Annotated in this window: 56 protein-coding genes (2 of these 56 only partly in view); 22 read left to right on the forward strand and 34 right to left on the reverse strand. The window is 69.6% G+C overall.

From position 1 onward, the window contains the following. A protein-coding gene (locus QTI33_RS27255) for an acyl-CoA synthetase (protein ID WP_286509510.1) crosses the window boundary here: on the forward strand, window positions 1-803 show its 3' end. Its footprint begins 1,105 nt before the window's first position; 803 of the gene's 1,908 nt are visible here — the last part of the coding sequence; its start codon lies beyond the left edge, outside the window; its stop codon occupies window positions 801-803. Between the two features lie 12 nt (window positions 804-815). Here QTI33_RS27255 and QTI33_RS27260 read toward each other — a convergent pair whose 3' ends face one another. Continuing rightward, window positions 816-1,832 carry a DUF2272 domain-containing protein gene (locus QTI33_RS27260; protein WP_286509513.1) on the reverse strand — a complete coding sequence of 339 codons (1,017 nt, stop codon included), beginning with the start codon at window positions 1,830-1,832 and terminating at the stop codon, window positions 816-818. Between the two features lie 68 nt (window positions 1,833-1,900). On the opposite strand from QTI33_RS27260, the gene QTI33_RS27265 reads away from it, so the two are divergent. Further along, window positions 1,901-2,383 carry a GNAT family N-acetyltransferase gene (locus QTI33_RS27265; RefSeq protein WP_286509514.1) on the forward strand — a complete coding sequence of 161 codons (483 nt, stop codon included), beginning with the start codon at window positions 1,901-1,903 and terminating at the stop codon, window positions 2,381-2,383. A gap of 86 nt (window positions 2,384-2,469) precedes the next feature. After that, window positions 2,470-2,598 carry a hypothetical protein gene (locus QTI33_RS27270; protein WP_286509516.1) on the forward strand — a complete coding sequence of 43 codons (129 nt, stop codon included), beginning with the start codon at window positions 2,470-2,472 and terminating at the stop codon, window positions 2,596-2,598. A 7-nt stretch (window positions 2,599-2,605) separates the two neighbouring features. Here the strand turns inward: QTI33_RS27270 and QTI33_RS27275 are convergent, their stop codons facing one another. From QTI33_RS27275 to QTI33_RS27290, 4 genes are read right to left on the reverse strand one after another with little or no spacing between them, the layout of a single operon-like run. After that, the gene (locus QTI33_RS27275; RefSeq protein WP_286509517.1) at window positions 2,606-3,169 is read right to left on the reverse strand and encodes a methyltransferase family protein; all 564 of its coding nucleotides are present in this window, start codon (window positions 3,167-3,169) and stop codon (window positions 2,606-2,608) included. Between the two features lie 15 nt (window positions 3,170-3,184). Continuing rightward, window positions 3,185-3,367, reverse strand: a complete 183-nt coding sequence (locus QTI33_RS27280) for a hypothetical protein (RefSeq protein WP_286509613.1) — start codon at window positions 3,365-3,367, stop codon at window positions 3,185-3,187. Window positions 3,368-3,399: 32 nt separating this feature from the next. Then, the gene (locus QTI33_RS27285; RefSeq protein WP_286509518.1) at window positions 3,400-3,636 is read right to left on the reverse strand and encodes a YMGG-like glycine zipper-containing protein; all 237 of its coding nucleotides are present in this window, start codon (window positions 3,634-3,636) and stop codon (window positions 3,400-3,402) included. Between the two features lie 11 nt (window positions 3,637-3,647). Next, on the reverse strand, window positions 3,648-4,034 hold the full coding sequence (locus QTI33_RS27290) for a hypothetical protein (protein ID WP_286509520.1): 387 nt from the start codon (window positions 4,032-4,034) through the stop codon (window positions 3,648-3,650). Between the two features lie 149 nt (window positions 4,035-4,183). On the opposite strand from QTI33_RS27290, the gene QTI33_RS27295 reads away from it, so the two are divergent. Further along, window positions 4,184-4,411, forward strand: a complete 228-nt coding sequence (locus QTI33_RS27295) for a hypothetical protein (protein WP_286509521.1) — start codon at window positions 4,184-4,186, stop codon at window positions 4,409-4,411. Here QTI33_RS27295 and QTI33_RS27300 read toward each other — a convergent pair. Then, on the reverse strand, window positions 4,408-7,467 hold the full coding sequence (locus QTI33_RS27300) for an FAD-binding and (Fe-S)-binding domain-containing protein (RefSeq protein ID WP_286509522.1): 3,060 nt from the start codon (window positions 7,465-7,467) through the stop codon (window positions 4,408-4,410). The genes QTI33_RS27295 and QTI33_RS27300 overlap by 4 nt on opposite strands. A 10-nt stretch (window positions 7,468-7,477) precedes the next feature. Beyond that, window positions 7,478-8,173, reverse strand: a complete 696-nt coding sequence (locus QTI33_RS27305) for a GntR family transcriptional regulator (protein WP_286509523.1) — start codon at window positions 8,171-8,173, stop codon at window positions 7,478-7,480. A 124-nt stretch (window positions 8,174-8,297) separates the two neighbouring features. Here QTI33_RS27305 and QTI33_RS27310 point away from each other — a divergent pair, with 124 nt between their 5' ends. Then, window positions 8,298-9,539, forward strand: a complete 1,242-nt coding sequence (locus QTI33_RS27310) for a pyridoxal-phosphate-dependent aminotransferase family protein (protein ID WP_286509524.1) — start codon at window positions 8,298-8,300, stop codon at window positions 9,537-9,539. Window positions 9,540-9,573: 34 nt separating this feature from the next. Further along, a complete protein-coding gene (locus tag QTI33_RS27315) occupies window positions 9,574-10,551 on the forward strand; it encodes a Bug family tripartite tricarboxylate transporter substrate binding protein (RefSeq protein ID WP_286509525.1) in 978 nt (325 codons plus the stop codon). A gap of 18 nt (window positions 10,552-10,569) precedes the next feature. On the opposite strand, the gene QTI33_RS27320 is transcribed toward QTI33_RS27315, so the two are convergent. After that, complete coding sequence (locus tag QTI33_RS27320) at window positions 10,570-11,172, reverse strand: lipid-binding SYLF domain-containing protein (protein ID WP_286509526.1); 603 nt, start codon at window positions 11,170-11,172, stop codon at window positions 10,570-10,572. Between the two features lie 230 nt (window positions 11,173-11,402). Here QTI33_RS27320 and modA point away from each other — a divergent pair, with 230 nt between their 5' ends. Genes modA through QTI33_RS27335 form a run of 3 tightly spaced genes read left to right on the forward strand, consistent with a single transcriptional unit; the run spans window position 11,403 to window position 13,545 of the window. Continuing rightward, on the forward strand, window positions 11,403-12,164 hold the full coding sequence (gene modA, locus QTI33_RS27325) for a molybdate ABC transporter substrate-binding protein (RefSeq protein WP_286509527.1): 762 nt from the start codon (window positions 11,403-11,405) through the stop codon (window positions 12,162-12,164). A gap of 18 nt (window positions 12,165-12,182) precedes the next feature. Next, window positions 12,183-12,845: a molybdate ABC transporter permease subunit gene (gene modB, locus QTI33_RS27330; protein WP_286509528.1), complete on the forward strand. Its 663-nt coding sequence runs from the start codon at window positions 12,183-12,185 to the stop codon at window positions 12,843-12,845. Between the two features lies 1 nt (window position 12,846). Beyond that, entirely contained in the window at window positions 12,847-13,545 is a 699-nt protein-coding gene (locus QTI33_RS27335; protein WP_286509529.1) for a sulfate/molybdate ABC transporter ATP-binding protein, read from the forward strand. Window positions 13,546-13,557: 12 nt separating this feature from the next. Here the strand turns inward: QTI33_RS27335 and QTI33_RS27340 are convergent, their stop codons facing one another. Together QTI33_RS27340 and QTI33_RS27345 are read right to left on the reverse strand one after the other, a co-directional pair. Further along, window positions 13,558-14,634 carry an alpha/beta fold hydrolase gene (locus QTI33_RS27340; protein WP_444814896.1) on the reverse strand — a complete coding sequence of 359 codons (1,077 nt, stop codon included), beginning with the start codon at window positions 14,632-14,634 and terminating at the stop codon, window positions 13,558-13,560. Window positions 14,635-14,807: 173 nt separating this feature from the next. Continuing rightward, window positions 14,808-15,806, reverse strand: a complete 999-nt coding sequence (locus tag QTI33_RS27345) for an AraC family transcriptional regulator (RefSeq protein WP_286509530.1) — start codon at window positions 15,804-15,806, stop codon at window positions 14,808-14,810. A gap of 142 nt (window positions 15,807-15,948) precedes the next feature. Here QTI33_RS27345 and QTI33_RS27350 point away from each other — a divergent pair, with 142 nt between their 5' ends. Genes QTI33_RS27350 through QTI33_RS27360 form a run of 3 tightly spaced genes read left to right on the forward strand, consistent with a single transcriptional unit; the run spans window position 15,949 to window position 18,870 of the window. Then, window positions 15,949-16,797, forward strand: a complete 849-nt coding sequence (locus QTI33_RS27350; protein WP_286509531.1) for a TauD/TfdA dioxygenase family protein — start codon at window positions 15,949-15,951, stop codon at window positions 16,795-16,797. A 24-nt stretch (window positions 16,798-16,821) separates the two neighbouring features. After that, on the forward strand, window positions 16,822-17,880 hold the full coding sequence (locus tag QTI33_RS27355; protein WP_286509532.1) for a beta-keto acid cleavage family enzyme: 1,059 nt from the start codon (window positions 16,822-16,824) through the stop codon (window positions 17,878-17,880). Between the two features lie 27 nt (window positions 17,881-17,907). Then, window positions 17,908-18,870, forward strand: coding sequence for a Bug family tripartite tricarboxylate transporter substrate binding protein (locus tag QTI33_RS27360; protein WP_286509533.1), 963 nt, complete (start codon window positions 17,908-17,910; stop codon window positions 18,868-18,870). Between the two features lie 65 nt (window positions 18,871-18,935). Here QTI33_RS27360 and QTI33_RS27365 read toward each other — a convergent pair whose 3' ends face one another. The 4 genes from QTI33_RS27365 to QTI33_RS27380 form a co-directional block, all read right to left on the reverse strand. Further along, complete coding sequence (locus QTI33_RS27365; protein WP_286509536.1) at window positions 18,936-19,541, reverse strand: DUF938 domain-containing protein; 606 nt, start codon at window positions 19,539-19,541, stop codon at window positions 18,936-18,938. A 61-nt stretch (window positions 19,542-19,602) separates the two neighbouring features. Next, window positions 19,603-20,400: a DUF3313 domain-containing protein gene (locus QTI33_RS27370; protein WP_286509538.1), complete on the reverse strand. Its 798-nt coding sequence runs from the start codon at window positions 20,398-20,400 to the stop codon at window positions 19,603-19,605. A gap of 29 nt (window positions 20,401-20,429) precedes the next feature. Then, a complete protein-coding gene (locus tag QTI33_RS27375) occupies window positions 20,430-21,020 on the reverse strand; it encodes a hypothetical protein (protein WP_286509539.1) in 591 nt (196 codons plus the stop codon). A 12-nt stretch (window positions 21,021-21,032) separates the two neighbouring features. Beyond that, window positions 21,033-21,878, reverse strand: coding sequence for a DUF2092 domain-containing protein (locus tag QTI33_RS27380; RefSeq protein WP_286509540.1), 846 nt, complete (start codon window positions 21,876-21,878; stop codon window positions 21,033-21,035). A gap of 281 nt (window positions 21,879-22,159) precedes the next feature. On the opposite strand from QTI33_RS27380, the gene QTI33_RS27385 reads away from it, so the two are divergent. The 3 genes from QTI33_RS27385 (at window position 22,160) to QTI33_RS27395 (ending at window position 24,928) form a co-directional block, all read left to right on the forward strand. Continuing rightward, the gene (locus tag QTI33_RS27385) at window positions 22,160-22,495 is read left to right on the forward strand and encodes a hypothetical protein (RefSeq protein ID WP_286509541.1); all 336 of its coding nucleotides are present in this window, start codon (window positions 22,160-22,162) and stop codon (window positions 22,493-22,495) included. A gap of 151 nt (window positions 22,496-22,646) precedes the next feature. After that, window positions 22,647-24,137, forward strand: a complete 1,491-nt coding sequence (locus tag QTI33_RS27390) for a DUF1254 domain-containing protein (protein WP_286509542.1) — start codon at window positions 22,647-22,649, stop codon at window positions 24,135-24,137. Between the two features lie 29 nt (window positions 24,138-24,166). Further along, window positions 24,167-24,928 carry a YfaZ family protein gene (locus QTI33_RS27395; protein WP_286509543.1) on the forward strand — a complete coding sequence of 254 codons (762 nt, stop codon included), beginning with the start codon at window positions 24,167-24,169 and terminating at the stop codon, window positions 24,926-24,928. 18 nt (window positions 24,929-24,946) lie between these two features. Here QTI33_RS27395 and QTI33_RS27400 read toward each other — a convergent pair whose 3' ends face one another. Further along, entirely contained in the window at window positions 24,947-26,743 is a 1,797-nt protein-coding gene (locus tag QTI33_RS27400; protein WP_286509544.1) for a two-component system sensor histidine kinase NtrB, read from the reverse strand. Between the two features lie 126 nt (window positions 26,744-26,869). Between QTI33_RS27400 and QTI33_RS27405 the strand changes: the two genes are divergently transcribed. After that, entirely contained in the window at window positions 26,870-27,526 is a 657-nt protein-coding gene (locus tag QTI33_RS27405) for a response regulator transcription factor (RefSeq protein WP_286509545.1), read from the forward strand. A gap of 3 nt (window positions 27,527-27,529) precedes the next feature. Here the strand turns inward: QTI33_RS27405 and QTI33_RS27410 are convergent, their stop codons facing one another. Then, entirely contained in the window at window positions 27,530-27,940 is a 411-nt protein-coding gene (locus QTI33_RS27410; RefSeq protein WP_286509546.1) for a response regulator transcription factor, read from the reverse strand. Between the two features lie 73 nt (window positions 27,941-28,013). Between QTI33_RS27410 and QTI33_RS27415 the strand changes: the two genes are divergently transcribed. Next, a complete protein-coding gene (locus tag QTI33_RS27415; protein ID WP_286509547.1) occupies window positions 28,014-28,307 on the forward strand; it encodes a hypothetical protein in 294 nt (97 codons plus the stop codon). A gap of 5 nt (window positions 28,308-28,312) precedes the next feature. Here QTI33_RS27415 and QTI33_RS27420 read toward each other — a convergent pair whose 3' ends face one another. From QTI33_RS27420 to QTI33_RS27455, 8 genes are all read right to left on the reverse strand, one after another. Continuing rightward, window positions 28,313-28,465 carry a hypothetical protein gene (locus QTI33_RS27420; RefSeq protein WP_286509548.1) on the reverse strand — a complete coding sequence of 51 codons (153 nt, stop codon included), beginning with the start codon at window positions 28,463-28,465 and terminating at the stop codon, window positions 28,313-28,315. Between the two features lie 138 nt (window positions 28,466-28,603). Beyond that, the gene (yghU, locus tag QTI33_RS27425; protein WP_286509550.1) at window positions 28,604-29,476 is read right to left on the reverse strand and encodes a glutathione-dependent disulfide-bond oxidoreductase; all 873 of its coding nucleotides are present in this window, start codon (window positions 29,474-29,476) and stop codon (window positions 28,604-28,606) included. A gap of 93 nt (window positions 29,477-29,569) precedes the next feature. Beyond that, window positions 29,570-29,926, reverse strand: a complete 357-nt coding sequence (locus tag QTI33_RS27430) for a hypothetical protein (protein ID WP_286509551.1) — start codon at window positions 29,924-29,926, stop codon at window positions 29,570-29,572. 24 nt (window positions 29,927-29,950) lie between these two features. Then, the gene (locus QTI33_RS27435; protein WP_286509553.1) at window positions 29,951-31,000 is read right to left on the reverse strand and encodes an extracellular catalytic domain type 1 short-chain-length polyhydroxyalkanoate depolymerase; all 1,050 of its coding nucleotides are present in this window, start codon (window positions 30,998-31,000) and stop codon (window positions 29,951-29,953) included. Then, complete coding sequence (locus tag QTI33_RS27440; protein WP_286509554.1) at window positions 31,000-31,209, reverse strand: hypothetical protein; 210 nt, start codon at window positions 31,207-31,209, stop codon at window positions 31,000-31,002. The genes QTI33_RS27435 and QTI33_RS27440 overlap by 1 nt, the downstream gene beginning before the upstream one ends. A gap of 98 nt (window positions 31,210-31,307) precedes the next feature. Further along, window positions 31,308-33,524: a response regulator gene (locus QTI33_RS27445; RefSeq protein WP_286509557.1), complete on the reverse strand. Its 2,217-nt coding sequence runs from the start codon at window positions 33,522-33,524 to the stop codon at window positions 31,308-31,310. Further along, complete coding sequence (locus tag QTI33_RS27450; RefSeq protein ID WP_444814898.1) at window positions 33,515-39,814, reverse strand: HAMP domain-containing protein; 6,300 nt, start codon at window positions 39,812-39,814, stop codon at window positions 33,515-33,517. Before QTI33_RS27450 ends, QTI33_RS27445 begins: the two co-directional genes overlap by 10 nt. A gap of 210 nt (window positions 39,815-40,024) precedes the next feature. Then, window positions 40,025-40,210, reverse strand: coding sequence for a hypothetical protein (locus tag QTI33_RS27455; protein ID WP_286509558.1), 186 nt, complete (start codon window positions 40,208-40,210; stop codon window positions 40,025-40,027). Between the two features lie 361 nt (window positions 40,211-40,571). On the opposite strand from QTI33_RS27455, the gene QTI33_RS27460 reads away from it, so the two are divergent. Continuing rightward, window positions 40,572-43,043, forward strand: coding sequence for a hybrid sensor histidine kinase/response regulator (locus QTI33_RS27460; protein ID WP_286509559.1), 2,472 nt, complete (start codon window positions 40,572-40,574; stop codon window positions 43,041-43,043). Here QTI33_RS27460 and QTI33_RS27465 read toward each other — a convergent pair. The 8 genes from QTI33_RS27465 to QTI33_RS27500 all read right to left on the reverse strand — a co-directional run bounded on the left by QTI33_RS27465 (window position 43,024) and on the right by QTI33_RS27500 (window position 49,273). Further along, window positions 43,024-44,994: a hybrid sensor histidine kinase/response regulator gene (locus QTI33_RS27465; protein WP_286509560.1), complete on the reverse strand. Its 1,971-nt coding sequence runs from the start codon at window positions 44,992-44,994 to the stop codon at window positions 43,024-43,026. The genes QTI33_RS27460 and QTI33_RS27465 overlap by 20 nt on opposite strands. 3 nt (window positions 44,995-44,997) lie before the next feature. Continuing rightward, window positions 44,998-45,888: a sensor histidine kinase gene (locus tag QTI33_RS27470; RefSeq protein WP_286509561.1), complete on the reverse strand. Its 891-nt coding sequence runs from the start codon at window positions 45,886-45,888 to the stop codon at window positions 44,998-45,000. Window position 45,889: 1 nt separating this feature from the next. Continuing rightward, window positions 45,890-46,906, reverse strand: coding sequence for an ATP-binding SpoIIE family protein phosphatase (locus tag QTI33_RS27475; protein ID WP_286509562.1), 1,017 nt, complete (start codon window positions 46,904-46,906; stop codon window positions 45,890-45,892). Further along, entirely contained in the window at window positions 46,897-47,301 is a 405-nt protein-coding gene (locus tag QTI33_RS27480) for an anti-sigma regulatory factor (protein ID WP_286509563.1), read from the reverse strand. Before QTI33_RS27480 ends, QTI33_RS27475 begins: the two co-directional genes overlap by 10 nt. Beyond that, window positions 47,291-47,665, reverse strand: a complete 375-nt coding sequence (locus QTI33_RS27485) for an STAS domain-containing protein (RefSeq protein WP_286509564.1) — start codon at window positions 47,663-47,665, stop codon at window positions 47,291-47,293. Before QTI33_RS27485 ends, QTI33_RS27480 begins: the two co-directional genes overlap by 11 nt. A gap of 7 nt (window positions 47,666-47,672) precedes the next feature. Then, window positions 47,673-48,518 carry an STAS domain-containing protein gene (locus QTI33_RS27490; RefSeq protein WP_286509565.1) on the reverse strand — a complete coding sequence of 282 codons (846 nt, stop codon included), beginning with the start codon at window positions 48,516-48,518 and terminating at the stop codon, window positions 47,673-47,675. A gap of 311 nt (window positions 48,519-48,829) precedes the next feature. Beyond that, entirely contained in the window at window positions 48,830-49,060 is a 231-nt protein-coding gene (locus QTI33_RS27495) for a hypothetical protein (protein ID WP_286509614.1), read from the reverse strand. Window positions 49,061-49,075: 15 nt separating this feature from the next. Continuing rightward, entirely contained in the window at window positions 49,076-49,273 is a 198-nt protein-coding gene (locus QTI33_RS27500) for a hypothetical protein (protein WP_286509615.1), read from the reverse strand. A gap of 225 nt (window positions 49,274-49,498) precedes the next feature. Here QTI33_RS27500 and QTI33_RS27505 point away from each other — a divergent pair, with 225 nt between their 5' ends. Genes QTI33_RS27505 through QTI33_RS27520 form a run of 4 tightly spaced genes read left to right on the forward strand, consistent with a single transcriptional unit; the run spans window position 49,499 to window position 52,603 of the window. Continuing rightward, window positions 49,499-50,203 (forward strand): glycosyltransferase family 2 protein, encoded by a 705-nt coding sequence (locus QTI33_RS27505; protein WP_286509612.1) that lies wholly within the window; start codon window positions 49,499-49,501, stop codon window positions 50,201-50,203. Between the two features lie 8 nt (window positions 50,204-50,211). Further along, window positions 50,212-51,228 carry an acyl-CoA dehydrogenase family protein gene (locus QTI33_RS27510; RefSeq protein WP_286509566.1) on the forward strand — a complete coding sequence of 339 codons (1,017 nt, stop codon included), beginning with the start codon at window positions 50,212-50,214 and terminating at the stop codon, window positions 51,226-51,228. Next, a complete protein-coding gene (locus tag QTI33_RS27515; protein ID WP_286509567.1) occupies window positions 51,216-51,983 on the forward strand; it encodes a PIG-L deacetylase family protein in 768 nt (255 codons plus the stop codon). Before QTI33_RS27510 ends, QTI33_RS27515 begins: the two co-directional genes overlap by 13 nt. Then, window positions 51,980-52,603, forward strand: coding sequence for a class I SAM-dependent methyltransferase (locus QTI33_RS27520; RefSeq protein WP_286509568.1), 624 nt, complete (start codon window positions 51,980-51,982; stop codon window positions 52,601-52,603). Before QTI33_RS27515 ends, QTI33_RS27520 begins: the two co-directional genes overlap by 4 nt. Here QTI33_RS27520 and QTI33_RS27525 read toward each other — a convergent pair. Both QTI33_RS27525 and QTI33_RS27530 read right to left on the reverse strand, forming a co-directional pair. After that, window positions 52,509-53,714: a zinc-binding metallopeptidase family protein gene (locus QTI33_RS27525; protein ID WP_286509569.1), complete on the reverse strand. Its 1,206-nt coding sequence runs from the start codon at window positions 53,712-53,714 to the stop codon at window positions 52,509-52,511. The two genes, QTI33_RS27520 and QTI33_RS27525, sit on opposite strands and share 95 nt — an antisense overlap. Continuing rightward, on the reverse strand, window positions 53,711-54,501 hold the 3' portion of the coding sequence (locus QTI33_RS27530; RefSeq protein ID WP_286509572.1) for a DUF72 domain-containing protein. 16 nt of this gene lie beyond the right edge of the window; 791 of the gene's 807 nt are visible here — the last part of the coding sequence; its start codon lies off the right edge, out of view; the stop codon is at window positions 53,711-53,713. The genes QTI33_RS27525 and QTI33_RS27530 overlap by 4 nt, the downstream gene beginning before the upstream one ends.

Here is a 54,501-nt window from a genome sequence, read left to right on the forward strand (position 1 = left end):
CCTCGAGCGTCCACACCCTGGCCTACCGCGACCGGCCGATCCGCCTGGGCTCGGTCGGCCACCCGGTGCCGTACAGCCGGGTGCGGATCGTCGAGGTCGATGCCGAGGGGCGTGCGACGCGCGACTGCGCGGTGGGCGAGAGCGGGGTCGTGGCGATGAGTGGCCCCGGCGTGTTCGGCGGCTACCTGAGCGACAGCCACAACCGCGAAGCCTTCGTCGCGCCCGGCTGGGTGAACTCCGGCGACCTCGGCCGCCTCGACGCCGAAGGCTACCTCTGGATCACCGGCCGCGCCAAGGACCTGATCATCCGCGGCGGCCACAACATCGACCCGATGGCGATCGAGGAGGTCTTCTTCCGGCATCCCGCGGTGGCGCAGGCCAGCGTGGTCGGCCAGCCGGACGTCTATGCGGGCGAGCTGCCGATCGCCTTCGTGCAGTTGAAGCCCGGCGCGGCGGTCGAAGCGGCCGACCTGCTCGCCTTCGTGGCCGCCGACACGCCGGAACGCGCGGCGCTGCCAGTCGAGGTGCTGTTCGTCGAGGCCCTGCCGCTGACCGCGGTGGGCAAGGTCTTCAAGCCCGCGCTGCGGTGGCAGGCGGCGCAGCGCGTGGCGCTGCGCCTGTTGTCGGACCTGCAGCACGGCGGTCGCGAACTCACGGTCGAGGTCGGCGCCCATGCGCTGCACGGCAGCCTGGTCAAGGTCGCGGTCGCCGGCGTGGCCGCGGGCGATCGCGATTCGCTCGAGCGGCAGATCGACGAGCGCCTGGACCCGCTGGTCCTGAAGCACGAGACGGTCTGGCGCTGAGCCCGGCGCGGCTCAGCGCCACTGCAGCAGCAACGACCAGGGCTGACGGCTCATGTGGCGGTCGACGCAATCGGCCGTGCCCGCACCGCAGCCGTCGCCGAGGTAGCTGGGATCGAGCCGCCGGGTTCCCGGCGCAAAGGCCAGCCGTCGCAAGGTGACGGACTGCAGCACGTTGCCACCGATGGCATCGAAGCCCAGGGCATCGACCGCCACCACCACATCGCAGTGCATCGGCAAGGCGCCGCCGCCGCTGCGGCGAGCCGCCAGCGCCTCGCCGATCTTCTCGAAGCTGTCGAGCCCGGCACCGGTGCCGCGCGCCTGGCAGGCCAGGTCGCCGACGCGCGGCGGTGTGCGCGTGATGTCGCAGGCACGCATCGCGTAGGCGGTCGGACGGCCGGCCGCCTCGGCGCTGCCGGCCTGCCAGGCTGCGCCCGCGTAGTCGGCATGGGCCTCGGAGAACTGGAACTCGTCCGCGCCCAGTCCGGCCTGGCGCGCGAGCCAGCTCACGAAGGCCGCCGACCAGGGAGTGTCGATCACCGCGACCCGATCGATCGCGGCGAGCGCGGCGCGCAGCTCGTGCGATTCGAGGCCCTGGTCGGGGCCGACGCCCAGGCCTTGCAGGCGGGCGGCCGTGGCCTGGTTCAGCGCCTGCCGCAGGAGCTGCCGATCGGCCGGGCGCAGCGCGCCGAAGCGCACGAGGTAGGGCAGACGGCCTTGCAGCGGATCGACGGCGCCCCAATAGCCGAGCACCCGCTCCCAGGGTGCGGCGGCCAGTGCACCGGCGCGCACGTCCTCGGCCTCCGACAGGCCCGAATCGGTGAGCCGGCCTTCGGCATCCATGGCCTGGCCGCCGAAGGCCCGGTGCTCGCGCTCGGCCGCGGCCGCCATCGCCAGCGCCCGGGCTGGCGGGGCGGACTGCAGGGCGGTGTCGAGGCACAGCGAAGCGGCCCCGGCGGCGAACGGCGCGGCCAAGGCCAGCAGGAAAACGGCGACCGGAAGAAGTCGCCGTGGCGCGAAATGGAAGGGCATTCGGACCCGAGCATAGCCCCGGCGCGCGACTACACTTCGGCCGCCCTTGCCGACGCCACACCACCACCATGCGACGCCTCGCCCGACTCGAAGACATCCGCCACGTGTTCTCGATCTACAGCCACGAGAAGGTGGTTCCGTTCCTGACCTATGACCCGATGCCCTTCGAAGATTTCGAGGCGGTCTATGCCGAGTTGCTGGCGAGCGGCAGCTTCTTCGTCTGGGAGGTCGACGGCGGGATCGCCGGCTTCTACAAGACCACGCGCTACCCGGGCCGGGTGCGCCACGTGGCTCTGCTCGGCACTCTGGCCGTGGACCCGCGCCGGCATGGCGCAGGCATCGGCCGGGCCATGATGGAGGACGCGATCGCGCAGCTGCGCGCCGAAGGCATCCGCCGCGTCGAGCTGTACGCCGAGAGCGACAACACGCAGGCGCTGCGCTTCTACCGCCAGCTCGGCTTCGTCCACGAAGGCACGCTGCGCGACTTCTACAAGCGAAGCGACCAATCGCACTACGTCGACGAGCACGTGCTGGGACTGCTGCTGGCCTGAATCGCCGAGGGCCGCCTCACCTGCAGATTCCGCCGGCGTGCATGGCCGACCCCTGACTGGCGAAACTCGCGGCGACCGCCTGGCTGTTGCTGCTGGCCGCCACGCTGGCGGTGAGCGCCTTCGGCTTCGCGGACTTCCGCGAGCAGTGCCCGGGGCCGTTGCGCAATGCCTGCCTGCAGGACGCCGGGCCCGACGCGCAGACCGAGGGCGCATGAGGGCCGGCTACAACAGGAAGGGCAGGAAGCGGCGCGTGCGGCGCATGTAGTCCCGGTACGCCTGGCCGAAATGCGCGAGGCATTCCTGTTCTTCGCGCAGCGCGGTGACGAACAGCAGCAGCGTCGCCGCCATCACCAGCGCCAACCCCAGCCAGGTGAACTGCTGCAGGAAGATGCCCCAGGCCAGGCAGATCAGGGACGTGTACATCGGATGGCGGATGTAGCGGAAGGCGCCGGCCGTCACGAGCGCGGTCGTCTTCTCGAATCCGATCAGCGCCTCGTCCTGCCGCGCCTCGCCCGGATGGCCGTGGCGCCGCAACAGGCGGAAGGCATGCACCGGCAGCCAGACCGAGGCCATGAACAGCACCATCGCCACCCGCTGAGGCAGCGCCAGCGGGTCCGCACCCCAGACCGGCAGGTTGATCCAGATCAGTCCCAGGATGCACTCCCAGGCGAAGAAGCGATAGAAGCCGTGCGAGCGCGGCCTCGTCATCGCCCCGCGCGAGATGTAGAGCAGCACCGAACTCACGACCACGAAGGTCGGACCGTAGGCCGCCAGGGGGAGGAGCATGCCGTGCGCCGTGGTCTAGCAGCGCACGCCGACGCCGGCCATCAGCAGGTCGGCGTCGCGGTCGCAGCGCGTGGCCGCGCGGTTCCACGTGAACCGCAGCAGCCACCGCGCATCGAAGCGCGGCACGCAACGAAAGCCAAGGAAGATGGCCAAGGACAGGCCGATCAGCGAGAAGGGCACGAAATTCAGGGGGATCATGGCGAGCCGCGGCGCGCGCACCCGCTGCCCGGTCACCACCCCTGCTGCTGCTGGCGGCCGCCCTTGATGTTGCCGGCAATGCCGCCGGCGATGCCGCCGATCGCGGCCCCCGTCCAACCGTCGCCGCCGGCGATCGCCGCGATCCCGGCGCCCGCCGCGGCACCGAGGGCGGCACCGCTCATCGTTCCCTGTTGCTGCGGGGTCATGTTGGTGCAGCCCACGAGGAGCGTCACGCTGGCGATGCCCGCCATCCATGCAAGCGATTTCATGAGGGCCTCCATCATTTCTTTTGCAGTCCGGGCACGGTCATCTCGAACCAGATGACGTCCAGCACCGGGCGCTTCAGCTTGGTCGGGTTGGCGGCATACCAGCGGTCGACGCCGTCGCGCACGCTGTCGAGGGTCTGGCCCTGCATCCCCTTGGCCATGCGCGGCACGATGCTCTGGGCGTCCGAGGGCGGCGTCGCGCCGTGGTAGGCGCGCTCGACCTGGACCATGTTGGCGACACCGACCAGGTAGGCTTTCTTGACGGCCTCGCTCGAGCCTGTCCATTGTTCGCCGTTGACCATGGCGACTTCGGCTGCGCGGCCCGTGCCCCAGGCCATGCCGATGGCGAGTGCGCAGGTGGCGATCAGGGCCGCGCGTCCCGGAAGGGTCAGTGCTTTCATGGCATCTCCTTGAGGACTTCCCGCTTGCATTCTTCCCTGCAACAAAGTCCGGTGCAAGGCCTTTTCGCGCGGCGTCGCCGGGCCATGACCGGGCCGCCCGATCCGAAGCAGAATCGGGTCTCACCCCGGACTCTCGAAGGATGGACGAAATGGATGCGGAAGATTTCAACGCACGGCTGCGATCGCTCGAGCTGAGGGCTGTCGCCCAGACCGCGGCCCTCGCGGTCCTGCTCCAGGAGCAGCCCAACGCATCGGCCAAGCTGCACATGGTGGCCGAGCACCTGGTCGACGCGCCCCCGATTCCCTTGTCCGATGAAGACCTGGTCAAGGTCGCCGCCTACATCCAGGCGATGCTGGGCGGACCCTGGATCGACTAGGGCGATGCCGGTGTCGCCAGCTGCCGGTCGAGCAGCACCGCGACGTGGACCGCCTCGCGCTGCGCGCCGTCGGCGATCTGGTGCCGGCAGCTGGTGCCGTCGGCCACCACGATCGCGTCGGGCCGACGGCGCAGCGCCGGCAGCAGGCTGGCTTCCGCCATCTGCATCGAGATCTCGTAATGGGCCGCCTCGTAGCCGAAGCTCCCGGCCATGCCGCAGCAGGAACTCTCGATCAACTCCGGCCTGGCGCCGGGAATCAGCCCCAGCACGTCGAGGATCGGGCTCACCGCGCCGAAGGCCTTCTGGTGGCAGTGGCCATGCAGCAGGATCGGCTTGTCCACCGCCTTGAGCGCCAGCTGGAACCGGCCCGCCTTCACCTCACGCGCGATGAACTCCTCGAACAGCAGGGCCTGGCCCGCCACCGTCTCGGCCTTGGCCCCGAGGCCCATGACCAGCGTCTCGTCGCGCAAGGTCAGCAGGCACGAGGGCTCGAGGCCGACGATCGCGATGCCGGCTTCGGCCAGCGGCAGCAGCGCATCGATCAGCGCACCGGCCCTGGCCCTGGCCTCGTCCACCATGCCGCTGGCGAGGTAGGTGCGGCCGCAGCAGTGATGGCCGCCGTCCTTTCGCACCGTGTGCAGCAGGTAGCCGGCGGACCTGAGCACGCGCGCGGCGGCCCAGGCGTTCTGGCTTTCGAAGTTGCCGTTGAAGGTGTCGACGAAAAGCACCGCCACCTTCTGTCCGCTTCGCGCGGCGGCGAGGGCCTGCTCGCGGCTCGCGAACATCGATGGGTCGCCGGCCCGCCAGAAGGTGTCGCTGCGCCACGCGGGCAGCGAGCGCCGGGCTGAAAGACCCAGCATTTTCTCGCCCAGCCAGCGCGCGCCGGGCACGCTGTTGCGCAGGTTGAGCAGCCCCGGCACCCGGCTGGCCAGGTGGGCATAGTCCGGCAGGCGGGCGATCAGCTTGTCCTTGAGCGTGTGGCCGTGCTTCTTCTTGTAGTGCGCCAGGAACTCGATCTTCATCTTCGCCATGTCGACGCCCGTCGGGCAGTCGCGCTTGCACCCCTTGCAGCCGACGCACAGGTCCATCGTCTCGTGCATGGCCTCGCTGGTGAAGGCGTCGGGGCCGAGCTGGCCCGAGATCGCCAGGCGCAGCGTGTTGGCGCGACCGCGCGTCAGGTGCTGCTCGTCGCGCGTCACCCGGTAGCTCGGGCACATGGTGCCGGCGTCGAATTTGCGGCAATGGCCGTTGTTGTTGCACATCTCGACGGCCTTGGCGAAGCCGCCCGTGAGGTCGCCGCCGGTGCCCGGCGCGGTGGTCGCTTCCGTCACCGGATCGGCCTGCACGTTCCATGCGGACCAGTCGAGCACCGGCGTGAGCGGGATGCGCCGGTAGGGCTTGGGGGCCGTCGCCGGCGCGAAGCGGAACAGCGCGCCGTCGTCCATCTTCGGCGGATCGATGATCTTGCCGGGGTTGAAGAGATGGATCGGGTCGAGCTTCTGCTTGATGGCGCGGAAGGCCTCGTTGAGGGCCGGGCCGAACTGCCATTCGATCCACTCGCCGCGGCACAGGCCGTCGCCGTGCTCGCCGCTGAAGGCGCCCTTGTACTTGCGCACCAGCGCGCCCGCTTCCTCGGCGATGGCGCGCATCTTGGATGCACCGTCGGTGCGCATGTCCAGGATGGGCCGCACGTGCAGCGTGCCGACCGAGGCGTGGGCATACCAGGTGCCGCGGCTGCCGTGCCTGGCGAACACTTCGGTGAGCCCGTCGGTGTAGTCCGCCAGGTGCTCGAGCGGCACCGCGCAGTCCTCGATGAAGCTCACCGGCTTGCCGTCGCCCTTGAGGCTCATCATGATGTTGAGGCCGGCCTTGCGGACTTCCCACAGGTTCTTCTGCGGCGCGTCCTCGCGCATCTCGACCACGCTGCCGGGCAGGCCGAGCTCGCCCATCAGGTCCACCAGGTCCTTCAGCCTCGGCAGCAGCGACGCCTTGTCGCCGCCCGAGAACTCGACCAGCAGGATGGCGGCGGGCCGGCCGATCAGCGCGGTCTCGACGGTCGGCCTGAAGGCGGGGTTGGCGAGGCTCAGCTCGAACATCGTGCGATCGACCAGCTCGACCGCGGTGGGGCCGAGCTTGACGATGTGCTGCGCCGCCTCCATGGCGGCGCGAAAGCTCGGGAAGTTGACGACGCCGAGCACCTTCGCGCGCGGCAGGTCAGCGAGCTTGAGCGTCAGGCTGCGGGTGTAGGCCAGCGTGCCTTCGGCGCCGATGAGCAGGTGCGCCAGGTTGACGCTGCCGTCCGCCGTGTAGGGCTTCTCGCTCTGGTTGTCGAAGATGTCGAGGTTGTAGCCGCCGACCCGGCGCATCACCTTGGGCCAGCGCGCATGGATCTCGCTGCGGTGCTGAAGCACCAGCTGCCGCACATGCAGCGCGATGTCGCTGGCCCTCGCACCCAGGTTCGAGACCGGGCCGAAGTCGACCAGTTCGCCGTCGGACAGCCAGGCGCTGGCGCCGGCCACGTTGTGCACCATGTTGCCGTAGGCGATGGAGCGCGAGCCGCAGGAGTTGTTGCCCGCCATGCCGCCGAGCGTGGCCTGCGCGCTGGTCGACACGTCGACCGGAAACCACAGCCCGTGCGGCTTGAGCTGCGCGTTGAGGTGGTCGAGCACGATGCCCGGCTCCACCGTGACGGTGCGGCGCTCGAGATCGAGATCCAGCAAGCGCCGGAAGTGCTTGCTGTTGTCGATCACCAGCGCCGCGCCGGTCGTCTGGCCGCACTGGCTGGTGCCGCCGCCGCGTGCCAGCACCGGCACCTTGAGATCGCGCGCCACATCGATGGCCGTCGCGATGTCGCGCTCGGACTTCGGCACCAGCACGCCGACCGGCACGATCTGGTAGATCGACGCATCGGTCGCATAGCGGCCGCGCGATGCGTCGTCGAAGAGCACTTCGCCCTGGGTCTCGGCCGCCAGGCGCCTGGCCAGCAGCGCGCAGGTTTCGTTGGGGGGCAGGACGGTACCGGCTGGCTGCAGATGGCTGGCGGGCTCGATGCGCATGGGGTGGACTTCAGGTCTTGGCCGCTGGGGCCCGTGGATAGATTTCGCCGGCGCGCAGGAGCTCCAGCACGGTGTCGCGCTTGCGGTTCAGGTGCTCGAGCAGCACCTGCCGCATCGCGGCGGGGTCGCGCGCGCTCAGGGCTTCGATCATTCGCTCGTGCTCGGCCACCGCGCCGGCCCACTTGGCCTCGTTCTGGTTGGTGCGAAAGCGCAGCGACTGCACGCGCGCATTGACGGCGCGGTAGGTGCTGGTCAGCACCGGGTTCTTGGCCGCGTCGTTGATGGCGGCGTGGATGCGGGCGTTGATGCGGTAGTAGCCGGAGAGGTCGCGGCGCGCGAAGCAGGCCATCATCTCGTAGTGCAGCGCGCGCAGTTCGGCCAGCTCGCCGTCGGTGATGCGCTGCGCCGCCAGCTCGCCCGACATCGCTTCGAGCATCGACAGCAGCTCGAAGGTGTTGACCACGTCGGCCTCGGTCAGCTTGACGGCCACCGCGCCGCGATTGGGCAGCAGGTCGACCAGCCCCTCGGCCGCCAGCAGCTTGATGGCCTCGCGCAGCGGCGTGCGCGAGACCCGCAGCTGCTCGCACAGCGCGCGCTCGTTGAGCTTGGCGCCGGGTGCGATCTGCCCTTCGATCAGCATCGTGCGCAAGCGCGACGCAACCTGGTCATGCAGCGCAAGGCGCGAGATTTCGATCACTTCAGCCATGGCTTCATTTCCTCTGAGATGCATTTTGAATGCAAATTTACGATGCATCAATCATTGTGCGTAGGGGATAACGATCATGAATTTTTGTGTTTTGCATGCAAAACTGGAAAGGAAAGGACAGTCCATGCTTCAACTCGACGCCCATCCCACCGGCAGGCACTTCCTGCAGATCCCCGGCCCGAGCCCGGTGCCCGACCGCATCCTGCGCGCGATGAGCCTGCCCACCATCGACCATCGCGGGCCCGAGTTCGGCGCGCTCGGCCGCAAGGTGCTGGCCGGCATCCGGCAGGTCTTCAAGACGCAGCATCCGGTCGTCATCTATCCGGCCTCGGGCACCGGGGCGTGGGAGGCCGCGCTGTCGAACACGCTGAGCCCGGGCGACCACGTGCTGATGTTCGAGACCGGCCACTTCGCCTCGCTCTGGCAGAAGATGGCCGCGCGCCTGGGCATCTCGACCGAGTTCCTCGCCTATGGCGGCGCCGATACGCAGCTCCCGCAGGCAGCGGGCTGGCGCCGCGGCGTGCAGGCCGACCTGATCGAAGCGCGCCTGCGCAAGGACACCGAGAAGAAGATCAAGGCCGTGTGCGTGGTGCACAACGAGACTTCGACCGGCGTCACCTCCGACATCGCCGCGGTGCGCCGCGCCATCGATGCGGCGGGCCACCCTGCGCTGCTGATGGTCGACAGCATCTCCGGCCTGGCGAGCGCCGACTTCCGCCACGACGAATGGGGCGTGGACGTGACCATCAGCGGCTCGCAGAAGGGCTTGATGCTGCCGCCTGGCATCAGCTTCAACGCGATCTCGCCGCGGGCGCTCGAAGCGATGAAGAGCGCCAGGCTGCCGCGCTCGTTCTGGGCCTGGGACGAGATCGTCGAGATGAACAAGGACGGCTACTGGCCCTACACGCCCAACACCAACCTGCTCTACGGCCTGTCGGAATCGCTGGACATGCTCCTCGGCGAAGGGCTCGACAACGTCTTCGCGCGCCACCAGCGCTGGGCCGCGGGCGTGCGCGCCGCGGTCAACGCATGGGGCCTGCCGATCCAGTGCGCCGACCCGGCCGTGTACTCGCCGGTGCTCACCGGCGTGATCACGCCCGAGGGCGTCGACGCCGATGCGGTGCGCCGCCTCATCCATCATCGCTTCGACCTGTCGCTCGGCACCGGGCTGGGCAAGCTCAAGGGCCGCATGTTCCGCATGGGCCACCTCGGCGACAGCAACGACCTGACGCTGGTCGCGATGGTCGCCGGCGTCGAGATGGGCCTGAAGCTCTCGGGCGTGAAGCTCGCCGGCAGCGGCGTGCAGGCGTCGATGGACTACTTCGCCGGCCACGCGGCGCCGGCCGCGCTGCAGAAGGCCGCCTGAGCGCCGGCACGTCACTCAAAACAACGGAGACACCATGCAAAGACGTTCCTTCATCCAGGCCGCGGGCGCCGCTGCGGCGGCCCTGGGCGTGCCCAGCGTGTTCGCCCAGGAATGGCCCACCGGCCCGGTGCGCATCGTGGTCGGCTTCCCGCCGGGCGGCGGCACCGACGCGCTGGCCCGGGTGGTGGCGCAGAAGCTGTCCGTGATGTGGAACCAGACGGTCATCGTCGAGAACAAGGGCGGCGTCGCGGGCGTGCTGGCCGCCGAGTACGTGTCGACGCAGCCGAGCGACGGCAGCACGCTGCTGATGGCGCACATCAACAGCCACGCGCTGGCGCCCAGCCTGCAGCCCAAGCTGCGCTACGACGTGCAGCGCGACTTCGTGCCGATCGTGCTGGTCGGCGTCACGCCCAACCTGCTGATCGCCAGCCCGACGCAGAAGGCGGTGACGGTGAAGGACATCGTCGCCCTGTGCGCCGCGGAGCCCGGCAAGGTGAGCTTCGGCTCGGCCGGTGCCGGCTCGGCGCAGCATCTGGCGCTGGAGATGTTCAAGCTGCAGGCCAAGGTCGATGCGATGCACGTGCCCTACAAGGGCAGCGGGCCGTTGCTGGCCGACCTGATGGGCAGCCAGATCCAGTACAGCTTCGAGACCATGACCGCCGCGACCCCGCACGTGAAGAGCGGCAAGGTGATCGGCGTGGCGCAGACGCGGCTCAAGCGCGCCAAGGGCCATCCCGGCATCCCGACCATGCAGGAGCAGGGTTTCGAGGGCTTCGAAGCCACCACCTGGTACGGGCTCGCCGGCCCCGGCAAGCTGCCGGCGGCGATCGCCGACAAGATCAACCGCGACGTCAACACGGTGCTGGCGATGCCCGACGTGCAGGAGCGCCTCGACACCTACGGCGCCGAGGACGGCGGCGGTTCGCGCGACAAGTTCGCGAAGTTCATCTCGAGCGAGATCGACAAGTGGGCGCGCGTGGTGCGCGACGGCAAGGTCAAGGTCGACGCCTGAGGGCCGGCTGGCGCCGCGTCAGGGCTGATTCAACTGCGCGTAGGGCACGAAGGCGGCGCCGCCCCAGTTGGCCTGCAGCAGGACGCCCTTGTCGGTGAACTGGTAGGTCGAGACGAAGGGGTTGAAGGAGGTCGACAGGTCGGCCGACGCGCCCGCCGTGTTCAGCTTCATGGTGGCGTCGGCCGAGGCGGCGACGTCGGCGCCCAGCTTGCGGAACTGGTCGAACACTTCGCGGTTCTTGAACACCATCACCTGCCGGAAATCCTTGTAGCCGATGCCCGGCCCGGTCCCGGCGCGGGTTGCGATCATGAAGGTGTTGGCCTGCGTCGCGTTGTCGACCAGTACGCCGGTGCCGCGCGCCCCGACGAAGAGAACGACGTTGATCTGCGAGGAATCGAAGACCGCGTAGCCGACCGCCTTGCCCACCTCCTCGCGGGCCTGCGGCTTTTGCGCGAAGAGCTCCGCGAGCGTGCGGTCGCGCATGGCGAGGATGTCCGCCTTGGCCTTGGGGACTTCGGCAGCCGGCAGCGTGGGTTGCACCGAGCCGGCGCCCTGGGTGGATCCCGAGGCGCAGGCCGACAGCAGCGCGGGCAGCAAGACCATCCAGGCAAGACGTTTCATGTCGAAGTCCTATGGCGCGGGCCAGGGGGTGCGGCGCGGTCGCCGGCGGGTGCGTGCCATTGTGCCGCGTCGCCGGATGAGGCGGGGGGCATTTCGGACCGGGGCGCCGGCGTCGGTGCGCCGGGGGCGTGCGGCGGAACTGCGGCTGGCCGCGGGCCGACAAATGCGTGCCTCGAAGGGTTGCTATCATCGCTATTCCCAAATTGAATAGCGATCGAGAGGAACCGGCCATGACGATTTTCCCGAGGCTTCGCAGCGCGGCCCTGGTCGCGACGCTGTTGCTCGGCAGCGCTGCCTGCAGCGCGCAGGAACTGGTCGTCTCCGCCGCCGCCAGCCTGACGAACGCCTTCCAGGCGGCCGGCAAGGCCTTCGAGCAGGCCCGGCCGGGTGCCAGGCTCACCTTCAATTTCGCCGCATCCGGTCCCCTGTTGGCCCAGATCCAGCAGGGCGCGCCGGTCGACGTGTTCGCCTCCGCCGACCAGGAGACCATGAACCGCGCCGCCAGCGCCAACCTGATCGCGCCGGCGACGCGGGTCGACTTCGCGGCCAACACGCTGGTGCTGATCGTGCCCGCGGCTTCGACCCAGGCGCCGAAGCAGCTGGGCGCGCTGGCGAACCCGTCGTTCCAGCGCATCTCGACCGGCACGCCGGCGACGGTCCCGGTCGGGCGCTACACCATGGAGGCGATCGACAAGGCCGGCCTCACGGCGCCGCTGCAATCGCGCTGGATCTACGGCGAGAGCGTGCGCCAGGTGCTCAACTACGTGGCCCGCGGCGAGGTCGATGCCGGCTTCGTCTACCGCACCGACGCGCTGATCGAGCCCGAGAAGACCCGCATCGTGCTGACGATCCCGACCACCACGCCCGTGACCTATCCGATCGCGCAGATCGCCGGCAGCAAGAACGCCGCCCTGGCCGGCGAGTTCATCGCCTTCGTGCGCAGCGCGCCAGGCCAGGAGATCCTCCAGCGCCACGGCTTCTCGAAGCCCTGACGCGGCGCCAGGCAGCACGTGCCCACCCTGTTCGTCCCGCTCTGGCTGACGCTCAAGGTCGCACTGTTCGCCACGCTCATCGCCGCGGCCATCGGCATCGCGCTGGGGTGGTGGCTGGCGCGCCGGCCCTTCCCCGGCCGCAGCATCGTCGACTCGCTGCTGATGCTGCCGATGGTGCTGCCGCCGACGGTGATCGGCTACTACCTGATCGTGCTGATCGGCCGCAACGGCGTCTTCGGCCAGTACCTCGACCGCTGGTTCGGCATCAACCTGATCTTCACCTGGCAGGGCGCGGTCATCGCGGCCTCGGTGGTCTCGCTGCCGCTGGTCTACAAGGGGGCGCGGGCCGCCTTCGAGGAAGTCGACGGCCGCTTCGCCAATGCCGCGCGAACCCTCGGCGCCGGCGAGCTCGAGGTCTTCCTGCGGGTGTCGCTGCCGCTGGCCATGCGCGGCATCGCGGCCGGCGTGATGCTGGCTTTCGCCCGTGCCATGGGCGAGTTCGGCGCCACGCTGATGATCGCCGGCAACCTGCCCGGCAAGACCCAGACCCTGTCGATCGCCGTCTACGAGGCGGTGCAGGCGGGCAACGACAGCCAGGCCCTGTGGCTGACCCTGGTGATCTCGCTGGTCTGCATCGTGGTGCTCGTGGCCTCGGGCCGGCTGCTGCAGGCGAGGCATTGAGATGGCCGCGCTCGAAGTCCAGCTGCGACTCACGCTGCATTCGACCGACCGCAGCTTCGAGCTGGACGTCGATTTCAGCGCCGCGTCGCAGCGCACCGCATTGATCGGGCCGTCGGGCTCCGGCAAGTCGACCGTGCTGCAGGCCATCGCCGGCCTGCTGCCGCAGGCGCGCGGCCGGGTGCGGGTCGGCGGGCAGGCGCTGCTGGACACGCCGCGCGGCATCGACCTGCCGGCCCGCGAGCGCCGGGTGGGCATGGTGTTCCAGGACTATGCGCTGTTCCCGCACATGACGGTGGAGCAGAACCTGCAGTTCGGCCTGCGCCGCCTCGGCCAGCGCGCGGATGCCGGGCACGCACAGCGCGTCGACGCCCTGATCCGGCAGTTCGATCTCGCGAGCCTGCGCGGCGGCCTGCCGCGCAACCTGTCCGGCGGCCAGCGGCAGCGCGTGGCGCTGGCCCGGGCGCTCGCCATCGAGCCCCGCCTGCTGCTGCTGGACGAGCCGCTGTCGGCGCTGGATTCGCCATTGCGCAAGCGGCTGCGGCGCGAGCTGGCCGAGATGCTCGAGCGCGTGCAGGTGCCGACGCTGCTGGTGACGCACGATCCGCAGGACGTGGAAGCGCTGGCGCAGGAGGTGATCTGTATCGACGATGGTCGCATCGTCGATGACGACCCCCTCCCAGGAGCCGTCGGACCTGCCTGAGGCCGCGCCGCCTCAATCGCGCCGGGCTGGCGCGGCGTCGAGGAACTGCCTGAGTTCCGCCTGCCAGAACTTCGCCATGCCGGTGGTGCCGTGGCCCCGGGTGTCCTCGCTGGCGGGGATGAGGAACAGGCGGGCGTTCTTCACCCGCTTGAGTTCGCGTTCCATGATGCCCAGCTCCGGCGGATTGCGTTCGTCGTCCGCCGAGTTGATGGCCAGCAGCGGCGCCCGGATGCGTTCGAGGCCGGCCGACGGGTCGTAGTCGCCGGAGGACTCCCACTGGTAGAGGAAGTCGTTCGCATCGGCCGTGAAGGGGGCGGCCAGGCGGCCATCGAGCAGCTTGTCGGCCGCCTCGCGGGTCGGGGCCATCTTCTGGTAGGCCTGCGAGCCGCCGCTGGTGGCGATGCCGAAGAAGGCGTTGGCGGACTTGAGCGCCGTGGGTTGGACGGTGTAGTTGCCGCCGTTCCATGCCGGGTCGTTGCGGACGCTGTCGATGATCAGCCGCCGCATCATCCAGTTGCGGCTGGCCATGGCCGTTGGCTGGGAGGCCATGGGCACCAGCGCATCCATGAAGTCGGGATGGCGCACGCCCCAGATCCAGGTGTGCATGCCACCCATCGAGTTGCCCAGCACCAGCCGAAGGTGGCGAACGCCCAGGCCCTCGGTGACCAGCCGGTACTGCGCGAGCACCATGTCGTCGTAGTCGTAGGACGGAAACTTCGCGCGCAGGCCGTCGGAGGGCTTGGACGACTTTCCGTGGCCGAGGCCGTCCGGCAGGATGATGAAGTACTTGCTCGCGTCCAGCGGCTGGCCCGGGCCGAAGAGCTCGCCGCCGAAGGCGGCCGACAGCATGCTCGCGCCATTGCCGGCGGTGCCGTGCAGGATCAGCACCGCCTCGTTCGACGGCGAGCCGATCGTCGTGTAGTGCAACTTCAGGGCCGGCATGACCTCGCCGGTATGGAAGCGGAAGTCGCGCGCGATCCAGTCGCCCTCCCGGGTCGCGGGCGGCTCCGCCGCCAGCGCGGTCGCGAGCCCGGCCAGGGTGAGCAGCAAGCCGCCAGCGATGCCACGCAGCATTCTGAAGAGTCCCATGCGAATGTCCCCGTTCTGGTTGTGTCTGGTCCGGCGGCGAGCCTATTCGCAAAGCCGCGGGTTGCCAATGGCATCGGACCCGATGCCTCGGCGCACCACGTCGTCGCCGCTCCGGTCCGCTGGGACCGCCGCGGGAAGGTCGCGCCGGCCGCCAGGCCTGCCGCACGCCGGCGTCATCGCCTGCGGTGCCTGTGGCGCCACGCCTGCGGCGCGCAGCCGAACCGGGCGCCGAACCAGCGCGAGAAGGCGCTGTGGCTGCCGTACCCCAGCATGGCGGCGATCTGGCCCATGTCGTAGTGCGGGTTGGCCAGGTAGCGTTGCGCGAGTTCGTGACGCACCTGGTCGAGCAGCACCGTGAACGACAGCCCCTCGGCGTCCAGCGTGCGTTGCAGGGTGCGCATGCTGCGGCCCAGCCCCTGCGCCACGCCGGCGCAGGTGGCGCGGCCCGAGGGCAGCAGCAGGTAGATGGCACGGCGCACCTGCTGGGCGCTGCTGGCGTCGCGGCTGCCGAACTGGGTGTCCACCAGCGTCTGGGCGTAGCGCGCCAGCGCGGGGTCGGCCAGCAGGTTGGGCTCGTTCAGGTCGGCCGCCTTGCAGACGATGCCGTTGAACTCCGCATCGAACTCCACGCGGCAGGCGAACAAGCGCTTGTGCACGGCCAGATCCCTCGGCGCCGAGTGGCCGAAGCACACGCGTTGAGGCCGCCAGCGCTCGTGCAGCAAGGCCGCGCAGGTGCGGTAGAGCACGCCGATCGCCAGGTCCACCGACTGCGGCATGGGCCCCGGGGCCACGATGTCCTCGCGCAGGATGACCAGGCTGCCCGCATCTTCCATCTGGATGGCGAGCGACTCGTTGAGCAGGTGCGAATAGGCGATCAGCGTGGCCAGCGCCTGGCGCAACGTGGCCTGGTGCAGCAACAGGAGGCTCAGCACGCCGAAGTGCGACAACTGACGCGATTCGGCCATGCGCAGGCCGAAGGTGTCGCACTGCGTGGCCTCGGCGGCATCCTCCACCAGTTGCGCGGCCACCGCGGCCTCGATGAGCTGGTCCGGCTCGCGAACCAGCGCCCGCCGCAGGCCGGCGCGGCGCAGGGCCCGGTCGGCGTCGCCGCCCAGGGCGTGCATGACCTCGGCAAAGCCGGTCAGCGCCGCTGCTCGCACCAAAGTCACCATCTGCGGCCGCTCCTGGGGAAACCCGAACTGGCACGAAGAGTACAGCCGGTGGCACGAAATGCAAAGCGTGGAAGCCCCCTCGTTCCTACAGTTGCGCCACTGGACGACAGATCCAATCCCGATCTTCCCGATGGAGACAACGATGCGTATCGAACCACTGACTTGCGCCATCGGCGCCCAAGTCTCCGGCGTCAGCCTGGCCGACGCGGCCCATGACGCCGACCTGTTTGCCGAGATCAGGGCCGCGCTGCTCCGGCACAAGGTGGTGTTCCTGCGCGGCCAGGACATCGCCCGCGCCGACCACGTGGCCTTCGCGCGCCGCTTCGGCGAGCTGGAAGACCACCCCGTCGTCGGCAGCGACCCCGACCACCCCGGCCTGGTGCGCATCTACAAGTCGCCCGAGAGCCCGGCCGAACGCTATGAAAATTCCTGGCATGCCGACGGCACCTGGCGCGAGGCCCCGTCCATGGGCGCGGTGCTGCGCTGCATCGAGTGCCCGCCGGTGGGCGGCGACACCATGTGGTCCAACATGGCGCTGGCCTACGAGAAGCTGCCTGCGCCCATCAAGGACCTGATCGCCCCGCTGCGCGCGCGCCACAGCATCGAATGCACCTTCGGCGCGGCGATGCCGATCGAGAAGCGCCATGCGCTGCGTGCCCAGTACCCCGACGCCGAGCACCCCGTGGTGCGCACCCACCCCGAGACGGGCGAGAAGGTGCTGTTCGTGTGCGGCTTCGCCACCCACTTCACCAACTTCCACACCGCCGCCAACGTGCGCGTGGGACAGGACTTCGCGCCGGGCTCGGCGCAGCTGCTCCAGTACCTCGTCAGCCAAGCCGCGATTCCGGAGTACCAGGTGCGCTGGCGCTGGCAGTCCAACGACGTCGCCATCTGGGACAACCGCGCCACGCAGCACTACGCGGTGATGGACTACGCCCCCTGCCATCGCCGGATGGAACGCGCCGGAATCATCGGCACCCCCACCGCCTGACCCCTACCCCCAAGGAGAAACACCATGAACTTCCTCGACGGCCACCTGTTCCCCGAGAACATGCAACCCCTGATCATCACCGCCGCCCCCTATGCGCCTTCCTACGTGCCCGAGGACTTCCCCGGCGAAATCGCGGTGACGATGGCAGAACAGATCCAGATGGCGGTGGACTGCTACGACGCCGGCGCCACCGTGCTGCACCTGCACGTGCGCGAACTGGACGGCAAGGGCAGCAAGCGGCTGTCCAAGTTCAACGAACTGATCGCCGGCGTGCGCGCCCGGGTGCCGGACATGATCATCCAGGTCGGCGGCTCGATCAGCTTCGCCCCCGAGACGGATGGCGCCGCGGCCAAGTGGCTCAGCGACGACACGCGCCACATGCTGGCCGACCTGGACCCCAGGCCCGACCAGGTGACGGTGACCATCAACACGGCGCAGATGAACTTCCTGGAGCAGTTCGACCACCGCGACGTGCAGGGCAGCTCCCTGGAAGACCCGGCGGTCTTCAACGCCTACAAGGAAATGACCGTGCCCGCGCAGCCCGGCTGGGCCGAGGAGCACATCCGCCGCCTCACGGCCGCGGGCATCCAGAGCGAGTTCCAGTGCTACAACCAGAACAGCCTCGAATCCGTGGAGCGCCTCATCCGCCGCGGCGTCTACAAGGGCCCGCTGGTGCTGAACTGGGTGGCGATCGGCGGCGGCATGGATTCACCCAACCTCTACACCCTGGCCAACTTCGTGCGCGGCGTGCCCGACGGCGCGGTGCTGACGGTCGAAAGCTCGGTGCTCAACACGCTGCCCGTGAACATGTGGGGCATCGCCGCCGGCCTGCACGTGCGCACCGGCACCGAGGACAACCTGTGGAACCAGACCCGCACCGCCAAGATCGGCACCGCCAGGCAGATCGAGCAGCTGGTGCGCATCTCGGGTGAGCTGGGCCGCCCGATCGCGACGGCCAAGCAGGCGCGCGAGATCTGCCGCATCGGCGTGTTCTACGACACGGCGGAAGAAACGCTGGCCGCCAACGGATTCGCACCCAACGCCCCGGGCCGCCAGCAAGGCTTCCTTCGCAAGGTCGCATAACAAATACACCCGAGGAGACAACCAGCCATGCAACGCCGTCTTTCCCTTGTCGCCGCCGCCGCCCTCTTGGGCACGAGCGCCGCGATGGCCTTCACCGACAAGCCCGTCAAGCTCGTGGTCCCCGCCCCGCCGGGCGGCACCATCGATGTGTTCGCCCGCATCATCAGCGACCAGCTCTCGCAAGAGATCCATCAGCCCGTGGTCGTGGAGAACAAGCCGGGCGCGGGCGGCGCGGTGGCCATCAAGTACATGCTCTCGCAGCCTGCCGACGGCCAGGTGCTGCTGGTCAGCGTGACCAACGTGCTGACCGAATCGCCGCACGTGGTCAAGAGCGGCTTCGACCCCCTCAAGGACGTGAAGCCCATCGCGGAGATGGCGCGCTCGTACCTGCTGTTCATTGCCGCGCCGCAGTTCCCGGCCAATGACGCGAAGGAAGCCATCGCCTACGTGAAGGGCCACCCCGGCAAGGTCTCGGTGGCTTCCTACAGCCCCGGCACCTCGTCGCAGTACGCCAGCGCCATCCTGAACAGGAAGGCCGGGCTGGACATGGAGCACGTGGCGTTCGCCGGCTCGGCCCCCGCGCTGGCGCAGGTCATGGGCAACCAGATCCCGCTGATGTTCGACGGCTCGGTCACCTCCAAGCCGATGATCGCCGCGGGCAAGGTCAAGCTGCTGGCCGTGGCCTACAAGAGCCGCATGCCCGAATACCCGAACGTGCCCACGATGGCGGAGCTCGGCTACCCGGAAGTGAACTTCAGCAACTGGAGCGGCGTGTTCGCCTCGTCGCAGACGCCCCCGGCGCTGCTGGAAAAGATCCACGCGACGCTCACCAGGATCAACGCCTCGCCCGTCGTGCGGGCGCGCTACGCCAGCACGGGCTTCGAGCCCATCACGGAATCGCGCACGCTGGAGCAGGCCGCCGAGGACGTGCGCACGGAATACGAGCGCAACGGGGAGATCGTGAAGGCCTTCGGCATCAAGTTGAACTGAGGCGCCACCTGCGCCCCGGCTCGCAGCGGGGCCTTGCCGTGCTTGCTGCGGCAGCCTGGCAGCCTCTACGCGCCGAAGACCAGCAGCAGGTTGTTCGCCGGCATCTCGTGGCGCTCGCGCAGGGCCAGCCCGGCCCGGCGCCCCGCGGCCACCACGTCCTCCAGCCGGCGGATGCCCCAGGCGGGATCGCGCGCCCGCAGGCTCTGGTCGAACGCCAGGTTGCTCGGCGCCGGAGCGCCGTCTTCGAAGTAGGGACCGTAGGTGATCAGCAATCCGCCGGCGACGAGGTGGCGCGCCGCACCTTCCATCAGCGCGGGGCACGCGGCGGCAGGCGCGATGTGCAGCATGTTGGCGCAATAGATGGCGTCGAAGCGCCGATCCCCGTCCTGCGCCAGCCAGCGGGGCGACATCACGTCCAGCAGCAGCGGCGGCCTGAGGTTGGCCAGGCCGGCCTGTGCGACCCGCTCGGCGAGCGCGGGCAGCATGGCCGCATCCGCGTCGCTGGGCTGCCAGGCCCATTGGCCGAGGGCCGCCGCGAACCAGGCGGCATGCTGGCCGCTGCCGGAGGCGATCTCGAGGGCGGCACCGCGGGGTCCGAGCACGCGGCGCAAGACCTCGAGGATGGGCTGCTTGTTGCGGTCGGCGGCCGGGCTGCTGGGAAGATCTGCCATCCGGATCGGGCGGGAAGTAGCGATGGCGCGAAGGATAGCCGGATTCGCCCGGCGTTCGCGCTCACTGCGGCGACTGCGCCCGCAATTCCGCGAACCTCCGGGCAAAGGCCGACGACCATTTGTTGAAGGCGTCTTGCGCGTAGCTCCAGCTCGTGAAGGAGCTGACATAGCCGTTCATCCAGGCTTCGGCGGCGGTGGTCGCGCCGCGGTCGAGGTCGGCTGCGTACTTGAGCCCGATCTGCGTGTCGGCGCATTCGGCCAGCACGCTGCCCGTGGCGCCGTCGCGGAACTGGGCCTCGAGTCCGGTCTTGCCCAGGTACGGCGTCGAGCCCACCGGGCGGCCCGTGGCCGCGCCCGAGCCCATCTCGGCGACGAAGCCGTAGGGCACCGCGGTGCCGGCCATGCTGGCCAGCGTGTTGGTCGGCACCAGCGAGGTCAGTGCCAGCCTGACCCGCAGCACGCCGGGGCCGGGGGTGGTGACCAGCTGCACCTCGGGCGACAGGTTCTTGACCAGCGCACTGTGGAAGTAGTCGAGCAGCGTCTTGAGGTCGGTCGGGTCGATCGGGCTCGGCGCGTTGGCCGGCGTGACGTAGACCTGGATGCGCTCGATCATCACCTTGTCGTAGCGCCGCCAGTCGACGCCGGCTTGTCGCCAGCAGAGGAAGCCGCCGCTGGCCGCCTGCACCTTCAGCTTGCCGGGCTCCGTCAGGAAGCCGACGTCGGAGACCTTGGCAAGGCTGTTGTCGGAGGCCGTGACACCGGCGTTGCCCGAGCCCGGTGCGGCGCAGCCGCTGGCGAGCAGGGCCAGTGCCAGTGCCAGGCTGGCGGCGAGGGATGGGCGGCCGAAGCGGGATGTCATCGAGTGCCTTGCACGCCGGCGCTGCGCGCTCACGGCGCGCCCACGACGGTGTAGTAGACGCCGTTGGCGCCATAGAAGGGCCGGAACCAGCTGTTGCCGACCTGGTAGTAGTCGACGCCGTAGCGGCTGACCATCACGGCGCCCGCAGGCACCGTGGCGTAGCTGACGCCCATCGGATACACCGCCACCGGCCGGGCGGCGCTGGCGACCGCCGCACCCGCGGCCACCCCGACCACGGCGCCCGCAGCCACCGCGCCGGCGCAGTCGTAGCAACCCGCGTGGTAGTAAGGCACCGCCACCGGCGCATGGTACGGCGCGTAGCCCGCGACGCCGTAGGCCGGGGGGCGGTAGGTGCTGAAGCCCCCGGCCGTGGTGTGAACCGCGCCGTAGCCGGCCACGCCGGTGGTCGTGCCGCCGTACACGTTGGTGTGGCTGGTGGCACCGTCCCAGCTGTGGGTGGTGGTGCCGCCATAGCGGTTGGTGTGCTCGGCGCCGCCCCAGCCGCCTTCGGAATGGCCGCCGAAGCGGTTGGCGCTGGCCCAGGCCGCCGCCGGCGCATGGAACCCGGCCGCCATGAGCAGGCCGGCCAGCAGGGGAAGGAAGGTCTTGCGCGTGATCATGGTCGGTGCTCCTTACTGCGGCTTGGCGGCGGACCGGGTCGCCTTCTTCGCGGGCGCCACCGGCTTGGGCGCCGCGAAGGCGATCTTCTTCGCGTTGGCCGCATTGACCGCCGCGAAGGCCTCGGCCGCGATCACCGGATCGAGCCGCCAGTTCGACAGCTCGACCTGATGGCGCAGCCGCAGCGGATCGCCGCGGAACATCGCACGCATCTTGCGCGGCAGCTTGTCGTCGGCACCGATCCAGATCTGCATGAACATCTGGTCGCTGGCGAGGGCGACCATCTCGGTGGTGGTGCCGCCCACGACCTTCGACTGGCCGATGTAGAAGGCCTTGGTGAGGCCCTCGGTCAGCGTCTTGAAGGGGTCGCTGCCGACGATGTCGGCAAAGGGGAAGTAGATCGCCGCGCTGTCGAAGGCCTGCGCGAGCATGGCGTCGACGGTGGGCGGCGCGGGCGCCATGGCCACCAGGTTCTCGGCCGGCGCGAAGGCCGTGAGGGTCTTTCCGTCGTAGTAGTACTCCGCGGGCGGACCGTCGCCCAGCGTGACGACGCGCAGCCGGTCGGGGCGCTGCAGCAGCACCTCGGAGCTCGTCGCATAGGCCAGCGAAGGGCCGACGCTGCTCGGGCTCTCGTAGGTGGCGACGGCCGTGAAGGCCAGCGACTTGGCGCCCGTCAGGCTGGCGCTCATCGCGCGCAGCAGGTCCATGGCCTTGGCTTCGAGCTGCGGCGCCGGCTTGGCGGCGGCCCTGCCGGAGGGGGCGGCCCGCGACGCCGAGGCGCCCTGGGCCGCCACCCCGCCAGCGAAGGCCAAGGCTGCGGCGAGCAGCGCCGCGCCTGCGAACGATCTGATTCTGATCATGGGTGCTCCTTCGGCTCGAAGACGCCGGTTGACTGGCTGCGCATGTTGTCGCGCCTCCCGCTATGAACGCAAGGCGCAGTATTCGCCTGGCCTGGTCGGAAGGAAATACGACCTTGGTCCAATCAGGACGCCCTTTCCTGCCGGAACGGCGTTCTAGGCACAAGGTCGCATTGCATCGGCTCGCCCCGAGCCTCACCATGCGCGTCGAGAAGGGTAGACGACGACGCAGGGCGCCGGCATTCCGGCATGACCCGCCATCGCCACGACAAACGAGGAAACCCATGCACATCGAATCCATTCGCGCGGCGGCCCTCTCCGGCGCCAGCCTGCTGCTCGCCGCCTGCGCGGCCCAGACGCCCCCGGACACCCTCGGCGGCTACAAGCCGCCGGCCATCTTCGCCGGCTTCATGTCGCCGCAGGCGTCGCGCACCGGCTGCATCGACGCGGTCGCGCGCTATCTGAAGGTGCCGCGCGACACGGTCACGCCGACCGGCGATCAGCAGACCATGCAGGACGGCGTCTACGTGGTCACGCTGAGCGTGGCCGGGCAGGCCCGGCCCTTCCATTGCACGGTCGACGAAAACGGCGTCACCTCCGATGTGGTCCGTGCGCCTTGAGCAGGCACGGGAGCCCCGGGGCGCCGGCGCCAGGCAATTGGCCCAAAGTCCAATTACCCCTCGCTGCGACGGCCGCTATGTTCCAGACACTCGCGACGACGAGCACGACCCGCGCACAAGCCCGGGCGGAACGACCTGAGGAGCCATCGCAATGAATGACCACACGACGCGACGCGAAGCCGTCTTCGCCCTGACGCTGGGCGCACTCGGTGCCTGGGTGCCCGGCGCCCATGCGGCCGATGGCCTCCTGATCGATGCCAAGGACGCCGTCGAAGACGAGCTCGCGGACGCCGAGACCGACATCAAGGCGCGGCAGGCGCGCGCGCTCGCGATCGAGGCCTACATCTACGCCTACCCGCTGGTCACCATGGAGCTGACCCGGCGCAGCCTCACCAATGTCGCGGCACCCGACGAAAGCAAGGCGCCGATGGGCCAGTTCCTCAAGCTGCGCGGCTATCCGGCGGTCGACAACCATGCGGTCACGGCGCCGAATGCCGACACGCTCTACACCATCGTCTGGCTGGACGTGGCCAAGGAGCCGTGGGTGATCTCCACGCCCGACATGAAGGGGCGCTTCTTCCTGCTGCCGATGCTGGACGGCTGGACCAACGTCTTCGAGGTGCCCGGCAAGCGAACCACCGGCACCGGGCCGCAGAAGTTCGCCATCACCGGTCCGGGCTGGAAAGGCACCCTGCCCCCGGGCGTCAAGCAATACAAGTCGCCGACCGGCATGGTCTGGATGCTCGGACGCATCTACTGCACCGGCACGCCGGAAGACTATGCCGCGGTCCATGCGCTGCAGGACCAGATGACGGCCGTGCCGCTGTCGTCCTATGGCAAGCCCTTCACGCCGCCGCCCGGCACGGTCGATTCGAGCATCGACAGCAAGACCGCGGTGCGCGAGCAGGTCGACGCGATGGATGCCGCCAGCTACTTCGCGCTGTTCGCGCAGTTGCTGAAGACCAATCCGCCGGCCGCGGCCGACGCCCCCATGGTGGCCAAGCTGGCGAAGCTGGGCATGGTGCCGGGCAAGGACTTCGACGCCGCCAAGCTCGACGCATCGGTCCAGAAGGGCCTGTCGAAGGCGCCCAAGCCGGCGCAAGCGAAGATCATGGGCTGGATGAAGAAGGGCTTGATCGCGGGCGACCTGAAGTTCAAGAACGGCTGGACCTTCACCACCAAGACGGGTCTCTATGGCACCAACTACATCCAGCGGGCCCTGATCACCGCGATCGGCCTCGGCGCCAACCGGCCCCAGGACGCGGTGTATCCCACCTCCACCGGGCCCGACATCCTCCAGAAGTACCACGGCTCGAAGAAATACGTCATGCGTTTCCCGAAGGGCCAGCTGCCGCCGGTCAACGGCTTCTGGTCATTGACGATGTACGACACCGACTACTTCTTCGTTCCGAACCCGATCAACCGCTACACCGTCAGCCAGCGCAACGCGCTCAAGGCCAATGCCGACGGCTCGATCGACCTCTACATCCAGAACGAGTCGCCTGGCGCCGACAAGGAAGGCAACTGGCTGCCGGCGCCGAAGGACGGCTTCATCCTCATGATGCGGCTCTATTGGCCCAAGGACACGCCGCCCAGCCTGCTGGACGGCAGCTGGACCGTTCCGCGCGTGAAGGCGGTCTGATCCGCGTGGCGCCAACGATGCCGCGCCCCATGAAGCACTTCGCATCGGCCGCAGCGGCCGTGTCCGGATGCGCCGCCGCGCTGGCCGGCCTGCCGGCCGCGGCGCAGACCGGCCCGGCAACCGGCGACGCGTGGCAGTTCGAATTCGTCCCCTACCTCTGGCTGGCCGGCATCCGCTCGGACCTGAAGCTCGGGCCGCTGCCCGGCAACACCGTCTCCGTGAATGCCAGCAGCATCCTCCAGGCGCTCGACTTCGGCGCCATGGGCACGCTCGAAGCACGCAAGGGCGCATGGGGCGGGCTGCTGGACGTGCAGTACGTCAAGCTCGGCGTCGGCAACCAGCTCGCCGGCGGGCTGCTGGGCGGCTACGACGTCAAGTTCGAGCAGACCATCGCCACGCTGGCCGGCTTCTATCGCGTGGTCGAGGGGCCGGTGGCCATCGACCTGCTGGGCGGCGTGCGCTACGTCGATGCCAGGACCCGGGTCGACATCGCGCCGAGCCTGCGCGGGCTCGGGCGCCGGATCGAGGACTCGGCGGGCTCGACCGACGCGCTGCTGGGCGTTCGCGCCATCGTGCCGGTCGGCGACAAGTGGTCGCTGCTCGCGCACCTGGACGCCGGCGACGGCGGCTCGAGCTCCAGCTGGCAGGCCATCGCCGGCGCCAGCTATCAATACTCGCCCACCACCGCGCTGAAGGTCGGCTATCGCTACCTGAGCTACAAGCGCGACGATGGACTGCTCGAGAAGGCGGCGATGGGCGGCTTCTACTTCGGCGCCGGATTCAAGTTCTGACCTGAGCCGCTGGCTGTCTCAGCCGGCCGGCGCGAGCGGCAGCAGCATGGAGAAGGTGGCGCCGCGGCCCTCGTTGCGCGCCACCGAAAGGCTGCCGCCGTGGGCTTCGAGGATCGAGCGGCACATCGCCAGGCCCATGCCGAGGCCTTTGGCCTTGGTGGTGTAGAAGTGATCGAACACCTTGTCGATGTGCGTCTCGTCGACCCCCGGGCCGGTGTCGCGGACCGCCACCCGGACCCGTCGCCCGTCGCTCGGCGCGACCGACACGTGCAGGGCGCGCGACCCGCGGGGCTGCTCGGTCATGGCCTCGTTGGCGTTCATCGCCAGGTTCAGCACCACCTGCTGGAGCTGGCCCTTGTCGCCGAGCACCACGCAACCGGGCGCCATCGACTGCGTGACCTCGACGCCGCGCTCGAGGAAGTCGCTGTGCATCAACTCGACCACCTCCTGCACGCAGGCGCCGACGTCGACCCGCTCGCGCTCGGTTTCCTGCCGCCGCAGCATGGTGCGCAGGCCGTTGATGACCGCGCTGGCGCGCCTGTCGTCGCGCACCACGTCCTGCAGGATCTCGCGCAGGTCGGCCAGGTCCGGCGGATCCTGGGCCAGGAAGCGCAAGCCGGCCTGCGCGTTGCTCAGGATCGCGGTCAACGGCTGCGACAGTTCATGCGCCAGCGATGCCGCCAGCACGGCGGTGCGCGCCACCCGGTCGGCATGCCACACCTGGCGGCGCAGGAGGTACATCTCGCGCTCGTTCTGGCGCAGGTCGGTGATGTCGGTGAGGACGCCGCACATGGCGTCGGCACTGCCGTCGCGATCGAGCAGCGGGAACTTGAGCGAGGCGAAGATGCGGGGCTCGCCCCGGGCGTTGCTGCCGATGCGCTCCTCGCTGCGCAAGGCCTCGCGCTGGTGGAGCACGCGCAGGTCGGCGGCGCCCGCCGCCTCGGCCTGGGGGCTCGTGAACAGGTCGAGATCGGTCTTGCCGATCGCCGATCCGCTCTCCAGGCCGAACAGCGCCTCATAGAGGCGGTTGGTCATCAGGTAGCGGCCGTCCCGGAGCTTGACGTAGACCGCGGCCGGCATGTTGTCCAGGATGCCGCGCACCCGGTCGCGGCTCTGGCGCCGCTCGCGCGCGAGTTCGAAGTCGAGCAGCACGATCATGCCGATGAAGCTGAACTCGGCCGCGTGCACGCCGGGCGCCAGGCCGAGATTCACCAGGTGGTTGTACGTCAGCCCGAGGATCAGGATCGCCAGGCAGGCGGCCAGGGTCAGGCTGCTGCGCCGATGGCCGCCGATGCGGTACTGGCACCATGCGGCATGGGTGCACCAGCCGAAGATGGCGTAGTACCCCGCCACGCCGAGCACGAACCACGGGGTCGCGTGGAAGACCCGCAGGTCGGTCACCCGTTCGCCCCAGGGCAGGGTGATCTGGGCGGCGCCCGGCAGTTCGGCAAAGCCCACGCCCCAGGGCAGCGCCAGGTTGACCACGAAGATGAGCGCGCAGAAGAGGCTCATCGCCACCTGCTGGCGGCGACGCCGGATGTGGAGGTAGGCGCCGACGAACCAGGGGAGCACGCCCGCGAACACCATGCTGGCGCCGAGTTCCAGCCGCCGCATGGCGACCAGCGCCGCCGCGGTTTCGGCACCGTAGGCGCCCGCCTTTGCGCCGACGTAGACCGTGATCGTGACGCAGAGCACGGCGAACAGGAGGTGGGTGCGATGCACCGGCCGCTGCAGGCCGACAATGCCGTTGTGCAGCGCCGCATAGGCGATGACCCCGGCCAGGGCGCAGAGGGTCGAGACCAGGATTCCACTCATTGCCGGAGCTTAGCCGGCGCCGCCGGAGACTGCGCAGCCGCGTGGCGCCGATGCGCCATAGGCCTTTTCGCATGTTGCACCCGCTTGGCGGGCGGCAAATAATGCGGCCCGAGAAAGCAACGCCGCATGAATCCAGCCCACCCCACCGTGCTCGTCGTCGACGACGACCCCGCGGTTCGCGCCAGCATGGAACGGCTGATCCGCTCGGTCGGCTGGAAGGCCGAGAGCTTCGCGTCGGCCGATGCGTTTCTCGAACGCCTGCCCCTGGCCGGCACCTGCTGCCTGCTGCTCGACGTCCACATGCCCGGCACCACCGGCACCGGCCTGCAGGACATGATGTGTGCGCTGGACGGGGATCTCCCGGTCGTCTTCCTGACCGGGCAAGCCGATGTCCCGACCTGCGCCGCATCGATGAAGAAGGGCGCGGTCGACTTCCTGCTCAAGCCGGTCAACGACGAGTTGCTGCTCGACGCCCTGCGCCGCGGGCTCGAGCGCCATGCCGCGCAGTGCGCGCAGGCGGCGCGGCGCGACGGTGTGCAGTCCCGCATCGACAGCCTCTCGCCGCGCGAGCGCCAGGTGATGGACGGCGTGCTCTGCGGCCGCCTCAACAAGCAGATCGCCGGCGACATGGAGATTTCCGAGAAGACCGTCAAGGTGCACCGCGCCCGGGTCATGGAAAAGATGGGCGTGCGCTCGGTCGCCGAGCTGGTGAACCTGTGCGGCGCCGCCCTCGTCGCGCGCGCATCGGCGGCGCAGCACCGCGAAACCGCGCCAGCGGGCTGATCGTCAGCCTCGGGGTGCCGCCGGGGGCGCGGCACCGCCGCTGCCCGTCACCCAGTCGATGGCGTCCAGCAAGGCCTGGTCGTCGACCGGCTTGCGAAGAAAGAACCGGGTGCCGAGGGCGCGCGCCAGGCGGCGCGTCTCGTCGTCGTCGCGCGCCGACAGCGCGATCACCGGGATGCCGAGCGCGGCCTGCGTGAGGCGCTCCTGCACCTGGAGGCCGCCGAGGCCCGGCATCGAGATGTCCAGCACCACGCAGCCGGCGGCGCCCTGGGCCGCATGCGCCAGGAAGGCCTCGCCGTCATCGAAGGTCATCGCGCGATGGCCGGCCGAACGCATCAGGCGCGCCAGCCCGCTTCGAACCGACGCATCGTCGTCGACCACATACACCACCAGGCCGGCATCGGTCTTCACCATGGGGACGGAGTCTTTCGCTGTAGCCGCATACGTTGCGCCCGCGGCCGGCCGAGCGGTATTGGACCTTGGTCCCATGGAGACCCGTCACGCCTGGCGACTGCCGACCTGCGCCTGCCCGAACAGATTGCGCCGCCCCACTTCCGCCGGGCTGCGAAAGCCGATCGACGCCGTGTTCGCGCGCCTGCCGCGCATCGCCGGCCGCGAGGATGCCCTTGACCACCAGCCCTTGAAGGAGACGACGCTGCGGCGCCACCTCGGGGTCACCTATCGCAAGGAGGGCTACCTGTCGCCCGCGGCCCAGCGGCTGGTGGCACTGCTGCGCTCGCGCGGCAAGCGGCTCTTCACGTCGGCGCTCGGCGACGGCTGATCAGATCAGCCCTCGATGGCGCGCGCCGAGCGCCGCAGCTGCTGCGCCATCATGCGCTGCATCCGCGTCTGCGGCGTGCGGTGCAGCAGCAGGTCGATGGCCCAGCCGGCCGCCACCACGACCGCCAGTGCGCCAAGGGTGAGAATTGCTGAGTCCATGGTCTGCTCCCGGTTCGACAATGGGGTGACTTTGCCCCTCCGCCCCCCGGCTGTGAACCCTCCAAATGGACTGGGTTGTTTTGTGATCTAGGTCCTTTTTTCCCGCTGCAGCTGTGCTAGCGGGTGCCTCGCCCGAGCCTATGGGGCCGCGTCCAGCGCATGCCCGCCGGACTCGAAATCGCCGGCGTCGTGGCGCTCGGCCAGCTGGCTGTCGAGGTCGCCCCAGACCCGGTTCACCCGGCGCCCGCGCTGCACCGCGGGCCGCTCGGCGATCCGGTCGGTCCAGCGCTGGACATGGGTGTAGCTCTCGACCTGCAGGAACTCGCCGGCCCCGTAGACCAGGCCCTTGGCGAGCGCGCCATACCAGGGCCAGACCGCCATGTCGGCGATCGTGTACTGGTCGCCGGCCAGGTACGGGGCCTCGGCCAGCCGCCGGTCGAGCACGTCGAGCTGGCGCTTGACCTCCATCGCGAAGCGGTCGATGGCGTATTCGATCTTGGTCGGCGCGTAGGCGTAGAAATGGCCGAAGCCGCCGCCCAGGTAGGGGGCGCTGCCCATCTGCCAGAACAGCCAGGACAGGCAGGCGGCCCGGTCCGCCGGCACGGTCGGCAGGAAGGCGCCGAACTTCTCGGCCAGGTACAGCAGGATGGCGCCCGATTCGAACACCCGCACCGGCGTCGGCGCGCTGCGGTCCATCAGGGCGGGGATCTTCGAGTTCGGGTTGACCGCCACGAAGCCGCTGCCGAACTGGTCGCCCTCGTTGATCCGGATCAGCCAGGCGTCGTACTCGGCGCCCGCATGCCCCAGCGCCAGCAGTTCCTCCAGCATCACCGTGACCTTGACGCCGTTCGGCGTGGCCAGCGAATAGAGCTGCAGCGGATGGCGGCCCACCGGCAGTTCCTTGTCGTGCGTCGGTCCCGCCACCGGCCGGTTGATGTTGGCGAATTGCCCGCCGTTGGCCTTGTTCCAGGTCCAGACCTGGGGTGGGGTGTAGTCCGATGATTCGTCCATGCGTGGCGCTCCGGGGTGCGGGGGGAAGAAGCGCGGCAGCGGGGGCCGCGCAGCCCGACTTTAGAGCGAATCGGCGCACCACGGCGCCGACGGCTAGACAGGGGGCTTCGACAGCGCCATCGCCGTGGCCTGCAGCTCGGGCACCAGCGTCAGCAGCCGGCGCGTGAGCCAGTACAGGTGGGCGGGATCGATCGGGTCGGGCAGCCGCAGCGTGTCGATCAGCCGCTGGGCCCGCGGCCCCAGGGGGAGTGCCGTGAGCGGCTCGAGCACCATGGCGAGCTCGTCCCGGACCGCCTCGTCGATGAGTTCATGCGCGTCGAGGCTGCGCCAGATCGCCTGCACGGCGCGTTCGCACAGTTCGGCATCGGACAGCGGCGCCGGCAGCGCGGGGTCGGGCGGCACGCCGCGCGTTCCGGCCGCTTCACGCGAATAGCTTCTTCGCAGGCTCATCTGCCGCTCCTTCGGGGCACCAGTCTAGTGCGGCCTCGCAGAGATGTAATGACGCGCTGCAGCATGGCGCACCGCAAACTGCCTGGCGGCGAAGGACCAGGCCATGCGCGACGCGTCGGGCCCCGCGCCGTCGCTGTAGGGCTGGCTGGCCGCCCCGCCGCTCCAGGCGTGCCCGAGCCGGTCGACTTCCACCAGGGTCGCCACCGTGCTGCCGCGGCGCTTGAAGTCGGTCACGGTCGCCGGGTAGCGCTGGCCCCGTCGCACCGTGCGCTTCTTGCTCGACGTGGCGCCCATGGCATCGGCCCAGGCGCGAACCGCAGCCAGCCCGTTCGACGCCGCGACCACGCTGTCCCTGGCGCCATGGATGACCATCAGCGGCGGCCATCCGGCCACCGGCGCCAAGGGCGACGCCGCCAGCGGTTTCGTGGACCGATGGCCATGCATGGCGCCGAGGGCGGACAAGGTCGAATGCGCCGTCCCGGGCGGGATGCCCGAGTGCATCACCACCGCGCCGAAGCGGTCGGGATGCCTGGCGACGAGCAAGGCCGCCATGCTGGCACCCGCCGACAGCCCCGCCACCGCGATGCGCGTGCGATCCACCGCGTACATCAGGCAGACCTGGTCGATCGTCTTCATGATGAGCGCCACTTCGCCATAGGCGCGCCCCGACGAGGTATCGAACCAGTTCCAGCAGCCTTGCGGGTTCGACACCCGGTCCTGCTCCGGATAGAGCACCATGAAGCGTTCGCGGCCTGCGATCAGGTTCATGCGCGTGCTGGTGGCGAAGGTCTTCGCATCCTGTCCGCAGCCATGCAGCATGACCATCAGCGGCAGGCGCTCGCCGAACCCGACCTCGGGTGGCCGGTAGAGCCGGAACCGGCGCATCCCCGTCGCACCCATGGCCAGGCCCGGGATCCACTGGCCCGCACCCGCGGGCGCGCGCCGCTTCTCGAGCACCGGCTTGACGGTCCGGTCGACCGCCCGCGTACCGGCGCGCAGGGTGCCGCGCGTGATCGCCTCCATGCCACGGGCGACCACGCCCAGCCAGCCGCCGGATTTGCTGCGTCGCGCCATCAGCGGCGCGACTTCCGCCTGGCGACCGGCGGGCGGGGCGGCTTGCCGCTCCAGAAATCGACGATCTGCCGGGTCGCCTCGGCTTGCGCGGCGCCGACCTGACGACGGGCCGCCGCCGTGGACTGGGCGCGCGCCGAGCCCACCGCCTTGTTGGCCGCGCTCAGCCACATGCTCATCAAGGGGTTCTTCTTCATCCAGGGGTTGCTCATGGAGCCTCCGTCTCGACCGAGGGTCGACAGCACCCACTGTCGCCCGGCCGGCGATGCCGCAGCGCAGCAATTTCACCCGATCGGAGGTGGCCGCCGTCCTACGCGTCGCGCGTCGACGCGGCCGCCCCGGCGCGCCATTCCCGGATGCTCGCCAGCAGGCTGTCCGCGTCGACCGGCTTCACGAAATGACAGTCGAAGCCGGCATCCAGCGCCGCCCGGCGGTCCTCGTACTGCCCGTATCCCGTGAGCGCGACCAGCAGCAGGGCGGCCCCCCCATCGGCACGCAGACGGCGCGCGACTTCATAGCCGTCCAGCCGCGGCAAGCCGATGTCCAGCAGCACGATGGCGGGCTGGAACTGCGCCGCGATCTCCAGCGCCTCTTCGCCATCGCCCGCGGTCCGGATCGCGTGTCCTTCCATCTCCAGCATCGTCGCCAGCGCCTGCGCGGCGTCGACGTTGTCGTCGACCACCAGGATGCGCTCGGAAGGACACGCTTGCGCGGGATCAGGAAAGGACACCGGCGCAGCGCCCGTGCGCAGCGTCGCCCTGCGGGGCAACCTCACCCGGAACTCGGAGCCGAGGTTGCGGCCGCGGCTGTGCACCTCGATCCGGCCGCCGTGCATCTCGGTCAGCCGCCGGGCCAAGGTCAATCCGACGCCCAGGCCGCCCTGCGCGCGGTCCAGCCCTCGCTTGCCCTGGGCGAAGAGATCGAAGATGCGCGGCAGCAGCTCTTCGTCGATGCCCATGCCTTCGTCCCGCACCGCGATCTCGACGCCCCGGTCGTCGACCACCACCTGCAGGTCGATCGGCGTCGCCTCGGGGCTGTACTTCGCGGCGTTGTGAAGCAGGTTGGCGATGACCTGCGTGAGCCTGGCGCCGTCGGCATCCATCCAGATCGGGGCTTCGGGCATCGCCACGCCGAGCACCTGGCGCCGGCTCTCCAGCAGCTGGTGCACGGTCTCGATGCTGTGCGCGACCACCACCCGGAGGTCGACCGGATCGCACTTGAGCGTGATCTTCCCCTGGCTGATGCGCGTGACGTCCAGCAGCTCCTCCATGAGCCGCGTGATCTGGCGCAGCTGGCGGCCCGCCAGGTCCAGCGCCCATGTCACCTTGGGATGCTTGTCCGCCACCCGCCGGATGATCTCGATGGCCGTGTGGACCGAGGCCAGCGGATTGCGCAGCTCGTGCGACAGCATGGCCAGGAACTCGTCCTTTCGCTGGCTGGCCTGCTGCAGCTCCTGCTGCGCTGCCTGGCGCTCGACGATCTCGTGCTGGAGGTTGCGATAGAGCCGCGCATTCTCGAACGCCGCCCCCGCCCGCGTCGCCACCTCCTGCACCAGGGTCAGGTCGGCCTCGCGCAGCCAGGCGCCGTCTTCGGGCGACGCCACCAGAAGGACACCCGGCACCCGCTCTCCGAAGAGCAGGGGGACCGCGGTGACGGAGGCCAGGGCGGCTTCGCCGAGATCGCCGTCGGGATGCCCCAGCGCGCCCGGGGCCAGCGGCATCGCCTCGACGGCCACCCTGGCCACGCGGCGCAGGCTCGCCGCTTCCTGCAGCGCGGCCATGACCGCATCGGCCGGCGCCAGCTCGGCGCCGGACGCGAGCGCTGCGGGCCCGCCGCCCGCGGGGCGGGCCGCGATCGCGAACGAGCCGCGGCCGAGATCGGGATCCGCGATCCAGACCAGGGCCAGGGCGGCGCGCTCCGGCACCAGCAGCGCGACCAGCTCCTGCATCGCCACCCGGATGTCCAGGGACCGGTTGAGCGCCTGGCTGGCACCGGCCAGGAAGGCGGAGCGCCGGTCGTTCTCCTCGGCCAGGCGGCGGGCGGCGTCCGAGGCCATCATCGCCGCGCGCGCATCGGCCTGGCGCTCGACCTGGCGCTGCATGAGGTAGAGCGACACGAAGACGCCGACCTTGCTGCGCAGGATCTCGGGCACCACCGGCGAGAGGATGTAGTCGACCGCGCCGAGCGAATAGCCGCGCGCGGTCTGGATCTCGTCCGCGTACGAGGTGATGAAGATGATCGGCGTGTGGGCGCTGCGCCGGTGGTTGCGGATCAGCGTCGCGGTCTCGAAGCCATCCATGCCAGGCATGTTCACGTCGAGCATGATCACGGCGAACTCGCGCTGGAGGATCTCGCGCAGCGCGTCGGCCCCCGAGCGCACCATCACGAGGTTCTGGCCCAGCTCCTCGAGGACCGTGCGGAAGACGAGCAGCTTTTCCGGCAGGTCGTCGACGATCAGGATGTTGGCGCGCTCGCCGCCGGGCGCGTCGCCCTGCGGCGCCGGGCCGTTCTTCGGCGTTAGCTGCACAGCCAGCCCCGAAGGACGACCAGCAGGTGGTTCGTGTCGACGGGCTTCGACAGGTAGTCCCACGCCCCCGCCTCGATGCACTTCTCGCGATCGCCCTTCATGGCCTTGGCGGTCACCGCCACCAGCGGCAGTTGCTTGCCGCGCGGCAGCCGGCGCAGCTCGCGCATGGTCTGCATGCCGTCCATCTCCGGCATCATGATGTCCATCAGGACGATGTCGATGTCCTCGTCCTCCTGCACCAGCCGGATCGCGTCGCGACCATTTTCCGCCGACACGATGGCCATGCCCTGCTGGTCCAGCACGGTGGCCAGCGCGAAGATGTTGCGCATGTCGTCGTCCACGATCAGCACCTTGCGGCCCGCCAGCGAGCAGGCGGCATCGTTGGCGGCCTCGACCGCACGGCGCTCCGGGTCCGACATCAGCGCGAAGCCGCGATGCAGGAAGAACGCACTGCCGTCGATCAATGCGTCGGTGCTGTCCACGCTGCGCCATGCCGAGCCGTCGAGGCCGCGGGTCCACGCGGCCGATGCTGCGCCGGCGGCGGACGGGCCGAAGACGATCACCGGAAGCTGGTGCACCGGCGCCCTCCCCTCGGCCGCCTCGTCCAGGTCCGCCGGGCCGAAGCCCGGCACCGACCCGTCCGTGACGAGGCAGTCCACCGGCTCCTGCGCGAGCGCGCGGGCGACGGCCTCCCTCGATTCGGCCAGCACGACCGTGACCTCGGACCCGTCGAAGGCCTCCACCAGCGCCGCCTGCGCGTCGGACGCCCGCATGGCCACCAGCAGCCTGCGCGAAGCCGTCGACACGAAACGATGCAGTTGCCCCATCGCCGCGTCCACCTGGTCGATCGACTGCAAGGGCTTGGCGAGGAATCCCACGGCGCCGGAGTTGAGGGCGCGCTCGCGCGAATCGTCGGTCGACACCACGCACACCGGGATGTGCCGCGTCGCCAGGTCGGCCTTCAGGCGCTCCAGGATGCGCCAGCCCTGCATGTCGGGCAGATGGATGTCCAGCGTGATCAGCGCCGGGCGGTGGTCCCCGGTGAGCGCCAGCGCGACCGCGCCCGTCGAACTCACCAGCCCCTTGAAGCCGGCGCGCCGCGCGGCTTGCAGCAGCACCTTGGCGAAAGCCAGGTCGTTCTCGACGATCAACGCCACCTTGTCGCCGGGCAGCAGCGCGTCGCGATCGTCCCCCGCCACGTTCAGCGCGTGCAGTTCGGCGGCCGCGGCTTCCGCGCCCGCGGCGTCGGCGCCGGGGAGCAGGTCGCCGGGCTCGGCGTGCAAGGGCGCCCGCTCCATGACCGTCGTCGCGACGCCGGTCTTCGGCGCCGCAAGGGGCGCCGGCAGGTCCGCGCCGCCCGACCGGAGGCCGCGTCCGCGCGCCGGACTCAAGCTCTGGGGCAGGAACAAGGTGAAGGTGCTGCCCTGCGCCGGGACGCTCGTCAGCCGGATCTCGCCGCCCAGCAGCCGCGCCAGTTCGCGGCTGATCGCCAGGCCCAGGCCGGTGCCGCCGTACTTGCGCGAGGTCGAGCCGTCCGCCTGCTGGAAGGCTTCGAAGACGATCTGCTGCTTGTCCGCGGGGATGCCGATGCCGGTGTCGGAGACGGCGAAGGCGATCACCTGGCTGGCCCGGTTGAGCTCCTCGCGGTCGCGCGACCAGCCGCCGTGGACGAGGGCGACCGAGAGCCCCACCGACCCGTGGTGGGTGAACTTGAAGGCATTGGACAGCAGGTTCTTGATGATCTGCTGCAGGCGCTTGACGTCGGTGACGATCGACTCGGGAAGCGCCTCCCTCAGCTGGATGCCAAAGCCCACGTGCTTGGCCTCCGCCACGTGGCGGAAGCTGCGCTCGACCGAGCGCTGCAGGTCGTCGATGCGCAGTTCGCTCACCTCCACGGCGACCGTGCCCGATTCGATCTTCGACAGATCGAGGATGTCGTTGATCAGCATGAGGAGGTCGTTGCCCGACAGGTGGATCGTCTTGGCGAACTCCACCTGCCGCTCCGTGAGGTTGCCTTCCGCGTTCTTGCAGAGCTGGTCCGACAGGATCAGCAGGCTGTTGAGCGGCGTGCGCAGCTCGTGCGACATGTTGGCCAGGAACTCCGACTTGTACTTGGAGGTCAGCGCCAGCTGCTCGGCCTTCTCTTCCAGCGCCTGGCGGGCCTGCTCGACCTCCTGGTTCTTGCTTTCGACTTCCTCGTTCTGGTGCACCAGCAGCCGGGCCTTCTCCTGCAGCTCTTCGTTGGTCTGCTGCAGTTCCTGCTGCCGATTCTGGAGTTCCTCGGCCAGCGACTGCGACTGGGTCAGCAGATCCTCGGTGCGCATGTTGGCCGAGATGGTGTTGATCACGATGCCGATCGATTCGGTCAGCTGGTCGAGGAAGGCCTGGTGCGACGGGTTGAAGCGCTCGAGCGAGGCCAGCTCCAGCACCCCCCGCACCTCGTCCTCGAACACCACCGGCAGCACGATCACGTCCATCGCCGCGCCTTCGCTCAGCCCGGTGGCCACCTTGAAGGCCGTGCTCGGCACGTTGGTCAGCAGGATCTTCGACTTCTCGATCGCGCATTGCCCGACCAGGCCCTGTCCCAGGTCGATTTCCTTGCCGTGCGCGGCGTGCCCGCCCGAGGCGTAGCTCGCGAACAGCCTGAGCTTCGGCGCGCCGCCCGTGGAGGTCAGCAGGTAGAACTCGGCCTGCTGCGCGCCGACGACCGGCGCGAGCTCCGACAGGATCAGCTGGCCCACCGTCAGCAGGTCCTTCTGGCCCTGCAGCATGCGGCTGAACTTGGCCAGGTTGGTCTTCAGCCAGTCCTGCTCGGTGTTCTTCTGCGTCTGGTCCTTCAGGTTGCGGATCATCTCGTTGATGGTGTCCTTGAGCGCGGCCACCTCGCCCTGGGCCTCCACCGTGATCGAGCGCGTCAGGTCGCCCTGGGTCACGGCCGTCGCCACCTCCGCGATCGCGCGCACCTGGGTCGTCAGGTTGGCCGCGAGCTGGTTGACGTTCTCGGTCAGCCCCTTCCAGGTGCCGGCCGCGCCGGGCACCTTGGCCTGGCCGCCCAGCTTGCCCTCGACCCCCACCTCGCGCGCCACGCTGGTCACCTGGTCGGCGAAGGTGGCCAGCGTGTCGGTCATGCTGTTGATGGTCTCGGCCAGCGCGGCGATCTCGCCCTTGGCCTCCACCGTGAGCTTCTGCTGGAGGTCGCCGTTGGCCACCGCCGTCACCACCTTGGCGATGCCGCGCACCTGCCCCGTCAGGTTGCCGGCCATGAAGTTGACGTTGTCGGTCAGGTCCTTCCAGGTGCCGGAGACATCGCGCACCTGGGCCTGGCCGCCCAGCCGGCCTTCGGTGCCGACCTCGCGCGCCACGCGCGTGACTTCCGCGGCAAAGGAGGACAGCTGGTCGACCATGGTGTTGATCGTGGCCTTGAGTTCGAGGATCTCGCCCTTGACGTCGACCGTGATCTTCTCGGACAGGTCGCCGGCGGCCACCGCCTTGGTCACGTCGGCGATGTTGCGCACCTGCGAGGTGAGGTTGGAGGCCATCAGGTTGACCGAATCGGTCAGGTCCTTCCAGGTGCCGGCCACGCCCTGCACGTCGGCCTGGCCGCCCAGGATCCCCTCGGTGCCCACTTCCAGCGCCACCCGCGTCACCTCGGCGGCGAACGAACGCAGCTGGTCGACCATGGTGTTGACCGTGTTCTTGAGTTCGGAGATCTCGCCCTTCACGTCCACCGTGATCTTCTTCGACAGGTCGCCGGCCGCCACCGCGGTCGTCACCTCGGCGATGTTGCGCACCTGCGAGGTCAGGTTGCCGGCCATGAAGTTGACCGACTCCGTCAGGTCCTTCCAGGTGCCTGCCACGCCCTGCACGTCGGCCTGGCCGCCCAGGATCCCTTCGGTGCCCACCTCCCGGGCCACGCGCGTCACCTCGGCCGCGAAGGAGCGCAGCTGGTCGACCATGGTGTTGACCGTGTTCTTCAGCTCCAGGATCTCGCCCTTCACGTCGACCGTGATCTTCTTCGACAGGTCGCCGGCCGCCACCGCCTTGGTCACGTCGGCGATGTTGCGCACCTGCGAAGTGAGGTTCGACGCCATCGAGTTGACCGACTCCGTCAGGTCCTTCCAGGTGCCGGCCACGCCCTGCACGTCGGCCTGCCCGCCCAGCTTGCCTTCGGTGCCCACTTCGCGCGCCACCCGCGTGACCTCGGCAGCGAAGGACGACAGCTGGTCCACCATCGTGTTGATGGTGTTGGTGAGTTCGAGGATCTCGCCCTTGGTGTCGACCGAGATCTTCTTCGACAGGTCGCCGGCCGCCACCGCCTTGGTCACGTCGGCGATGTTGCGCACCTGCGAGGTCAGGTTGCCGGCCATGAAGTTGACCGACTCCGTGAGGTCCTTCCAGGTGCCGGCCACGCCCTGCACGTCGGCCTGACCGCCCAGCTTGCCTTCGGTGCCGACCTCGCGCGCCACGCGCGTCACCTCGGCCGCGAACGAGCGCAGCTGGTCGACCATGGTGTTGATGGTCGCCTTGAGTTCCAGGATCTCGCCCTTGACGTCCACCGTGATCTTCTTCGACAGGTCGCCGGCGGCCACCGCCTTCGTGACGTCGGCGATGTTGCGCACCTGGCTCGTGAGGTTGCCGGCCATCGAGTTGACCGATTCCGTCAGGTCGCGCCAGGTGCCGGCCACGCCCTTCACCTCGGCCTGGCCGCCGAGCCGGCCTTCGGTGCCGACCTCGCGCGCGACGCGGGTCACCTCGTCCGCGAAGGAAGACAGCTGGTCGACCATGGTGTTGATGGTGGCCTTCAGCTCCAGGATCTCGCCCTTCACGTCCACCGTGATCTTCTTCGACAGGTCGCCCGCGGCCACCGCCTTCGTGACGTCGGCGATGTTGCGCACCTGCGAGGTGAGATTCGACGCCATCGAGTTGACCGAGTCGGTCAGGTCCTTCCAGGTGCCCGCCACGCCCTGCACGTCGGCCTGCCCGCCCAGCTTGCCTTCGGTGCCGACCTCGCGCGCCACCCGCGTCACCTCGGCGGCGAAGGAACGCAGCTGGTCGACCATGGTGTTGATGGTGTTCTTGAGCTCGGAGATCTCGCCCTTGACGTCCACCGTGATCTTCTTGGACAGGTCGCCGGCCGCCACCGCGGTCGTCACCTCGGCGATGTTGCGCACCTGCGAGGTCAGGTTGCCGGCCATGAAGTTGACCGACTCCGTCAGGTCCTTCCAGGTGCCGGCCACGCCCTGCACGTCGGCCTGCCCGCCCAGCTTGCCTTCGGTGCCCACCTCCCGCGCCACCCGCGTCACCTCGGCGGCGAAGGAGCGCAGCTGGTCGACCAGCGTGTTGACCGTGTTCTTGAGCTCCAGGATCTCGCCCTTGCCGTCGACCGTGATCTTCTTCGACAGGTCGCCGGCCGCCACCGCCTTGGTCACGTCGGCGATGTTGCGCACCTGGCTGGTGAGGTTGCCGGCCATGGAGTTGACCGAATCAGTGAGGTCCTTCCAGGTGCCGGACACGCCCTCCACCCGCGCCTGGCCGCCGAGCGAGCCTTCGGTGCCGACCTCGCGCGCCACCCGCGTCACCTCCGACGCGAAGGAGCGCAGCTGGTCGACCATCGTGTTGATCGTGTTCTTGAGCGTGAGGAATTCGCCCTTCACGTCGACGTCGATCTTCTTCGACAGGTCGCCCTTGGCGACGGCCGTGGTCACGTCGGCGATGTTGCGCACCTGGTCGGTCAGGTTCCCGGCCATGGAGTTGACCGAGTCCGTCAGGTCCTTCCAGGTGCCCGCCACGCCCTTGACCTTGGCCTGGCCGCCCAGCTTGCCCTCGGTGCCCACTTCGCGCGCCACCCGGGTCACCTCGGCGGAGAAGTTGCCCAGCTGCTCGACCATCTTGTTGATGGTCCTGGCCGTTCGCAGGAACTCGCCCTCCAGTTCGCGCCCTTCCACCTCGAGGGCCATGCTCTTCGACAGGTCCCCCTGCGCCACGGCCCCGATCACGCGGGCCACCTCGCTGGTCGGGTGCACCAGGTCGTCGATGAGGGAATTGACGCAGGCGATCGATTCGCCCCAGAAGCCCCGGGTCTCGGTCATCGCGGCCCGCTGCTTGAGCTTGCCTTCCTTGCCCACGACCTGCCGCAGGCGCACCAGCTCGGAAGCCAGGGTGGCGTTCTGCTCGACCAACTCGTTGAAGATGTCGGCCACCTTCCCGGGCAAGCCCACCCACTGGGCTGGAAGCCGGACCTTGGCGTCGCCCTTTCGAAGACGGGTCATGGCATCGAGCAGGACGGCCATCTCCTCGTTGGCGTTGTCCGCGACGGTGGCGTGTTCCAGGACTTTCATCTGTGCCTCGTGATTCGACCTAGGGTGGATTGCAACGGCTGGCGGGGAAGTGTAGACCGCGGCCCCAATTTGTAACAGTGCCTTGCTGCGCGCGTCTCGCGCGCCGACGCGGCGGCCCGCATGCAGAACGTGGGCGCCCCGGCGCAGGTTTACGGGAAGGGCTCAGGTCTTGAGCTGCCCAAGTGCCGCGACTGCCAGGGCCGCCGCCGCGACCAGGGCGGCCCAGAGCACCCGGGCCAGCTCCCAAGGCGGCTTCGCAGACTCCGCAGCCATTCGCAGCACCTTTCGCTGCGCCATCAGCGGCGCTCCGGCCAGCCGGCCTCTGACCACATGGTCGTCTTCGATCAAACAGGCTCCCTCCTCCGGGAATTCGTCGCGTTGCGGCGTTCAGGTCTGGACGCCTCGCATGTCGTCATTCGAAGCATTCGACCCGGGCATGGCTCTCCTTCGTTCGCGGCGATGGTGCGAACACGCAATGCGCGGTATTTGGCCTTTGCGCGAGCACCGCCCGCGTAGGCGGGGCGGCACTATCGCCACGCGGTCGATTCCTACACACGGGCGCGTCGGGTTCGCGCTCGGCGGCCACTCGCGAACGCCGACAACCAGAATGCACGCCGCCTCGGTGCCCCCTTGTCCGCCACATTGCCCTAGACTCGTTCGAGAGCATTTCACTCCCTGCGCCTGAAGGGCATCTGGAACCCCGTCGATCATGACCACGCCAGCACCCGCACGCTCGGACGCCACCCCTGCGCAGAACACCGGCTTGGCATTCATGGCGGGAAAAGGAGAGATGGCCGCCCTGATGCAGGGCCACGACTGGTCGGCCTCCTCGCTCGGCGACCCGGCGCTGTGGCCGCAGTCCCTGCGCACCGTCGTTCGCCTCATGCTCAACACCGGGCATCCGATGTACGTCTGGTGGGGGCCCGAATTGACTTGCCTGTACAACGACGCCTATCGGGAGTCGATCGGCCCCGAGCGCCACCCCGGCTCGCTCGGGCGCCCCGCGCGCGAAGTCTGGGCCGAAATCTGGGACGTGATATTCCCGCAGATCGAACAGGTCCTGAGCGGAGGCGGGGCCACCTGGCACGTCGATCATCTGGTGCCGATCACCCGGCACGGCCGGCGTGAGGACGTCTTCTGGACCTACAGCTACAGTCCGATCGACGACGAGCGCGCGCCCGGTGGGATCGGCGGCGTGCTGGTGCAATGCACCGAGACCACGCAACAGGTTCTCGCGGCCCGGCAGCTGGCGTCCGAGCGAGACCGATGGGCTGCGCTGCGCGAGAGCGAGATGCGCTTCCGGTCGGCCTTGCATGCGGGTGGGATGGGGGCCTGGGAAACCGACTACCAGACGCTGACGAGATCCTGGACCCCGGAGGGCATGGCGCTCTTCGGGCTCAGCCTGCCGGACGGGCGGGGCCGCGTGGGTGGCCCCGACGACGAATACGTGGCCGCGCTGCACCCGGACCACCGCCATCTGGCCGCCGGGTTCCGCGAACTGGCGGATCGGCAGGACTCCTTCCCGGCGGAGTACTGGATCGAGCGGGCCGACGGTTCGAAGCTGTGGCTCGAGGGGCGCGGGATGGTCATTTCCCGAATGCCGGACGGCCGGGCCCATCGCCTGGTCAGCATCATGGCCGACGCGACCGAACGCAAGAGGGTCGAACAGCGCCTGCGGATCGAGCATCAACGCCTCGAACTGGCGCTGGGTGCGGGGCGCATGGGCGCCTACGACATGAACATCCCGGACAACGTCTTGTGGTGGTCGGCGCAAACCTACCGGCTCTTCGGCGTCAGCGACCAGGATTTCGTGCCGACGCCGGCCCACGTGCTGGCCTTGCTTCACCCGGACGACCGGGAGGGCTACATTCGGCGCCGCGCCGAGGCCATCCAGGGCCATCGACCCTTCGTGCACGAGTTCCGCATCCTGCGGCCCGATGGCACGCTAGCCTGGCTCGGCCACCGCGGTCACGTCGAATACGACGCCGGCGGCCGTCCCGTGCGCATCTTCGGCGTCACGATGGACATCACCGAGCGCAAGCTGGTCGAGACCCGGCTCCAGGACGCGGACCGCCAGAAAGACCGCTTCATCGCGATGCTGGCGCATGAACTGCGCAACCCGCTGGCGCCCATCCGCAATGCCATCGCCGTGTTGCGCAAGATCGGCGGTGGCAATGCGACCTCGGCCTGGTGCCATGACGTCATCGATCGACAGGTGAGCCAGATGGCGCATCTCCTCGACGACCTGCTCGACGCGTCGCGCCTGAGTCACGGCCATCTGCGCCTGCGCATGCAGCCGCTGAGGCTGGCAACGGCGATCGACCGGGCGATCGAAATCGCCAAGCCGGTGATCGACGCCGGCGGCCACTCGTTTTCGTTGCAGCTGGCGGCCCGGCCCTTCGAACTCGAAGGCGACCTGACGCGACTGGCGCAGGTCTTCTCCAACATCCTCATCAATGCCGCCAAGTACACGCCACGGGGCGGCGCCATCGCACTGGCCATCGAACGCGAGGATCAGCAGGCCCTGGTCAGCGTGACCGACACCGGCATCGGCCTCGAGTCGCGTCACCTCGAGCGGATCTTCGACATGTTCGGCCAGGTGGAATCGTCGTTGGCCCGCGCCCAAGGTGGGCAGGGGATCGGACTGGCCCTGGCGAAGGCCCTGGTGGAAATGCATGGCGGGACCATCGCCGCCCTCAGCGAAGGCCTGGGCAAGGGAAGCCGGTTCGAAGTCCGCCTGCCGCTGGCTTCCCAGGAAGCCGAGGTGAGCCAGGAAGCGGCCGGCGCGCCGGAAGCCGCCGCGGCGGCCGGCTGTCGCGTGCTGGTGGTCGACGACATGCGCGACAGTGCCGACAGCCTGGCGCTTGCCGTGCAGGCGCTGGGCTATGAGGTCGAGGTGGCCTACGGCGGCCAAGCGGCCTGGCACAAGATCGAGGCCGAACGACCCGGCATCGTCTTGCTGGATCTGGGGATGCCCGAGGTCGACGGCTACGAGGTGTGCCGTCGGGTCCGGGCTACACCCTGGGGGCGCGACGTCGTGCTGATCGCACAGACCGGGTGGGGAAACGACAACGATCGGGAAGGCACGCGCAGGGCCGGGTTCGACCATCATCTCGTCAAGCCCGTGGAACTCGGCGCGCTGGCCGCGTTGCTCGAATCGGCTAGCCCGGTCTCCCGCTGATGACGTTCATCAGCACATGGGGCTGCAGGGGCTTGCCGAGGTGGGCGTCGAAGCCGGCCTCGATCGCCTTGGCACGGTCCTGGGGCCGCGCGAAGGCCGTCAACGCCACGGCGAACAGCCGCGGCAGGCCATGCGAGGTGCCGTAGTCCCTGGTCTGGCGGATGAGTTCATACCCATCCCGGCCCGGCAGCCCGATGTCGCTCACCAGCACATCGGGCCAGTGCGCCTCGATCAGCCGCATGGCTTCATCGAAGGTGGACGCCAGGCGGACCTGCGCACCGGCATCTCCGAGGACCAGGGTCAGCATGGCGCTGGCGTCCTCGTTGTCCTCGACGACCAGCACGTCCAGGCCGTCCAGCATGCGATCGGTGAAGGCCACCGGCCGTGGCTCCTGGGGTTCCGTCAGGATCAGCGTGGCGCCGTCGACGGGCACCACCACCAGCTCGACACGCAGCGTGGACCCGGCGCCGGCACCCGCGCTCTCGGCCGTGACGCCACCGCCGTGCAGCTCCGCCAGGTTCTTGACGATCGACAGCCCCAGGCCCAGGCCGCCGTGCAACCGGTTGTCCGGCGAATCGCTCTGCGTGAAGCGGTCGAACAGATGGGCCAGGAATTCGGCGTCGATGCCGCGGCCGTAGTCCTGCACGCAGAGCGTCAGGCGGTCGGCCTGGCGCGCCAGGCTGATGCGGATCGAGCCGTCCTCGTTCGAGAACTTGACGGCGTTCGACAGCAGGTTCCACACGATCTGCTGGAAGCGGGTCGGATCGAGCCAGGCGGGCTGTTCGGCTTCCACGTGCTCGAACTGCACATGCAGGCGCTTGGCGGCGATCGCGCCGCTGAGCGCTTCGATCGACGAGGCGACCAGCGCGCGGGGCTCGCTCCATTCGGGATGAAGCCGCAGCTTGCCGGAGCTGATGCGGGAGACGTCGAGAATGTCCGAGATCAGCCGCGCCTGGGCCTTGACGCTGCGGTCGATCGCGGTCAGTCCCTTCTCCAGCAGCTCCGCAGTTCGACTGCCGGTCTTCAGCACGTGCACCCAGCCGCCGATGGCATTGAGCGGATTTCGCAGCTCGTGCGAGAGCACGGCGACGAAGTCGTCCTTGGTCCGGCTGTGCCGCTCGGCGGATGCCCGCGCCGCCTGTTCGCGCTCGAGGACTTCGAGCCGACGCGCTTCGAGCTCGAAGCGCTCCGACACGTCCAGCGCGATCCCGATCCGAAGCCCCGGCTCGATGGGTGCCGACATCGTCCATTCGAGCCGCACCAGGCTGCCGTCCTGGCGGCCGAGCGGAAACTCCGCCTGCCAGGAGGCGGCGCCCTCGCCGGCCATGACCGTTCTTTCGCTCACGGCATCGACCCAGTCGCCCGGCGCGAACGCGGCCACCGCTTGCCCGACCACCTCGTCATGCGCACGCCCCAGCATCGCGACCATGGCGGGGTTGACGTCGACGAAGCGTCCGGCATCGTCGATCAGCGCCATGCCGGTGGGCGCATGCGTATAGATCGCGCGGAAGCGTGATTCGCTGCTGCGAAGCCGATCCTCCGCCATGCGGGCGCGAATCAGCGCCTGCAGCGTGGCGATCAGCACCGCCGGCTCGACCGGATGCACCAGGTACGCATCGGCGCCGGCATTCAGGCCCGTCACCTTGTCCTCGTTGCGGATGAAGGCCGCGGAGAGATGAATGACCGGCAGCGTCGCCGTGGCCCGGTCGGCGCGGATCCGCCGGCAGACCTCGTAGCCGTCGATGTCGGGCAGGTGCACATCCAGCACGACGGCCGACACCTGGCTCGCCGCGAGTTCCAGCGCTTCGCCGCCGGTGCTCGCCTCGCTGGTCTGGAAACCCGCGGCGCGGATCACGCGCGCCGTCGAGTAGCGCGTCGTCGGGTTGTCGTCGACCACCAGCACCGTGTGGCGGCTGCGGTCGATGGTGGTGTTGATCACGTCGGCGACCACGGTTCACCCCTTCGGGGGCAGCATCGATTCGTTCAGCTGCACGGGCAGGATCACCGAGAACACCGAACCCTTGCCGAGTTCGCTGGCGATTTCCACCCGCCCGCCGAGCAGCTGGGCGAACTGCTTGCTCAGCGACAGCCCGAGGCCGGTGCCCCGCAGCCGCTTCTGCACCGGCGAGTCGACCTGCGAGAAGTCGTCGAACACCGCCGCGTGGTGCTCCGGCGCGATGCCGATGCCGGTGTCGGCCACCGAGAAGCGGATGAAGTCGCCTTCCACCCGTGCCGCCGAGACGCGCACTTCCCCGCGCGGCGTGAACTTGAGCGCGTTGGCGATGAAGTTGCGCAGGATCTGGGAGAGCTTGCGGTCGTCGGTGAAGAGCCTCGGCAGTTCGTGCGGCTCCTCGAAGATGAGCGCGGTGTCGGGATTGGTGAGCACCGGCTTGAACATGCCCCGCAATGCGGAGAACAGGTCGACCATCTCGAACCAGGCCGGCGAGATCTCCACGCGGCCGGCCTCGATCTTGGCCAGGTCCAGCAGGTCGTCGACCATCTCGGCGAACTCGGTCGCACTGGACTCGATGAAGCCGACCTGGCGCTCCTGCTCCAGGGTCAGCGGGCCGTCGACCCGGTCGCTCAGCAAGCGCGTGATGCTTCGGATCGCGCTGATCGGGGTGCGGAACTCATGGCTCATGTAGGCGAGGAAGCGGCTCTTGAGTTCCGTGGCCCGCTTGAGCTGCTCGGCTTGCGCGTCGAGTTCGGCATAGAGCGCCACCACGCCCCGGTTGGTTTCCTCCAGCTCGGCGCGCAATTCGTCCGCCTCCTGGCGGCTCGCTGCCAGCGCCCTGCGACAGCCCTCGGGGGTCGCGTCGTCGGCCGGATCGAATGCGGGCGTCATGTCAGCGGTCCTCCCGGCGCAGCACCACGACGGTGGCGTCGTCGCGATGGCGGGTGTGGTCGCGCAGCAGGATGGCCGCCACCAGGGCCGGGTCCTTCTTCAGCACCGGCAGGATGCGGTCGGCGCGCCAGCGCGTGTCGATGCCGTCGCTGTGAACGATGACGAGTGCATGGGCTGGCCATTCCATCGCGGTTTCCTCCGGGCGCCGGATCTGCAGGCCCGCGGTGCCATGCTGCGTGACGATCGATTTGTCGAACACGCCGGACAGCACCCGGCCCACCACGTTTCCCGCTCCTGAGTATGACAAGGTCGAGGCCTCGCCGTCGACCGCCAGGGCGCAGATGGCCGCACCGCGCGTCGCCTGCAGCGCCCGGTGGGTCTGCTGGACCAGTTCGCGCGGCGCCGCCGACGGATCGCGCGCGAAGGCAGCGGTGGCGGCCAGCGACGCCTTCGCGGCTTCGGGGCCATGGCCGAGCCCGTCGGCGAGCATCAGGCTGACGCTGGCGCCGAGGCGGCCCGCGGTCCAGGCGTCGCCGCACACGGCCTCGCCGGGCGCGGGCAGGCACACGGCGCCGATCCGGACCGAGGCGGCCGCGCCCTGCACCGCATCCGAACTGCGGACGCGCGCGACGCTCACGGTGCCGTCGGGAACCGAGGAATGCATATCGAAGGCGTCGGCCAACCGCCGGATCGCACCCAGGCCGGTGCCGGGCGTGCGGCCGGACGAGTGGCCGTCCTGCATCGACAGGTGCAGGTTGACGATGCCGGGCCCCTCGTCGATCGCCATGACCTCGACGTCCCGGGCGCCCGGGCGCGCCGCGATCAGCAGGCGGCCCTTGCGCGCGTGGCGCTGCAGGTTGGTGCCGAGTTCGGTCACGACCAATGCCAGCCTGCCGGCGTCCACTTCGGAAAACGCCAGCTCGGCCGCCAGCTGCGCCGCATGGCGCCTTGCCTCGCCCACCCGGCTCGCATCGTCGACCGGGAAGGACTTGTGGGTCCAGCCGGTGATTACTTCCATTTGGTGATGCTCACGCGCGTTCCCGCGCCAGGTGCGGAGTGAAGGTCGAATTCGTTCACCAGCCGCTTGCTGCCCGGCAGCCCCAGGCCCATGCCGGTGCCGCTGGTCCAGCCGTCCGTCAGCGCCAGCGCGACATCGGCGATACCCGGCCCCTGGTCCTCGAAGACCAGTTGCAGCCCGGGCCGCCCGTTCTTCTCGACGAAGGCCCAACGCATCGTGCCGCCGCCCCCGTGGATCAAGGTGTTGCGCGACAGTTCACTGGCCGCGGTGATCATCTTGGTCTGGTCGACCAGCGTCATCTTCAGGTCCTGGCACAAGGCGCGCACCATCTGCCGGCTGGCGACGATGTTCTGCTCCGATTGCAGCGGCAGCGTTCCGGCGCGTTCAATGGCCAAGGGAACTCTCCTCGCGGGCGCGCTGGAGCAGTTCCATGCCGCGCTCGACGTTGAGCGCGGTCCGCACGCCTTCGAGCGACAGGCCGAGTTCGACGAGCGTGATGGCCACGGCCGGCTGCATGCCGACGACCACCGTGGTGGCGGACAGGATGCGGGCGATGCCCGAGATGCTGGTCAGCATGCGGCCGACGAAGGAGTCGACGATCTCGAGCGCCGAGATGTCGATCATCACGCCCGAGGCGCCGGTCTTGGCGATCTGGCCGGCCAGGTCATCCTGCAGCGTCAGGGCGGTCTGGTCCTGCATGTCGACCTGGATGGTCACCAGCAGGGTTTCGCCCATGCGCAGAATCGGGATGCGGTCCATGGATGTCCTACTTGTCGCGCGTGATGCGCCAGCCGGTCTTCTGCAGCGCCAGCGACAACGCGTCGGCCAGCGTGGCCTTGGTGCTGACGCCCTGCAGGTCGATGCCCAGATGCACGATGGTCTGCGCGATCTGCGGCCGGATCCCGCTGATGATGCAGTCGGCACCCATGAGCCGGATGGCGGTCACGGTCTTCAGCAGATGCTGCGCCACCAGCGTGTCGACGGTCGGCACCCCGGTGATGTCGATGATCGCGAGCCCCGAGCCGGTTTCGACGATGCGCTGCAGCAGGGCCTCCATGACCATCTGCGTGCGGCTGCTGTCGAGCACGCCGATCATGGGCACCGCGAGCACGCCCTCCCACAGCTTGACGACCGGGGTCGACAACTCGAGCAGCTCTTCCTGCTGGCGCCGGATGATGTCCTCGCGCACCTGCTGGAAGGTCGTCACGGTGTGCTGGGCCAGCTTGTCGACCGTGGTCGAGAGGGACCAGAGCGCAGGCCCCAAGGCCTCCGGCTGGGCGGCGAGCCGTCGCTGCAGGGAAGCGAACAGCGGCTTCTTGAGCGCCAGGACAAACGTGCTGGTGGCGCCTGCCGATTGGCCCTGCGCGGCCCTGGAGCGCGACAAGTCGGCCAGCAAGTCGCGCACCGACGCCCAATCGGCCGACTCGAATCCTTGCGGATCCGCACCGGCCTGCAGGCTGTCGCGCAGCTTGCGCAGCAGCTCGGCGGCTTCGGCTTGATTGGCGCGCCGGGTGCCGGCGTCCGCGGCCGGCAATTCGGCGATCCACGCCTCGATGATGGATTCTTCCTCTTCCCGCAGGGCACCGAGGAGTGCCGCGTCGTCGTTCTTCATGGTTTCCTCACAGGCTGTCTTCTGAGCCGGCGCGAGTTCGCCCTCGTTGGCGATCGCGCCGTGGGCTGGGCGTTCGGCATGGTAGCCACTGGGACAGCGACTACCGTCCTCGCCGCATCGAATTGGACGATGGCCTACACCGCGATAGGTGGACGCCTACACGGAAGGCGCGGCCGTGGCGGCGCGGGGGCGTGCCCGCCCCGTTGGCTTAGGGCTTGACCCTGAGCGACGGCGTCAGCCGCTTGCCCGACGAGACCACCATTTTGCGGTTTCGCCATCTGCTGGAGGCCACAACCTGGCCACCCTCCTCGCTAGCGCCCCTGGCTCAACCGAAGCAGCCCATAGACGGTCAGGTACTCCAGGCCTCGGCCGTCCGTCGCCACCAGGCCATTGGACCTCAGGCGACCCGACCCCCCGGGGGCATCGCCGGCGGCCGCTTCCTCCTTGGCGCCGGCCAGCCGCTGCAACCGCTGCCACTGCGCGTCGTTGAGCCGGAGCTTTTCCGCGTGGGCGCACGCCGTGCCGGCCGTCATGTCATTCATCGCGGCGCCCCCTGCTCAGACGATCGCGCCGACCAGACGCAGGAGCGAGAGGCCGAACACGGTCATGATCATGACGATGACCGCCACCTTCATCCAGACGCGCTCCTCGCGCTCCTGGGGTGGCGCAGGCAGGGCCGCGAACGAGGAGCCACGGTCCTGGCGCTCCGGCTTCTCGGTCCACCAGCCGAGATGGGTGTGTGGGTCTTTTTGCATGGACGTGATTCTTCTGGCGATACTAGTACTTTGGTATGTCATTTGACACAGGGACCGCCCGGGAACAGCCCGGAAAGTGAACTACTTCACGCTGGCCCGACGTCTTGGCTGCGCCCCGGCCCGCGGCTGGGGTCGGCGGCCTACACACCGTTGGCTCGGGGACCGACTTCGCGTTCGAGCGCGCATCCCCTACCTTCGCTGCACCCGACTTCAGCGAGACAACACATGCTCGGCATCGTCATTCCGGCGCACAACGAAGCCCGCCTCATCGGCCCGACACTCGATGCCGTCATGGCCGCTGCCAGACACCCCGATCTGCACGGCGAGCCGGTCGAGGTGGTCGTGGTCCTGGACGCCTGCACCGACGCGAGCGGCGTGATCGCGGCGCGCGCGGGTGCGCGCACGGTCAGCCTGCGCGTGCGCAACGTCGGCGTGGCCCGCGCCGTGGGCGCGGAAGCGATGCTCGCCGCCGGCGCGCGCTGGCTCGCCTTCACCGACGCCGACACGGTCGTCTCGCCGAGCTGGCTGGTGGACCAGCTGGCGCAGGATTCCGACGCGGTCTGCGGTTCGATCGGCGTCGACGACTGGTCCTGCCATGGGGTTCATGCGGGCGCGATCGAAGCCCACTTCCAGCGCACCTATTCGGACGTCGACGGGCACTCCCACATCCATGGCGCCAACCTCGGCGTCTCGGCCGCCGCCTACCGGCGCGCGGGTGGCTTTCGCCACCTGGCCTGCAGCGAAGACGTGGCCCTGGTGCGCGCGCTCGAAGCCACGGGGGCCCGGATCGCCTGGAGCGCGAAGCCGCGGGTGGTGACCAGTTCGCGCCGCGACGGCCGGGCGCGCGGCGGCTTCGCCGACGCGCTGTTGGCCGCGGTCGCTGCCAGCGTGGCCGCCGTGGTGCCGCCCGGCGCCGCCGCCGCGGGATGAGTACGGCCATGTCCCCCTGCCCGACCCACGAGCGGCTCCAGCGCCTGGGTCGCCAGCATGGGGCGGCGCTCGCACTCTTCCATCTGGTGGACAACGGCATCGATCGCCTGCCGCTGCCCGGCTCCGGCGCCACGCTCGAACGTTGGCGAATCCTGTCGGAGGTGGCTGCGCACGACCTCTCGCTCGCCAAGCTGTTCGAAGGTCACACGGACGCGCTCGCGATCCGTCGCGAACTCGGCGCAGCCGATGCGCAAGCCGGCTCCCGCTGGGGCACATGGTGTGCCGAACCACCCGATGCGCGCGTGACGCTGGAAGCCCTCGGCGACGACGGCGGGCGCGGCGCGCCGGTCCGCCTCCACGGCACCAAGGCATGGTGCTCGGGCGCGCGCAGCGTGACGCATGCGGTCCTGAGTTGCTGGAACGGCGCCGGCGAGCCCTGCCTCGCCGAGGTGATGCTCGACCAGGCGGCCGTCACGGTCACCGACCAAGGCTGGCACGCGGTCGGCATGGCGGCCAGCGGCAGCGTGGACGTGCGCTTCGATGGCGCCGTGGCGCGCCAGATCGGCCGCCCCGGCGACTATGTCGGGCGGCCCGGATTCTGGCAGGGAGGCGCCGGCATCGCCGCCTGCTGGTTCGGCGGCGGACTCGGGATCGCACGCATGGCGCGCCGTTTCTGCGGCACTGCGCCCGACGCCCATCGGCTCGCCCACCTGGGCGCGATCGACACCGCACTGGCCGCCGCCGCGGCCGTGCTGCGCGAAAGCGCGGCGTGGATCGATGCCCATCCCCGCGACGACGCGCGCCAGATCGCGCTGCGCGCCCGCCTGGTGGTCGAAGACGGGGCCCATGCGCTCATCGCGCACGCCGGCCGCGCCACGGGTGCGGGGCCGCTCTGCCGGGATGCCAGCTTTGCCCGGGCGATGGCCGACCTTCCCGTCTACATGCGCCAGAGCCATGCGGAACGCGATCTGGCGGCCCTGGGCCAGACCGTTCTCGATGCGGAGACCACACCATGGAAGCTGTAGCGAAGGAAAGCGATCGCCTGATCCACGGCGAGGGCACGACGGAGGACCAGTGGCAGGCCTGGAGCGGCCTGCGCCAGATGCGCACGACCTTCATCGAGGCCATGGTCCCCGCCGGCGCGCGCGCCGTGGTCGTTGCGCCGCATCCGGACGACGAGGTGCTGGCGGTCGGTGGTCTGCTGGCGCAACTGGCTCGGCTCGGCGGGGCGATCCGCGTCATCGCCGTCACGGACGGCACCGCCAGCCACCGCGGCTCGCGCGACTGGCCGGTGGAACGACTGGTCCGCGAACGCCCGGGCGAGAGCCGCGAAGCCCTGCACCGGCTCGGCGTCGACGTCGAGCCGATCCGGCTGGGCCTGCCCGACGGTGGCTTGCGTGGCCTCGAAAGCCTGCTGGCGGATCGCCTGCTGACGCTGCTCGACCGCCAGGACGTGGTGTTCACGACCTGGCGCGGAGACGGTCATCCAGACCATGAAGCCACGGGCCACGCTTGCGCCTTCGCCGCGGCCCGGACCGGGGCCAGGCTGGTGGAGGTGCCCGTGTGGGCCTGGCACTGGGCCGCACCGGGCGACCCCCGCCTGCCCTGGCTGCGCGCGCGGCGCCTGGAGCTCGATGCGCCGGCGTGCCAACGCAAGCAGCGCGCGGTGCGTGCCTTTGCCAGCCAGCTCGAAGCCGACGCGTCGACCGGTCGGCCGCCCATCCTGCGGGCCACGACGCTCGCGCGGGCCGCGCGGCCTTTCGAGGTGTTCTTCTCATGACCGTCCCGGGAGATCGGCTCGAGGGCACGGCGCCCTATTTCGACCGGCTGTACGGCGCCAGCGACGACCCCTATGCGCTGCGCGTTCGCTGGTACGAAGAGCGCAAGCGCGCGCTGATCCTGGCCGCGCTGCCGCGGCGCCGCTGGCGCCATGCCTTCGAACCCGGCTGCGGTATCGGCGAATTCACGGTGGCGCTGTCGGGTCGCTGCGACAAGGTGCTCGCGAGCGACCGCTCCCTGCGCGCGGTCGAGATCGCGCGGCAGCGCACCTCGGCGCTCGGCAACGTGCGCATCGAGCGGCAGGACCTCCCGGCAGAATGGCCGGGCGGCGGCGCTGCCTTCGACCTGATCGTGCTGTGCGAGCTCGGCTATTTCCTGCAGCCCGAGGCGATGCGGAAGCTGGCCGGGCAGTGCGAACATTCGCTCGCCGGCGACGGCACCCTGATCGCCTGCGATTGGCGCCCGGACTTCGACGAGCGCGTGCTGGCGACGGACGCGGTGCACGCGCAGCTGGCTTCGCTGGGCCTCACCCGGCTGATGCGCCATGAAGAGGCGGATTTTCTGCTGCAGGCGTGGTCGCGCGATGGCCGTTCGGTGGCACAGCAGGAGGGGATCCGCTGAGGTCGGCCCCGGCCGGGCCCTCGCCCTGACGGCGCGGCAGGAAGTTCATCGGCATGCGCCCGGCGCTTGCGGCCTGGACGACGCGATGGATGAAGTCCAGCTTTTCGATCACCGGAGGGACCACGATGAACGGATAGCTGTCATGGGCACCGAGGCTTTGATCCATCGCGTTGATGAATTGCGAGACCGGCAGCCACTGCTCGACCACCGTCGACAGGATCGACTCGGCATTCAGATCGAGCTTGCGCACCGTCAGCGACGGCGCGGACGGCAGGGCGTGATCGAGCCGGGCGCCCCAGGCCGCGGCGGTCTCCAGGCCGTCCACCATATGCAGGTAGTGCGCCCAGGTCTCCGCCCAATCCTCCCAGGGGTGCGAACTGGCGTACACGCTGATGAAGCGCAGCGGCCAGTCGGCCACCGGCGACGCGTAGTGCTTCTTCAGAGAGGCTTCATAGTCGGCACGCTCGTCGCCGAACAGGGTCCGGAACTCGTCGATCCACGGCGTGTCGCGCACCAGCCGATCCCAGTAGTAGTGGCCGATCTCGTGCCGGAAGTGGCCCAGCAGGGTCCGGTAGGGCTCGTGCATCGACATGCGGACCTGCTCCCGGCGCACGTCGTCGGCCTCCGCGATGTTGAGCGTGATGACGCCCTCGTCGTGGCCGGTCAGCACGCGATCCTTCGGATCCACCTGCTCGAGGAACTCGAACGAAAGGCCGTTCGCAGGGTCTTCCAGCTTGTTGGGCGTCGGCAGGACGAGCTCCACCAGCGTGTAGAACAGGCGCCGCTTGGCCTGTTCGAGCGCGGCCCAATAGCCACGGTTCTGCGGGCTTGCCAGGGCCGGGATGGTATGCGTCGTTCGACAGGACAGGCAGTGGTCGTGCGTGCTGTCGGCTGCGAGCATCCAATTGCACACGCCCTCTTCCCGGTTCACGCACGGGCGGTATTCCGGACCCGCATGACCCAGGCGCCGCCATGCGTCTGGCGCCGGGACGTCGAAGGCGATCATGAGTTGCTCGTCCGGCGCATAGCCCAGCGTCGAGCCACAGGTCTCGCAGCTCAGGTTCTCGAAGAAGACTCGGTTGTGGCAATGCGAGCAGGTCAGTTGCTTCATGGGGTCCTCGATGAATGTGCAGGTTGCGCGACAGGGCATGGACCGCTTGCCAGCGTGGCCATCATGCCCTGAAGCGTCAGCGCATTGGGAACTGCTTCTCCCGCCGCGGTGTTGTCGAAGATGCACCAGCATCGCGCGCCTGACCGTTGGGCGACCGCCAGGCGCTCTGCCAGCTGGCGCAGCAAGGCGTCGTCATAGCGGGACCAGTAGCGCCGCGGCGACCCGTGCAGGCGCAGATAGACCAGCTGCGGCCAGCCGCCGGGGACGGCCGCCGCCGGGAAGAGCACCGGGTCGGCCAGCACCCGCGCGATGCGCGCGCGAGCGAGCAGGCGGTCCGCCGCGGCATCGAACCAGGTGGGGTGGCGCGCCTCGAGCGCAACCGCGCCGTCGTGCCGCGCCCGCAGCCCCATGACGAAACGCCGTGCCGACGCCGCATCGAAGCCCAGGCTCGGCGGCAACTGGATCAGGAGGCAGCCGAGCTTGGGGCCAAGGCCAGCGGCCTGCGCGAGAAAGCCGTCCAGGGCGGGCATGGCCTGCTGGAGCCGCAGTTCGTGGGTGATCGTCTTCGGGCACTTGGCCGAGAAGCGGAACTGCGGCGGCGTCGACGCCGCCCAGCGTTCATAGGTCTCACGCCGATGCGGCCGATGGAAGGAGGAGTTGATCTCCACCGCCGGCAAGCGCGTGGCGTAGCTTGCCAACTGGGAGTCCGCCGCACCGAAGCGATCCCGGTGCGCGCGCGCCAGGCTCCAACCGGCGCAGCCGAGCTGCAGCGCCGGCAGGGCCGGCG

This window comes from Variovorax davisae, assembly GCF_030316845.1.
Classification (GTDB): Bacteria; Pseudomonadota; Gammaproteobacteria; order Burkholderiales; family Burkholderiaceae_C; genus Variovorax; species Variovorax davisae.

Coding starts and splice junctions, on each gene's coding strand:
- QTI33_RS27395 (WP_286509543.1), top strand. CDS start 24,167: ATGAAGCACTTCGCATCGGCCGCAGCGGCCGTGTCCGGATGCGCCGCC.
- QTI33_RS27400 (WP_286509544.1), bottom strand. CDS start 26,743: ATGAGTGGAATCCTGGTCTCGACCCTCTGCGCCCTGGCCGGGGTCATC.
- QTI33_RS27280 (WP_286509613.1), bottom strand. CDS start 3,367: ATGATCCCCCTGAATTTCGTGCCCTTCTCGCTGATCGGCCTGTCCTTG.
- QTI33_RS27375 (WP_286509539.1), bottom strand. CDS start 21,020: ATGATCACGCGCAAGACCTTCCTTCCCCTGCTGGCCGGCCTGCTCATG.
- QTI33_RS27350 (WP_286509531.1), top strand. CDS start 15,949: ATGCGTATCGAACCACTGACTTGCGCCATCGGCGCCCAAGTCTCCGGC.
- QTI33_RS27420 (WP_286509548.1), bottom strand. CDS start 28,465: ATGGACTCAGCAATTCTCACCCTTGGCGCACTGGCGGTCGTGGTGGCG.
- QTI33_RS27460 (WP_286509559.1), top strand. CDS start 40,572: ATGACCACGCCAGCACCCGCACGCTCGGACGCCACCCCTGCGCAGAAC.
- QTI33_RS27275 (WP_286509517.1), bottom strand. CDS start 3,169: ATGCTCCTCCCCCTGGCGGCCTACGGTCCGACCTTCGTGGTCGTGAGT.
- QTI33_RS27315 (WP_286509525.1), top strand. CDS start 9,574: ATGCAAAGACGTTCCTTCATCCAGGCCGCGGGCGCCGCTGCGGCGGCC.
- QTI33_RS27520 (WP_286509568.1), top strand. CDS start 51,980: ATGACCGTCCCGGGAGATCGGCTCGAGGGCACGGCGCCCTATTTCGAC.
- QTI33_RS27390 (WP_286509542.1), top strand. CDS start 22,647: ATGAATGACCACACGACGCGACGCGAAGCCGTCTTCGCCCTGACGCTG.
- QTI33_RS27510 (WP_286509566.1), top strand. CDS start 50,212: ATGTCCCCCTGCCCGACCCACGAGCGGCTCCAGCGCCTGGGTCGCCAG.
- QTI33_RS27470 (WP_286509561.1), bottom strand. CDS start 45,888: ATGACGCCCGCATTCGATCCGGCCGACGACGCGACCCCCGAGGGCTGT.
- QTI33_RS27295 (WP_286509521.1), top strand. CDS start 4,184: ATGGATGCGGAAGATTTCAACGCACGGCTGCGATCGCTCGAGCTGAGG.
- QTI33_RS27490 (WP_286509565.1), bottom strand. CDS start 48,518: ATGAAGAACGACGACGCGGCACTCCTCGGTGCCCTGCGGGAAGAGGAA.
- QTI33_RS27435 (WP_286509553.1), bottom strand. CDS start 31,000: ATGGCGCGACGCAGCAAATCCGGCGGCTGGCTGGGCGTGGTCGCCCGT.
- QTI33_RS27345 (WP_286509530.1), bottom strand. CDS start 15,806: ATGGTGACTTTGGTGCGAGCAGCGGCGCTGACCGGCTTTGCCGAGGTC.
- QTI33_RS27500 (WP_286509615.1), bottom strand. CDS start 49,273: ATGCAAAAAGACCCACACACCCATCTCGGCTGGTGGACCGAGAAGCCG.
- QTI33_RS27285 (WP_286509518.1), bottom strand. CDS start 3,636: ATGAAATCGCTTGCATGGATGGCGGGCATCGCCAGCGTGACGCTCCTC.
- QTI33_RS27450 (WP_444814898.1), bottom strand. CDS start 39,814: ATGGCCGTCCTGCTCGATGCCATGACCCGTCTTCGAAAGGGCGACGCC.
- QTI33_RS27385 (WP_286509541.1), top strand. CDS start 22,160: ATGCACATCGAATCCATTCGCGCGGCGGCCCTCTCCGGCGCCAGCCTG.
- QTI33_RS27355 (WP_286509532.1), top strand. CDS start 16,822: ATGAACTTCCTCGACGGCCACCTGTTCCCCGAGAACATGCAACCCCTG.
- QTI33_RS27365 (WP_286509536.1), bottom strand. CDS start 19,541: ATGGCAGATCTTCCCAGCAGCCCGGCCGCCGACCGCAACAAGCAGCCC.
- modA (WP_286509527.1), top strand. CDS start 11,403: ATGACGATTTTCCCGAGGCTTCGCAGCGCGGCCCTGGTCGCGACGCTG.
- QTI33_RS27415 (WP_286509547.1), top strand. CDS start 28,014: ATGGAGACCCGTCACGCCTGGCGACTGCCGACCTGCGCCTGCCCGAAC.
- QTI33_RS27410 (WP_286509546.1), bottom strand. CDS start 27,940: ATGGTGAAGACCGATGCCGGCCTGGTGGTGTATGTGGTCGACGACGAT.
- yghU (WP_286509550.1), bottom strand. CDS start 29,476: ATGGACGAATCATCGGACTACACCCCACCCCAGGTCTGGACCTGGAAC.
- QTI33_RS27370 (WP_286509538.1), bottom strand. CDS start 20,400: ATGACATCCCGCTTCGGCCGCCCATCCCTCGCCGCCAGCCTGGCACTG.
- QTI33_RS27310 (WP_286509524.1), top strand. CDS start 8,298: ATGCTTCAACTCGACGCCCATCCCACCGGCAGGCACTTCCTGCAGATC.
- QTI33_RS27430 (WP_286509551.1), bottom strand. CDS start 29,926: ATGAGCCTGCGAAGAAGCTATTCGCGTGAAGCGGCCGGAACGCGCGGC.
- QTI33_RS27300 (WP_286509522.1), bottom strand. CDS start 7,467: ATGCGCATCGAGCCCGCCAGCCATCTGCAGCCAGCCGGTACCGTCCTG.
- QTI33_RS27495 (WP_286509614.1), bottom strand. CDS start 49,060: ATGAATGACATGACGGCCGGCACGGCGTGCGCCCACGCGGAAAAGCTC.
- QTI33_RS27405 (WP_286509545.1), top strand. CDS start 26,870: ATGAATCCAGCCCACCCCACCGTGCTCGTCGTCGACGACGACCCCGCG.
- QTI33_RS27360 (WP_286509533.1), top strand. CDS start 17,908: ATGCAACGCCGTCTTTCCCTTGTCGCCGCCGCCGCCCTCTTGGGCACG.
- QTI33_RS27265 (WP_286509514.1), top strand. CDS start 1,901: ATGCGACGCCTCGCCCGACTCGAAGACATCCGCCACGTGTTCTCGATC.
- QTI33_RS27505 (WP_286509612.1), top strand. CDS start 49,499: ATGCTCGGCATCGTCATTCCGGCGCACAACGAAGCCCGCCTCATCGGC.
- QTI33_RS27290 (WP_286509520.1), bottom strand. CDS start 4,034: ATGAAAGCACTGACCCTTCCGGGACGCGCGGCCCTGATCGCCACCTGC.
- QTI33_RS27525 (WP_286509569.1), bottom strand. CDS start 53,714: ATGAAGCAACTGACCTGCTCGCATTGCCACAACCGAGTCTTCTTCGAG.
- QTI33_RS27335 (WP_286509529.1), top strand. CDS start 12,847: ATGGCCGCGCTCGAAGTCCAGCTGCGACTCACGCTGCATTCGACCGAC.
- QTI33_RS27440 (WP_286509554.1), bottom strand. CDS start 31,209: ATGAGCAACCCCTGGATGAAGAAGAACCCCTTGATGAGCATGTGGCTG.
- QTI33_RS27515 (WP_286509567.1), top strand. CDS start 51,216: ATGGAAGCTGTAGCGAAGGAAAGCGATCGCCTGATCCACGGCGAGGGC.
- QTI33_RS27485 (WP_286509564.1), bottom strand. CDS start 47,665: ATGGACCGCATCCCGATTCTGCGCATGGGCGAAACCCTGCTGGTGACC.
- QTI33_RS27475 (WP_286509562.1), bottom strand. CDS start 46,906: ATGGAAGTAATCACCGGCTGGACCCACAAGTCCTTCCCGGTCGACGAT.
- QTI33_RS27260 (WP_286509513.1), bottom strand. CDS start 1,832: ATGCCCTTCCATTTCGCGCCACGGCGACTTCTTCCGGTCGCCGTTTTC.
- QTI33_RS27320 (WP_286509526.1), bottom strand. CDS start 11,172: ATGAAACGTCTTGCCTGGATGGTCTTGCTGCCCGCGCTGCTGTCGGCC.
- QTI33_RS27380 (WP_286509540.1), bottom strand. CDS start 21,878: ATGATCAGAATCAGATCGTTCGCAGGCGCGGCGCTGCTCGCCGCAGCC.
- QTI33_RS27340 (WP_444814896.1), bottom strand. CDS start 14,634: ATGGGACTCTTCAGAATGCTGCGTGGCATCGCTGGCGGCTTGCTGCTC.
- QTI33_RS27305 (WP_286509523.1), bottom strand. CDS start 8,173: ATGGCTGAAGTGATCGAAATCTCGCGCCTTGCGCTGCATGACCAGGTT.